The 57,671-nt window shown below is 46.0% G+C and carries 48 protein-coding genes and 1 pseudogene (1 of these 49 running past the window's edge); 21 read left to right on the top strand and 28 right to left on the bottom strand.

Going from position 1 to position 57,671, the window contains the following annotated elements:
- Nucleotides 1-541, top strand: partial view of a DUF547 domain-containing protein gene (locus MiSe_RS13605; RefSeq protein WP_226580126.1) — the 3' portion only. 176 nt of this gene lie to the left of the window's left edge; 541 of the gene's 717 nt are visible here — the last part of the coding sequence; the start codon falls outside the window, past its left edge; its stop codon occupies nt 539-541.
- 253 nt (nt 542-794) lie between these two features.
- Here the strand turns inward: MiSe_RS13605 and MiSe_RS13600 are convergent, their stop codons facing one another.
- From MiSe_RS13600 to MiSe_RS13590, 3 genes are read right to left on the bottom strand one after another with little or no spacing between them, the layout of a single operon-like run.
- A complete protein-coding gene (locus MiSe_RS13600) occupies nt 795-1,532 on the bottom strand; it encodes a TIGR04283 family arsenosugar biosynthesis glycosyltransferase (RefSeq protein ID WP_226580124.1) in 738 nt (245 codons plus the stop codon).
- Between the two features lie 27 nt (nt 1,533-1,559).
- A complete protein-coding gene (locus MiSe_RS13595; RefSeq protein WP_226580122.1) occupies nt 1,560-2,027 on the bottom strand; it encodes a GNAT family N-acetyltransferase in 468 nt (155 codons plus the stop codon).
- Between the two features lie 24 nt (nt 2,028-2,051).
- Complete coding sequence (locus MiSe_RS13590) at nt 2,052-2,531, bottom strand: rhodanese-like domain-containing protein (RefSeq protein ID WP_226580120.1); 480 nt, start codon at nt 2,529-2,531, stop codon at nt 2,052-2,054.
- A gap of 136 nt (nt 2,532-2,667) precedes the next feature.
- On the opposite strand from MiSe_RS13590, the gene MiSe_RS13585 reads away from it, so the two are divergent.
- Nucleotides 2,668-2,946: a YiaA/YiaB family inner membrane protein gene (locus tag MiSe_RS13585; protein WP_226580118.1), complete on the top strand. Its 279-nt coding sequence runs from the start codon at nt 2,668-2,670 to the stop codon at nt 2,944-2,946.
- Between the two features lie 153 nt (nt 2,947-3,099).
- Here the strand turns inward: MiSe_RS13585 and MiSe_RS13580 are convergent, their stop codons facing one another.
- The 4 genes from MiSe_RS13580 to MiSe_RS13565 form a co-directional block, all read right to left on the bottom strand.
- Nucleotides 3,100-3,879 (bottom strand): hypothetical protein, encoded by a 780-nt coding sequence (locus MiSe_RS13580; RefSeq protein WP_226580115.1) that lies wholly within the window; start codon nt 3,877-3,879, stop codon nt 3,100-3,102.
- Nucleotides 3,880-3,942: 63 nt separating this feature from the next.
- Nucleotides 3,943-5,565: a hypothetical protein gene (locus tag MiSe_RS13575; protein ID WP_226580113.1), complete on the bottom strand. Its 1,623-nt coding sequence runs from the start codon at nt 5,563-5,565 to the stop codon at nt 3,943-3,945.
- Between the two features lie 106 nt (nt 5,566-5,671).
- The gene (locus MiSe_RS13570; protein WP_226580110.1) at nt 5,672-6,745 is read right to left on the bottom strand and encodes a LabA-like NYN domain-containing protein; all 1,074 of its coding nucleotides are present in this window, start codon (nt 6,743-6,745) and stop codon (nt 5,672-5,674) included.
- A gap of 135 nt (nt 6,746-6,880) precedes the next feature.
- Entirely contained in the window at nt 6,881-7,132 is a 252-nt protein-coding gene (locus MiSe_RS13565; RefSeq protein ID WP_226580107.1) for a SurA N-terminal domain-containing protein, read from the bottom strand.
- Between the two features lie 796 nt (nt 7,133-7,928).
- On the opposite strand from MiSe_RS13565, the gene MiSe_RS13560 reads away from it, so the two are divergent.
- Genes MiSe_RS13560 through MiSe_RS13545 form a run of 4 tightly spaced genes read left to right on the top strand, consistent with a single transcriptional unit; the run spans nt 7,929 to nt 15,447 of the window.
- Complete coding sequence (locus MiSe_RS13560) at nt 7,929-9,254, top strand: NB-ARC domain-containing protein (protein WP_226580104.1); 1,326 nt, start codon at nt 7,929-7,931, stop codon at nt 9,252-9,254.
- Nucleotides 9,255-9,259: 5 nt separating this feature from the next.
- A complete protein-coding gene (locus tag MiSe_RS13555) occupies nt 9,260-11,575 on the top strand; it encodes a CHASE2 domain-containing protein (RefSeq protein ID WP_226580102.1) in 2,316 nt (771 codons plus the stop codon).
- Nucleotides 11,550-12,284 (top strand): DUF928 domain-containing protein, encoded by a 735-nt coding sequence (locus MiSe_RS13550; protein ID WP_226580099.1) that lies wholly within the window; start codon nt 11,550-11,552, stop codon nt 12,282-12,284. The genes MiSe_RS13555 and MiSe_RS13550 overlap by 26 nt, the downstream gene beginning before the upstream one ends.
- A gap of 22 nt (nt 12,285-12,306) precedes the next feature.
- Nucleotides 12,307-15,447 (top strand): CHAT domain-containing protein, encoded by a 3,141-nt coding sequence (locus tag MiSe_RS13545; RefSeq protein ID WP_226580096.1) that lies wholly within the window; start codon nt 12,307-12,309, stop codon nt 15,445-15,447.
- A gap of 363 nt (nt 15,448-15,810) precedes the next feature.
- Here MiSe_RS13545 and MiSe_RS13540 read toward each other — a convergent pair whose 3' ends face one another.
- Genes MiSe_RS13540 through MiSe_RS13530 form a run of 3 tightly spaced genes read right to left on the bottom strand, consistent with a single transcriptional unit; the run spans nt 15,811 to nt 16,894 of the window.
- Nucleotides 15,811-16,263 carry a ferredoxin gene (locus tag MiSe_RS13540; RefSeq protein WP_226580093.1) on the bottom strand — a complete coding sequence of 151 codons (453 nt, stop codon included), beginning with the start codon at nt 16,261-16,263 and terminating at the stop codon, nt 15,811-15,813.
- Nucleotides 16,263-16,649 carry a DUF1257 domain-containing protein gene (locus MiSe_RS13535; RefSeq protein ID WP_226580091.1) on the bottom strand — a complete coding sequence of 129 codons (387 nt, stop codon included), beginning with the start codon at nt 16,647-16,649 and terminating at the stop codon, nt 16,263-16,265. Before MiSe_RS13535 ends, MiSe_RS13540 begins: the two co-directional genes overlap by 1 nt.
- Before the next feature lie 35 nt (nt 16,650-16,684).
- Nucleotides 16,685-16,894 (bottom strand): DUF2997 domain-containing protein, encoded by a 210-nt coding sequence (locus MiSe_RS13530; protein ID WP_226580089.1) that lies wholly within the window; start codon nt 16,892-16,894, stop codon nt 16,685-16,687.
- Nucleotides 16,895-17,222: 328 nt separating this feature from the next.
- Between MiSe_RS13530 and bioU the strand changes: the two genes are divergently transcribed.
- Entirely contained in the window at nt 17,223-18,242 is a 1,020-nt protein-coding gene (gene bioU / locus MiSe_RS13525; protein WP_226580087.1) for a (S)-8-amino-7-oxononanoate synthase BioU, read from the top strand.
- Nucleotides 18,243-18,337: 95 nt separating this feature from the next.
- On the opposite strand, the gene MiSe_RS13520 is transcribed toward bioU, so the two are convergent.
- Nucleotides 18,338-18,925: a hypothetical protein gene (locus tag MiSe_RS13520; RefSeq protein ID WP_226580085.1), complete on the bottom strand. Its 588-nt coding sequence runs from the start codon at nt 18,923-18,925 to the stop codon at nt 18,338-18,340.
- A gap of 68 nt (nt 18,926-18,993) precedes the next feature.
- Nucleotides 18,994-20,235 carry a type II secretion system F family protein gene (locus MiSe_RS13515; protein ID WP_226580082.1) on the bottom strand — a complete coding sequence of 414 codons (1,242 nt, stop codon included), beginning with the start codon at nt 20,233-20,235 and terminating at the stop codon, nt 18,994-18,996.
- Nucleotides 20,236-20,320: 85 nt separating this feature from the next.
- Between MiSe_RS13515 and MiSe_RS13510 the strand changes: the two genes are divergently transcribed.
- Entirely contained in the window at nt 20,321-20,632 is a 312-nt protein-coding gene (locus MiSe_RS13510; protein ID WP_226580080.1) for a hypothetical protein, read from the top strand.
- Here the strand turns inward: MiSe_RS13510 and MiSe_RS13505 are convergent.
- Together MiSe_RS13505 and MiSe_RS13500 are read right to left on the bottom strand one after the other, a co-directional pair.
- Nucleotides 20,629-21,738: a type IV pilus twitching motility protein PilT gene (locus MiSe_RS13505; protein ID WP_307731388.1), complete on the bottom strand. Its 1,110-nt coding sequence runs from the start codon at nt 21,736-21,738 to the stop codon at nt 20,629-20,631. The two genes, MiSe_RS13510 and MiSe_RS13505, sit on opposite strands and share 4 nt — an antisense overlap.
- A gap of 329 nt (nt 21,739-22,067) precedes the next feature.
- Nucleotides 22,068-24,056: a GspE/PulE family protein gene (locus MiSe_RS13500; protein WP_226580077.1), complete on the bottom strand. Its 1,989-nt coding sequence runs from the start codon at nt 24,054-24,056 to the stop codon at nt 22,068-22,070.
- A gap of 78 nt (nt 24,057-24,134) precedes the next feature.
- On the opposite strand from MiSe_RS13500, the gene MiSe_RS13495 reads away from it, so the two are divergent.
- Nucleotides 24,135-24,290, top strand: coding sequence for a hypothetical protein (locus tag MiSe_RS13495; RefSeq protein ID WP_226580075.1), 156 nt, complete (start codon nt 24,135-24,137; stop codon nt 24,288-24,290).
- Between the two features lie 381 nt (nt 24,291-24,671).
- Here MiSe_RS13495 and MiSe_RS13490 read toward each other — a convergent pair whose 3' ends face one another.
- The 3 genes from MiSe_RS13490 to MiSe_RS13480 all read right to left on the bottom strand — a co-directional run bounded on the left by MiSe_RS13490 (nt 24,672) and on the right by MiSe_RS13480 (nt 26,147).
- Complete coding sequence (locus MiSe_RS13490; RefSeq protein ID WP_226580073.1) at nt 24,672-25,037, bottom strand: hypothetical protein; 366 nt, start codon at nt 25,035-25,037, stop codon at nt 24,672-24,674.
- A 9-nt stretch (nt 25,038-25,046) separates the two neighbouring features.
- Nucleotides 25,047-25,394, bottom strand: coding sequence for a hypothetical protein (locus MiSe_RS13485; RefSeq protein WP_226580071.1), 348 nt, complete (start codon nt 25,392-25,394; stop codon nt 25,047-25,049).
- Between the two features lie 75 nt (nt 25,395-25,469).
- Entirely contained in the window at nt 25,470-26,147 is a 678-nt protein-coding gene (locus MiSe_RS13480; protein WP_226580069.1) for an actin-binding WH2 domain-containing protein, read from the bottom strand.
- A gap of 179 nt (nt 26,148-26,326) precedes the next feature.
- On the opposite strand from MiSe_RS13480, the gene MiSe_RS13475 reads away from it, so the two are divergent.
- The 10 genes from MiSe_RS13475 (at nt 26,327) to MiSe_RS13430 (ending at nt 37,581) form a co-directional block, all read left to right on the top strand.
- Nucleotides 26,327-27,085: a hypothetical protein gene (locus MiSe_RS13475; RefSeq protein ID WP_226580067.1), complete on the top strand. Its 759-nt coding sequence runs from the start codon at nt 26,327-26,329 to the stop codon at nt 27,083-27,085.
- 92 nt (nt 27,086-27,177) lie between these two features.
- Nucleotides 27,178-28,077, top strand: coding sequence for a DUF1822 family protein (locus MiSe_RS13470; protein WP_226580065.1), 900 nt, complete (start codon nt 27,178-27,180; stop codon nt 28,075-28,077).
- 43 nt (nt 28,078-28,120) lie between these two features.
- Nucleotides 28,121-31,342 carry a WD40 domain-containing protein gene (locus MiSe_RS13465; protein ID WP_226580063.1) on the top strand — a complete coding sequence of 1,074 codons (3,222 nt, stop codon included), beginning with the start codon at nt 28,121-28,123 and terminating at the stop codon, nt 31,340-31,342.
- Nucleotides 31,343-31,622: 280 nt separating this feature from the next.
- On the top strand, nt 31,623-32,342 hold the full coding sequence (gene grpE / locus MiSe_RS13460; RefSeq protein ID WP_226580061.1) for a nucleotide exchange factor GrpE: 720 nt from the start codon (nt 31,623-31,625) through the stop codon (nt 32,340-32,342).
- Nucleotides 32,343-32,443: 101 nt separating this feature from the next.
- Entirely contained in the window at nt 32,444-34,405 is a 1,962-nt protein-coding gene (gene dnaK / locus MiSe_RS13455; RefSeq protein WP_226580059.1) for a molecular chaperone DnaK, read from the top strand.
- A 53-nt stretch (nt 34,406-34,458) separates the two neighbouring features.
- The gene (gene dnaJ / locus MiSe_RS13450) at nt 34,459-35,592 is read left to right on the top strand and encodes a molecular chaperone DnaJ (protein WP_226580057.1); all 1,134 of its coding nucleotides are present in this window, start codon (nt 34,459-34,461) and stop codon (nt 35,590-35,592) included.
- The gene (locus MiSe_RS13445; protein ID WP_226580055.1) at nt 35,589-35,855 is read left to right on the top strand and encodes a sulfurtransferase TusA family protein; all 267 of its coding nucleotides are present in this window, start codon (nt 35,589-35,591) and stop codon (nt 35,853-35,855) included. The genes dnaJ and MiSe_RS13445 overlap by 4 nt, the downstream gene beginning before the upstream one ends.
- On the top strand, nt 35,856-36,947 hold the full coding sequence (gene rsgA, locus MiSe_RS13440; protein WP_226580052.1) for a small ribosomal subunit biogenesis GTPase RsgA: 1,092 nt from the start codon (nt 35,856-35,858) through the stop codon (nt 36,945-36,947). It abuts the gene before it with no gap.
- Nucleotides 36,948-36,970: 23 nt separating this feature from the next.
- Nucleotides 36,971-37,198 carry a type II toxin-antitoxin system Phd/YefM family antitoxin gene (locus MiSe_RS13435; RefSeq protein ID WP_226580049.1) on the top strand — a complete coding sequence of 76 codons (228 nt, stop codon included), beginning with the start codon at nt 36,971-36,973 and terminating at the stop codon, nt 37,196-37,198.
- Nucleotides 37,195-37,581: a type II toxin-antitoxin system VapC family toxin gene (locus tag MiSe_RS13430; protein ID WP_226580046.1), complete on the top strand. Its 387-nt coding sequence runs from the start codon at nt 37,195-37,197 to the stop codon at nt 37,579-37,581. Before MiSe_RS13435 ends, MiSe_RS13430 begins: the two co-directional genes overlap by 4 nt.
- Before the next feature lie 186 nt (nt 37,582-37,767).
- On the opposite strand, the gene MiSe_RS13425 is transcribed toward MiSe_RS13430, so the two are convergent.
- The 4 genes from MiSe_RS13425 to MiSe_RS13410 form a co-directional block, all read right to left on the bottom strand.
- Nucleotides 37,768-38,025 (bottom strand): hypothetical protein, encoded by a 258-nt coding sequence (locus MiSe_RS13425; protein ID WP_226580044.1) that lies wholly within the window; start codon nt 38,023-38,025, stop codon nt 37,768-37,770.
- 554 nt (nt 38,026-38,579) lie between these two features.
- On the bottom strand, nt 38,580-39,809 hold the full coding sequence (locus MiSe_RS13420) for a DUF445 domain-containing protein (RefSeq protein WP_226580041.1): 1,230 nt from the start codon (nt 39,807-39,809) through the stop codon (nt 38,580-38,582).
- Nucleotides 39,810-39,917: 108 nt separating this feature from the next.
- Nucleotides 39,918-40,622 (bottom strand): bifunctional demethylmenaquinone methyltransferase/2-methoxy-6-polyprenyl-1,4-benzoquinol methylase UbiE, encoded by a 705-nt coding sequence (gene ubiE, locus MiSe_RS13415; protein ID WP_226580038.1) that lies wholly within the window; start codon nt 40,620-40,622, stop codon nt 39,918-39,920.
- On the bottom strand, nt 40,619-41,566 hold the full coding sequence (locus MiSe_RS13410; protein ID WP_226580035.1) for a response regulator: 948 nt from the start codon (nt 41,564-41,566) through the stop codon (nt 40,619-40,621). The genes ubiE and MiSe_RS13410 overlap by 4 nt, the downstream gene beginning before the upstream one ends.
- 226 nt (nt 41,567-41,792) lie before the next feature.
- Here MiSe_RS13410 and MiSe_RS13405 point away from each other — a divergent pair, with 226 nt between their 5' ends.
- Complete coding sequence (locus tag MiSe_RS13405; RefSeq protein ID WP_226580032.1) at nt 41,793-42,863, top strand: RuBisCO accumulation factor 1; 1,071 nt, start codon at nt 41,793-41,795, stop codon at nt 42,861-42,863.
- Between the two features lie 79 nt (nt 42,864-42,942).
- Here MiSe_RS13405 and MiSe_RS13400 read toward each other — a convergent pair whose 3' ends face one another.
- Nucleotides 42,943-44,712 carry a glycosyltransferase family 39 protein gene (locus MiSe_RS13400; RefSeq protein WP_226580029.1) on the bottom strand — a complete coding sequence of 590 codons (1,770 nt, stop codon included), beginning with the start codon at nt 44,710-44,712 and terminating at the stop codon, nt 42,943-42,945.
- Nucleotides 44,709-46,106, bottom strand: a complete 1,398-nt coding sequence (locus MiSe_RS13395; RefSeq protein WP_226580025.1) for a serine/threonine protein kinase — start codon at nt 46,104-46,106, stop codon at nt 44,709-44,711. The genes MiSe_RS13400 and MiSe_RS13395 overlap by 4 nt, the downstream gene beginning before the upstream one ends.
- A gap of 89 nt (nt 46,107-46,195) precedes the next feature.
- Here MiSe_RS13395 and MiSe_RS13385 point away from each other — a divergent pair.
- Nucleotides 46,196-48,742, top strand: a pseudogene (locus MiSe_RS13385) (ATP-dependent helicase).
- A gap of 39 nt (nt 48,743-48,781) precedes the next feature.
- On the opposite strand, the gene MiSe_RS13380 reads toward MiSe_RS13385, so the two are convergent.
- From MiSe_RS13380 to MiSe_RS13360, 5 genes are all read right to left on the bottom strand, one after another.
- The gene (locus tag MiSe_RS13380) at nt 48,782-51,955 is read right to left on the bottom strand and encodes a CHAT domain-containing tetratricopeptide repeat protein (protein ID WP_226580020.1); all 3,174 of its coding nucleotides are present in this window, start codon (nt 51,953-51,955) and stop codon (nt 48,782-48,784) included.
- Between the two features lie 73 nt (nt 51,956-52,028).
- Nucleotides 52,029-54,212: a caspase family protein gene (locus tag MiSe_RS13375; RefSeq protein ID WP_226580017.1), complete on the bottom strand. Its 2,184-nt coding sequence runs from the start codon at nt 54,210-54,212 to the stop codon at nt 52,029-52,031.
- A 767-nt stretch (nt 54,213-54,979) separates the two neighbouring features.
- A complete protein-coding gene (locus tag MiSe_RS13370; RefSeq protein ID WP_226580014.1) occupies nt 54,980-55,762 on the bottom strand; it encodes a DUF928 domain-containing protein in 783 nt (260 codons plus the stop codon).
- Between the two features lie 122 nt (nt 55,763-55,884).
- Nucleotides 55,885-56,805, bottom strand: coding sequence for an N-acetylmuramic acid 6-phosphate etherase (murQ, locus tag MiSe_RS13365; protein ID WP_226580011.1), 921 nt, complete (start codon nt 56,803-56,805; stop codon nt 55,885-55,887).
- A 12-nt stretch (nt 56,806-56,817) separates the two neighbouring features.
- Nucleotides 56,818-57,189: a DUF3110 domain-containing protein gene (locus MiSe_RS13360; RefSeq protein ID WP_226580008.1), complete on the bottom strand. Its 372-nt coding sequence runs from the start codon at nt 57,187-57,189 to the stop codon at nt 56,818-56,820.
- Nucleotides 57,190-57,671 lie beyond the last annotated feature (482 nt).

Raw genomic sequence — 57,671 nt, 5'->3', positions numbered from 1 at the left:
GATAAACCTCTACAACGCCTTCACAATATCCGCCATTCTAGAACGCTACCCGATTCAATCAATACAGCCTAAAATACTCGGTATACCCAACTGGGTGGCTTTCTTGTGGTTCTTCCTTTTTCCTGCCTATTCCTTTGCCGGAAAACGATACAGCCTCAATCAAATAGAACATAATATACTGCGTCGAGAATTCCCAGAACCGCGCATACACTTTGCGCTTGTTTGTGCCTCCATTGGTTGTCCCTTATTGCGTAACAATGCTTACGAACCAGCACAGATAAATCAGCAATTAGAAGAAGAAGCCAGCCGTTTTATTAATAATCCCGATAAAGTCCGTTACGATTTAGAAACCGGAACCTTGTACTGTAGCAAGATTTTTAAATGGTATCGCCAAGACTTTCTACAAATCGCCCCTTCAGTTCCCGAATATATCCGCACTTACCTTAAAACCGATATTCCAATTAACTCTTCAACCCCTATAGTTTATTTACCCTACGACTGGAATTTAAACCAAAAGCCCAGAAATAAATTTCTGACTTAAAGCTAAAACCCGTTATAGCGGTTTGCAACTAGGTGAAATACAGCCCTTGTGGCTTGGTTTGTGTAGCGGCACCCTTAAGGGTGCCGCTACACAAACCAAGCCCGCCTACGCGGACTATTAACCTCATGCAAAATAAAGTGTATTCTATGAAGTCGCAAAACGCTATAAAACGGGTTAGGAGGCAGAGCCTCCCGGATCTCGTTCCTAGGCTCCAGCCTGGGAACGAGATCGCGAGGCTCTGCCTCGCTTTTCTTCAGCGCATATCTTGATAAAACTTTTTCAAATAACTTGCAGGAACACCCAAACCCCACAAAATACCAATATAAAGATAAATCCCCGTCGCCTTAAGAGAACCCCAACGAGCAACGCGCCGATCTGAACTTTGTACAATCCGATTAACCTGGCAAATACGTCCCCGCTGATTCAACTTTAAACATAAATCCGCCTCTTCCATAATGGGCAAATTTGCATCAAAACCGCCACATTCCCAAAAATCAGAACGACGACAAAACATTACCTGATCGCCAAACAAAAGGCGCAATCCTTTAAAAAACAGACGAGGTTTAAATATCAATGGAGCGTAGTAAGTTTTGAGATAATTATGCAGAGATATGCCCCATCGAGTCGTCATCGAACCTGTCATCAGGGAAATAAAACCCCCGCAGGCGATAGTTTTATCTGCCAAAGTTTGCTCTATAACCGCTACAAGGTCATCCGGTACAATAGTATCCGCGTGGAGGAAGCAGAGAATATCCCCCGTTGCAGCATCTGCACCCAAATTCATTTGAATTGAACGCCCTCGTTTTTCCGAAGAAACGACGCGCACCTCAAATGCCTTCGCTATGGCAATTGTCTCATCTTCACTTCCCCCATCAACCACCAAAACTTCACCAGCAGGGGGATCGAGTAGTTGAAGCAGACGCAGGGTGCGTCCTAATGAAGTTGCCTCATTCAGAGTGGGAATAATTATACTAACGCCAGAGCCGATCATTACTGCTAGAATGCTTGCGTTATTTTCTTATATCATAGTCTTTTTCATATGGCGATAGTTAGTACGATATCCCAATTTTTCATAGAAAGCGATCGCATCAGTATTAAACTCCCAAATATTTAACTCAACGTCAGCTATACCTTTAGTAATAGTCCATTGATGCACTTTTTCCATCAAAGCGCGACCAACCCCGCAGCGACGACAATTTTGCTTTACAATCAGCTGGGAGACGGTAGCATAAACTCGTGGTGCTAAAACCGACGATTGGGGAGTTTCTATCATCAAAACCATAACAACACCAATAATTTCACCATCGCGAACCGCAACAAATACAGCGCTTTGATCGCCTATTTTGTAACTATAGTTACCCAACTCTGATAAAATAGGTGGTCTAAAGATATTGGGAAGTGCTTGAGTGTGAAGTGCTTCCAACTCTACAAAAAGATTGGCAATTTCCTGTTGGTCTTCTGGGTTCGCCTGTCTAATAGAAAACATACAATTCTATATCCGTATCGCCAATCAACCCCTCTGCACTTCGGCGCGATATTGCGATCTCAGTAACTTCCCCCACAGCCAATTATACGGATGCACCCCTTGCGTGTTTTGTTCATATTTATACACCGCATGACCCTCGTTAACCCATTGAAAAATACTGCCTTCCAAATTGTATACGCGCGAAAACCCCGCCTGTAATAGCCTAGAGGCAACCGCTGCACTACGATACCCGACCGAACAATATACCACGATCGGTGTTTGAAAAGATACCTCTGCTAGCGCTAACAAATCAGGCGAGTCAGGATCGATGCGCTTTGCGTGCCAAAGATGACTCACCTCATACTCCGCCTCGCTGCGAGCATCAAGCAGAACAGGCTGTATTTTAGCCGGATTTTGGAGCCATTTTGCCAAAGCTTCAGGAGTTATCCACTCGACATCCGGAAACTTGCGGGTAATCAAGTGCTTGAGGAGATTAAAGGTAAGCGATCGCCAACACAAAACCACAATTTCAGACAGTTGAAAAACTGGCTCACCCGTTCGGGTGTTCTCCGATTTAACCCCTTAATATAGCATACTATATAGCCGAGTAATTGAGCTAATAATGCCAACAACTCAAACCTATCGAAAGGCGGGAAAACCTATGCAAAACCTAACCCCTCAAAAAGATACAGCTGCCTGGATTATTCAAGTTTGGGCTTCATTTATACTTTCCTTCGGTTCGACGGCGATGGGCATTGCTTACCTGCCCGTAGATGGCTGGGTAAAAGGCTTCATGGGCATGGGTTTAACCTTCACAGTTGGCTCATCATTGACCCTAGCAAAAACCATCCGAGACAATCACGAAGCTTCTAAAATAACAGCCCGAATCGATGAAGCTAAAGTCGAAAAATTACTCAGCGAACACCATCCGCTCAAATAAACCTTTGACTACTGGTAATAGGTAATGGGTAATTGGTAATTGTATTCAATCCATCTGCCTTTTAATCTGATTAACAATTACCTATTACCAATGACCAACGCCAAAGTCGCAGCCAGAAACAAAGGTGATGGACAACCCAAGCGTAAGTCCTGATTATTTTAAACTTGTTTCTAGGATTGAAAGACGCGGGCAACGGTAATAACTACATTTTGCTTTTATTCCCAAACTGCGGACATTTTGAAGGTTAATAGACATCCTTTGTTTGGAACCTAATGTTACAGTATTTGTTTGTTTTAATTCGCCATTAACCCGCATTTCAACTGTTATAGATCTATTGTATACAGCCTGCGGATCGCGACTGTCCATTCCCACAACTAAGTTAAGCTGTTGAAATTTGGACTCAAGAATGCAGGAAACTTCAGCCTCAGCAACAACAGGTAAGGAATCATACTTGCCGCTATAAAAATAACCAATTTCAGGCAGAACTTCTCCTGCGATAACAATATTCGGTGGTTCGCTATTTTTTACTAAAACGCTTTCATAACCAGGAGTAGCACTCAGACATTGGGTAGTGAAGATAGAAGATGCTGAATCTGGCGGGGAAGTGGGAGAGGGTGAAGCTGTTGGAGAAGGTGAAGCTGTTGGGGATGCTGACTCAGTTGGAGTGGGTAATGCAGTTGCAGAAGGTGAAGCAGTCGGAGTGGGTAATGCAGTTGGAGTGGGTAATGCAGTTGGAGAAGGTGAAAGCGTTGGGTTGTTTAAAACGATTATACCCAGACGTTGAAGAACTATTACGGTGAGCGCAGATGAACTAATTGCGGTAATAATCATTATTCCGGCAACTAAGGAGATAATAGCCTTGACGTTTTTTTTATTTCCGCCTTGGGTATTTTGATTAGGATTAGATAAATTGTCTGATTTTTTTGCACTCATCTCTTTAACTCCATTTAAGTGGGATAAATATGCTGTGACGTGAATCAAATCATTAATTACTTGTTAAGACTGATTCAAAGCCTTGCTTTTTAGTTGTTCGATTGTTTCTAAATTGGGTACGTCGCCGCCAACGGTTTGTTCAAACTCACTGACGTTATCAATATTTTCAAAATGATTTGGATTGGCAGCTAAAATTGCAAAGGCATAACTTTCGATACACTTTTTATCTAAAACTAATAACTCTGAAGATACTAGAGTTGATATTGGTTCTGCGAACGAACTCACTATTTCTCCACTATCGTTAAGTAAACAGTCAGAGCGCAAAACAGCGTTAAGAATGTCATGTAATTTTGACTTCGATATTCCAAGTGGTTCTGCCAGTTTTTCTGCTAAAATAACTTCGAATTGACTCAGGTTTATGGGTCGTTCTGGATCGATCAATAAATCGATCAATTCCCTGATGACAGATTGTCGATATTCTGGTAAGGGTCTGAGATATTTTTTGTTGAGAAATGTTAATAAACTACCTGGAGTAATTACAACAGGCTGGTTAAACTGTTGTGTTTCTTGGCTTTCTGACAATCCCAAAGCAGCAGCGATCGCAGAAATTAAGTTATTTTGATTAACAACAGTAATATTCCAGATATTACCGTAATTTTTAGCCTGACTATCAGGGATATCCAAAATAACCAGAAATGCCAAGCTTGCGGGAACTCCTAGTTTTTGTCTATGGCTCGAATATTTTGGTAAATAAGAGTTATATTCATCGCCGGACTTGCATTCTATCCAAAGAGGTTGACTTTTTACCAGAAACAGTAAATCTAACTCAAAATCATCTGTATTGGCAAAAACCCCTCGCGGGTTGATTAGGCACTGATATTGAAGTCCATGCGATGAAAGTAAATCGCATAATTGCTGGTAAACAAATCGCTCAAACCACCCCCCATTGAAGAAGTTAATCATATCGCCCATTCTCTGAGGCGTTGCAAAAATTACTTTTTGATAGGATGAATAGTGATATTCAGATAGGAAGGATGAATTTTTCAATAACTTGCCAAAATGAATGCAATTGTTGATTTGTTCTTTACTTTTTTCCGATAAATTTAATCGAACTCTTGTTCCGAATTGGAGATGGTATTTTATTTGTTTATAAAAGGGTTTAATGCTAGAATACCGCTCGCCCATAAAAATTGCTAATTCGTTGAATATAGCATCCACTTCTTGGCTCTGGCGATAGCTTTCTACATGAAAATGTCGGGCATTGAGCCAAGCAATTACCTCGGTAACACTGTCTGAATTTTGTTCGGAGATAATCTCCAGCGGTGGTGTTATTGTCAAATCAGCTTCTAGAGAACCGTTTTCAGATACAGGGGATTGTTTAGCTTGTGGAGACTGATTGACCAAACTAGGCGACTGAGATGGGAGTTGGTCAATTTGACCTTTTACAGAAACCATCAATTGTTCCAATTTAGCCAAATAATTGACAACCTGTTTAAGTTCTAATTGTTCTTCTCTGTATTGATACTCTCGTCGCGCCAGAATTGCTACTCCTGTGGAAGCTCCTGCTATACTACCTGCCAAAACGACACGAGCGTCGCTAGCAGCAATGACGAGTGTTGTGCCACCCACTATCAAGGTACTGAAACTTACCAAGAATCCATCGATTAACCATTGTTGATTAGACATCGTTCAATCTCAGTAGTTGGGAAAAAGTAAGCCTACTGCAAAGGTAAGCAGCACCCTGAATTTTGCGATAGTTTAGGAGTAAATCAGTCTGGCGATCGCTACCAATCTAACAAATTTGATCTGGGATGGTTTCCAAGTCTAGGAAGCAATCCGCCGCTTTGCACAAAGTGACGCTGGTGTTAGAACGAAAACTAACGACTTCCACTCGTTTACCTCTGCTTTGGACAATCTTTACTGGAAAGACAAAATCGCCATCCCCGCTGACTAAAACAGCCGTATCGTAAGAATTGGCTAACTCTACCATGTGTAAAGCCAATTCTACATCTAAGTTGGCCTTTCTCGAACCATCCGCCCGTTGCACCACTTCTTTGCTAATCACCTGATAGCCTTGGCGCTGCATCCATGACAAAAAACTCAATTGTTTCTTGTTGTTGGGTTCAACACCCGTGTATAAAAAGACGCGACAGACAGCAGATTTAGCTTGAAGAACTGAGAGTAGTTGAGCGTAATTAATGTTAATACCAAGCGATGTTGCACCATAATAAAGATTGGCTGCATCAACAAAGATAGCAACTCGCTCATGTTGCTGCCGATGGCATGATTTAGTAGCAGATGAAGTTACTTTCGGACTAAGTGGAATCGTGCGACTGAAAGCTTCTGCTTGCAACATTTGCTGTACCTCTGCTAGCTGCTGTTGTAGTTGGTCTAAATTGCGAGTACGATCCTGTAGATCCTCAGTACTAGCATCTAGGTCGCCAAGCATCTGCTGTATCTCTTTTACCTGCTGTTCCAACTTGTTAATTTGGCCTATCTGCATCACTTTTTGCTGCTGCTGTACTTGATGCAGTTTTGAGATAATCAGCCTTAAATGCGTATTGGTTAAATACTTTTGTTGGGGTGGTTTTAATTGGCTTTCTCCTTTCTGAAACTGCTCGATTTGGTAGTCGATTTCGTGAAAATGCTGCTCGACATCAGCAGCAGTAATTTGGTTTTTTTGTTGAGATTGTTGCAACAAGTCGCACCGCCGACAGCGATCTTCATTCATCAGCACCACTGCCAGAGAAAGCGGTACGCTAAAATAAGCAACTTGTCCAGATATAGCTGAAATTCCTGCTCCCACTACAGAGCTAAAGAGGCAGATTTGTTTGGCAGTTTTTAACAGCTTGTGCTTGTCGCTCATGGAATTGCCTCCATTTTGTTTACGAATATTCTCGATTGACTTGAAGTCGCGATCGCAACTATAGATTTCGCCAACAAAAACGCTCGAATTTACGAAAACCCATAGCTTCTTTGCCTTGCTTAAGACTTGTCGATTTCAAGCTTTAAAATTGCGAGCAATTTTGATGAGTTCGTGATGAATTGCGAATAACAAAATCAATGCCTCGCAAACAATTCGCCAAAATAGATTGCCGATGATAATTAATCCCAATCCTGCTATGGGATTGCTGAAAATTTGCTGTATGCCAGCAAGAATCAACGCGACTACTCCGAGAACATAGATTATCCGGACAATCCAAGAACTCACCATTGTCCGAAAGCTGAAAAAATCACCGATAAAGCTATCCATTTTTACATCCTAAACTCAACTCAATGAAATATTTAATCTTCAGCAAAAGAGCTATGATTATTCCCAATCGATCCACAAAACTACCAAGCAGCAAAAAAGAGCGATCGCCAGTATTCCAAGCAGATAAAATAGAATACTGATGCCATACCTTACTCTCTTTTCAAATCCTAAAAAAACTTCTTTGCTGGGTTTGCCATGAAATATACCTCTGATTGGTTGTCAGAAACTTTGCACAAGACAAGTGCTTTAATACCCAGGACTTACGCAAATTGAAACTCCAGACGCTACTCGTGGCGTTGTCATCGTCGCACCCTACCCGTAAAGATTCTGCGTCAGTCCCAACAGTTATCAGCTTGTCTGTTCGCTTAATTATCCAGTTGTGATAGCTAATATAGTTAACTATCTAAAAACTGTCAAGAGATATCCCGTTACAGTTTATTAAGCCGCCACGCGATCGCCTCCCAACATCGATATTACGTATCCTTTGTTACAAAAACCCACTCAAAAACCGACTTATATACGTCCTTATACTTATCAGATAGTTTATATCTGTACTAACATTCAACCTAGACAAAGAATATAGCGGATTTCAATTGGGTGAGGTACAGCCAAACGGCTTGGTTTGTGTAGCGGCAGCATTAATGCTGCCGCTACACAAACCAAGCCAGAAGGCTGTACCTCACATCTGCTGCTGCCTGGGGGGACGGCTGCCATTTTTGCTGCGTGGGGCAACGGCAGCGACAGAGTAACTATCGTATAATAGAGAGTATGTATATAAGCGAGAGAGAGTAAGCGTTTGATTTCCCAAATTCCCCAGGGTGAACTTGAAGCTATAGTCGCCGCCAAAGGTGTATCGGAGGCGGAATGGCAGACTTTGTCTCTAGCGCTGAAAGACCTAGCGATCGCAGAAATTGCCGCGCAGCTAGAGATTAGCGAAGTGACAGTTCGCAAGAGATTGGGCGAGGTGTTTAAGAAATTCAAGCTAGGGGGTGTGCGACCAGGTAAACTAACTGATTTGAAGCAAATTCTTCTTTCCGAGTCTCAAAAACGCCAATCTGCCCTTCCAGGGAAAATAGTTTGGGGAGAAGCTCCCGATGTCTCGACATTCTACGGACGCTCTGATGAGTTGGATAAGCTGGCGGGATGGATAGTTGAAGAAAAATGTCGCCTAGTGGCGCTGCTAGGCTTGAGAGGAATGGGCAAAACCGCTCTGTGCGTGAAGTTGGTCAAACAAGTGTCGAATGATTTCGATCGGGTAATTTGGCGATCGCTTCGTTACGCACCACCCCTCGACGACTTGCTAGCTAACCTCATCCCGCTACTTTCGCACCCACAAAAACCCAATCTGCCAACAGAGACTAACCAAAAAATATCCCTACTAATTGAATGCTTTCGCCAACATCGCTGTCTGATAGTACTCGATTGTGCCGATGCAATTCTGCAAACAGAGGAACTAGCTGGACGCTATCAGAAAGGATATGAAAAATATGGCGAACTTTTTCGACGTGTGGGTGAAGAACGCCATCAAAGCTGTTTGTTAATTACCAGTATAGAAAACTTTCCAGAAATAGCGGCTTTGGAAGAGAAAACCTCACCCGTCCGCACCTTCACACTGACAAATTTAAACTTATCAGAATCAGAAATTAGAGATTTTTTTAATAAAAAGGGTTTATTTGAAGATGAGAATAGGTGGTCAGAGTTAATCGGAATCTATCGGGGCAACCCCTTAGCTTTAAAAATGGCTGTCTCGATGATTAAGGATTTGTTTGGAGGTCGTGTTTCTACATTTCTAGACCAGAAGACTTTTGTGGTTGGGGATATTTCGAGCTTGGTGAAGCAGCAATTTGAACGCTTGTCTAAGCTAGAAGAGAAGATTGTAAATGTACTGGCAAAGGAAGAAGAACCGATTTCATTTGTGAAGTTAAGACAGAAGCTTTCATCCTCCGATCGTAAGCCGCCAGAACTATCGGAACTCATGGCTGCCATGCAGTCTTTGACTCGGCGATCGCTACTAGAAACAAAAGATACAAATACTAAGGAAGTTTTATTTACGCTCCAGTCCTTAGTCAAGGAGTATGCACGCACTCAGTTACCGAGTCAGCCTACCTCTGCTGATGATTAGAAACTATGTCTATATACTGTATTAATCCTAGCTGTCCCCAACGTCAAAACCCAGACGATGACCTCTATTTAGAAAGGTGTCAAACCTGTGACACGCCATTGCGAATACAGGAGCGATACTTACTCAGTAAACTTCTGTCTGAACCAAATGCAAATGCTGAAGTATTTGATCTAATAGACTTGAAATTTGAATTAGATCGACCGAAAGTATTAAAAGTACTGAAAGACCCTCATCCTTCAGTGGAACTGTTTAAGCGAGAAGCTGTAATATTGAAGTTTTTAAGTTACAAGTATCCGCATCTTGGTATTCCCAAGGTTGAAAATGACGGATACTTTTTATTTCAGCATCATGATGGTTTAAATGAATTGAAGCTGCACTGCTTATTGATGGAAAAAGTAGAAGGAATTAACTTAGAACAGTGGTTACAAGCCAATCAAATATTATCTGAACAAATTGCCCTTGATTGGCTGAAACAATTAGTAAAAACTTTAGCAAAACTGCATAAAAAAGAACTCGTGCATAGGGATATTAAGCCATCCAACATCATGTTGAAACCAGACGAGTGTCTGGTGTTAATCGACTTTGGTTCGGTGGCAGTGCAGGAGACTGCTAGCACGCAAATTGGTACAAACGGCTACACGGCACCAGAACAATATCAAGGTCAAGCCGTTCGCCAATCCGACTTCTATTCTTTAGGGCGTACATTTGTGCATTTACTTACGGGCACACCTCCCCTGGAATTTTCTCAAGATAATCAAACGCATAAGTTGCGCTGGAGAGAAAATATATATTTGACGCCGACCTGGCGGCATATATTCATAAACTCTGCCATCAACGCCCTAGAGTCATTGCCAGAAAATAATTGGATAAATTGGGCGATACAGCAGTTGTATAACTTGGCATTACGACTTGAAAATAGCCCAAATAATCTTCCCCAAATATCAGCGCCACTGGCAGATTTAATTGATGACTTGATGGCATACTTGCCGAAAGATCGTCCTCAGAATGCCCAAGAGATTTTGCATCGATTAGAAGATGTGGAATTTCCCTACCGCCGCACACTTCGTACAGGAGCGTTGGTTTTGCTAACCAGCATGGTTATAACCCTTCTAGTGATAGGAATAAGGCAGGTAGGGTTGCTACAGGCATGGGAACTGAAAGCTTACGATACATTAATGCAGTTGCGTCCTGCCGAACAGCCAGATCCGCGAATTTTACTGGTTGAAATTAACGAGTCGCATCTTAATCAATATGGCAATCCGATACCAGATGGCATCTTTGCTCAAATGTTAGACAAGCTAGAACAGTATAAACCGCGAGTAATTGGCTTAGATATTTATCGCGATCGCCCGGAGGAACCCGGTAGTGCAGCTTTGGCTAGCCACTTCCAACGCGATAACAACCTGATTGCTGTATGCAACGTTCCAGAAGCTAACAACCCCAACAAACCAGGTATTAAATCTCCGCGTCAAGTCCCAAACAACCGCATTGGTTTTACTGATTTGGTAGTAGATCCCGATGAAGTTCTCCGTCGCCATCTTTTATTTATGCCTTTGGTTCCCAACTCCCCTTGCCTTACGAAATTTTCCTTCAGCAGTCAAATAGCACTTCATTATTTAGCAGCCACTCATCGCATCCAACAGAAAACAACTCCCGAACAAGAATTCCAGCTAAGAGACATAATTTTTAAACCATTAGCTGCTAATACAGGTGTATACCAAAGCTTGCCGGGAAAGCGGGTAGGATACCAAATACTGCTGAATTATCGAGCATCTAAAACGATCGCCCAGCAGGTTACCCTCACAGATATTTTGCAAGATAAGATTAACCCTGCTTGGGTGAAAGACCGCATCGTTCTGATCGGTGGCACTGCCCCTACTACTGATGATAATTTTTACACTCCCTACAGTAGCGGTCAATGGCCTTACCAAAAAGCACCAGGAGTAGTCATTCAAGCACACAAGGTAAGTCAAATTATTAGTGCTGTTTTGGATAAACGCCCGCTGTTGCAAGTTTGGTCGCAACGGTTGGAAGTAATCTGGATTTGGGGTTGGTCTGTTGTGGGAGGTTTATTGGTTTGGCGATCGCATTCCCTGTTAAACTTAGCAATAGCTAGCATCATGACAGCTGGCGTTTTATCAGGGGTTTGTTTTATCCTGCTAATGCAGGGTAGCTGGGTGCCATTGGTGCCATCAGCATTGGCTTTCATCGCTACAGCTGGGATAGTGCTAGTTTGCCAACGTATCAATCCCGGCGATATCCGCCGACTTTTCCACTCATATGTTTTGGAAAAAGTTGCTCTTTGGACAAATCGCACTTGATTTGTTCCTACTTTGGGTATTAGTTAGCTTAGCAACGCCTGCTTTGTCGGAAACCTCAACAGAGACAACAAGCAAGCATCCACCATCGTTGTCTCTAGACTATAAACCCCCAACTGGCGGAAATCCCCCTAGTCCACGCCGAGACGGCGGAAGGCGTCCTGGACTTCCAGCTGTAGATAAACCGCTAACAGCCTTAGTGCCTGAATATGACGATGCATTGACCATCTCCCAGCATCCCACATTTTGGATTTACGTGCCTTATTCGTCAGAAATGCAACATACCGCAGAGGTTATCCTGTGGGATGAAGATGAAGATGTCGTTTATGAAACCACATTTCAGCTAACAGGTACGCCAGGAATTGTTAGCTTCCGCCTGCCAGAAACCGCACCCCAATTAGCGATTGAGAATACCTACAGATGTGACTTCTCTTTTATTGGCGGTGATGGAATAGGTTCCGCTACCGTCTGGTCGCACGTTATGCGGGTAGCGCTGGAAGATGACTTGAGAATTCAAATAGAAAAAGCCGCAACACCACGGGAGTGCATCTTTATTTATGCGATTAATGGTGTGTGGCACGAAGCCCTAACTGAGTTAGCAGAACTGCGTCGTAACGCTCCAACAGATGAGGAATTACTTGCTGATTGGGAAGTGCTTTTGTCTGCTCCGGGTATTAGCTTGGATGATATCGTTTCAGAACCAATTGTTTAGTAATGCATAGGTGGAGCGAGCCATGTTAGATAAAATAATTCGCGACATTTCTATTACTACGTCAACTAATTTGGTGACAGCGATCGGTAATTTTGGAAAGTTTGTATCTACGATTGTGTCTGATTCAGAAACATCCTCAAGTTCAGAGGAATTTTCTGACCCTCGCCAACAGGAAGCTAAGCAACTGTTAGAAGATGGAATTGTCAAACTTGAGAATAATCACTTTAGAGCGGCTTCACAGTCTTTAGAAGCTGCCTTAGAGATTTATCGGGAAATAGGCGATCGCGCTGGAGAAACAAAGAGCAGTATGTATATTATGCTCGTTTCTTTGTATGTGGAAGAACCTCGCAAACAACTGGAAAATATCTGGTCTATTATTTGCTTGTTTCCGGATATTAGTAGTCTGCTTTTGAAAGAAGGTCATCACTTTTTTACAGAACTATCGCGGATCATGCCTCAACTAGAAAAGTCTGAAAATGAAATTTTTCAACTAATGCAACAAGGAAAAGAGCAACTAAATTTAAGTAAATTTATAGACGCCTTAAAAATCTTTGAACAAGGACTCAACATCTCTTTAGACATTAACCATCCTATGTGGATAGCGATAAGTTTCAACAATATTGGAGAAATTTATCGTCACCAAGGTCAGTATTTATTAGCGAAATATAACTTCTATCAAGCTCGAGAAAGTAGTGAAAAAATATCCAAGGATCGCCTTTTTTTTGAAGTAATGATTCAGAACAACATTGGTGCAATATCTTACTATTTAGGCGAATATTCCCAAGCGCAGAAGTTTTTGGAAGAAGCTTTAGCCATTCACAGACAAATCGACAACAAAGCTGGAGAAGCGCTGACCTTTACCAACCTTGGAGGACTTTATGATAGTCAGGGTGATTATTTCCGGGCGCTGGAGTTCCATCAGCAAGCTTTAGAGATTCACAGAGAACTGGGCGATCGCTTTGGGGAAGCAACCACCCTTAACAATATAGGAGTAGTTTACAACAATTTAGATGATTACGAGCGAGCGCTAGCCAACCAACAGCAAGCCTTGGATATTTTCCAAGAAATTGGCAATCCTGTGGGAAAAGGACGCAGCTTAATGAACATGGGGTTAGTTTACCAAAAACAAGGTAAGTATTCGCAAGCAATGGCGTTTTTAAAAAAAGCTGATACTATATTTCAGGAAATAGGCGATCGTGCCGCACAAGGGATGAACTTTAACAACTTGGGAGCGTTGCATAGTAATTTGGGACAGTATAACCCAGCCAAGGATAAGTTTAAGCAAGCTTTGTGTATTAATGAAAAAATTGGCGATCGCGCATGGATAGCAATCAGTTTTAATAACATCGGTCACGCTTATTTAATTCAAGGTCAGTATGACCAAGCACAAGATAATTTTCAGAAAGCTTTAGCTATTTTCCAAGAACTAGGCTACCGCAGTGGAGAAAGTGGAACTCTGAATAACCTGGGTATGGTTCTTTTAAATCAAGGCGAACATACTCAAGCATTAGATAAATTTCAACAAGCTTTAATTATTGCACAAGAAATTGGCAACAAATCTGGAGAAGCGAATCATCTCGCTAACATTGGCGGAGTTTACTACGCTCTAGGTGAATATCTTCAAGCCCTGCAATTCTATCAGCAATCTGCGGATATTTCTAAAGAAATTGGCGCTCGTTTGGAAGAGGGAATTTGCCTAACCAATATCGGTGCGGCTTTCTTTTTAGCTGGGAATCTCCCATTGGCAGAGCAAAATCTTCGCAAGGCTGTTGAAATTCTCAAACCCCTCCGCTCGAAATTGAGTGACATGGATAAAGTGTCGATTTTTCAAACACAACTCAGTTTTTATCGTGGTTTACAACAAGTTTTAGTTGCCCAAGGTAAAACCGATGAAGCGCTAGAAGTTGCTGAAGCAGGTCGCGCCAGAGCCTTTGTCGATTTATTAGCTGAAAGGTTAACCTCCCCATCCAAGACCGATATTCAACCGACTATCACTCTGGCAGAAATCAAACAAATTGCCAAAGAACAAAACGCCACGCTGGTTGAATATTCTCTCATGTATGACGACTTTCGGTTTCAAAGCAAACAACGCCAAGAATTAGAACTTTATATTTGGGTAATTAAACCCACAGGTGATATTACATTTTGCCACCAAAATCTACCCCCACAACCTGATTCTCTACCAGAATCCGGCTATACTTTTCTACAAAACCTGATTACCAACACGCGGAGATTCATGGGTGTGGAAGGTCGTGGTAGCGAAATGGCGTCATCTCGCGACATCCCAATCAAAAAATTAAAAAAACTCCATCACCTACTGATTGAACCAATTGCCGACCTGCTGCCAAATGACCCAAACGAACGCATAATTTTTATGCCCCAAAAAGAACTGTTTTTAGTTCCATTCGCAGCTCTTTTAGATAAAAATGGTAACTATTTAATCGAGAAACATACGATTCTCACTGCTCCAGCAATTCAGGTTTTGCAATTAACTCACCAGCAACAGCAGCGAGTTTCAGAGTCAGCGAACAACATCCTCGTTGTCGGCAATCCTAGCCCAATGCCGGAACCATTATCTGCTCTCCCTCATTCAGAACAGGAAGCGCTTAATATTGCACAAATGCATAACACTCAGCCCTTAATAGGAGACTGTGCTACCAAAGCAGCTATCTTACCGCAGCTAGAAAGAGCAAGATTAATTCATCTAGCAACCCACGGTATAGCAAAAGAAGATTCGCCTTTAGAGAGCGCGATCGCATTTGCTCCCTCAGTCGGAGATAATGGTTGGTTGACCGCTGAAGAAATTTTCCATCTTCAACTCAGCGCGGAATTAGTTGTCCTGAGCGCTTGCAGTACGGGCAAAGGTAAAATTACTGGGGATGGTGTGGTTGGATTATCGCGATCGCTGATTTCGGCGGGTGTTCCCAGCGTCATCGTATCTCTGTGGTCAGTGCATGACGCTTCCACAGCTTTTTTGATGACCGAGTTTTATCGCAACTTGCACCAGTTAAAACTCGACAAAGCTCAAGCCCTGCGAAGTGCTATGTTGACAACTATGCAAAAATATGCTAATCCTAAAAACTGGGCGGCATTTATTTTGATTGGAGAGTCAGGACTGATGCACGACAATCGTATAAACCGGGTTTCTTGCTGCAATCTCTAGTTGGCAAACCGGGTATTTTTCATAGAAACCTTATATATTTAATTGTGTTGTAGGGGCGGGTTTTACCAACAATTAAGTGGAACCACGAGATATCTCGTTAAACCCGCCCCCCCCGTGCGATGCCGAAGCAACCGGGCAGGATATGATATCAAGTCCGTTCGATTACCCATAATTAGGAGTAGGGGCACGGCATCATAGATATTTCGGGTAAATAGATAACGCTAATCATGTTCCCTACGCAACGACGCGGTGAGGTTTTATTATGGGTAATTCAACGGACATGATATGAGTCCTAAAAAAATAAAAGGACTGCCATCAGCAGCCCTAAATTTTTCTACACTACAACCAACAAACCCAGAACAACTAAGAACTTGGCTTGCGTTTTGCTCGCCTTTGACGGCGTTTAGCAGCAACCATAGCCGGGTCGATGGGGAATCCCGCCATCGGTATCACCTGATACTGACGCTCGTCCTCTAGTTTCTTCAGCTCGGTATAGTCTACCCAGTGGATGCAATCCACCGGACAGGTATCGATCGCTTCTTGAATCAGATCTTCAGAGTCGCCATCCTGACGAATCACGCGCGATCGCCCATAATCGGGTTCAATGAAAAAGGTGTTGCGGGCTACATGAGCGCAGTGCTTGCAGCCAATACAAGTCACCTCATCAACATAAACCCCTTTTTGGCGCAACGCGCCGCCCAATTCCGGTTCAAAACCCGAACGATCCGGAGCATCCCTCCAGATACCCCCTAATTCTGGTTCAAAACCCGAACGACCATCACCGTCATCCCCTTGCGAGGGAGAGAAATCGGTCATTAGCCCCTCCAGCGTTGCACCACGAGGCGGATAGAACCATCTTGATTTTGTTCTTGTTCCGTAACTTGGAAGCCTTGCTTAGCAGTTTCGCTCATCACCGTGTGGAAAGCATAACGCTGGGTCACCTTTTGCAGGAACCGATCCACCGACCAAGCTTGCTGCCAGAATTGTAAATCGGCAACCAGTTCGTACTCGCTGCCATTCCAGCTAAACCCAATATCATAGCCATTTTCTTGCTCGATGGCAACTTCGGCATTGCGGGTCTGACCCTGATAGCCTCGCACTTGATCGGGACCTGCTTTCCAGTCAATCCCCAGATCGGTCAAAGCAGCTTGCAGGGAGGTAAGGTTACGGATTTGAGTTTTGATTTGGCTAAAGTGTGACATAGTATCTCTTTAATCAATCGAACTGAACGCAGAAATTACCACTCGCTAAAAGTGGCTTGGGTCATCGCTGGTTGCACTTGATTTTGCTCCGCAGCGAAGTATTCGGAGGTAGTCTCCTGGTTAATCACTCGTCCGAGTTGCGCTTCAATCGCAGCAGTTACCTCGGCGCAGGAGCTACCAACAATGCCAGTCACTTTTTCTTGTACCCGACCATCCGGGTAAATGACAAACTCTAGTGTTTCCATGCTGTTGGCTGAACCCTAGGGACTCTACTTGATTTGGCAATAGCACAGGGCGTGCTATGGAAGATGCCGTTTGAGGTGGAGTTTGGCAGCAAGGTTACTTGCTGTCTTATTGTTAATTTTTCTCAATCTAGAGCGCTAGACACGAGATAAAACTTAACAAAGCTTATGAAAAGAGAGATTAGTTCTTCAGTTATTTGTCAGTTTCGCGTAACTTTCCTCAGCAGTCAAGGTATTTATGCCCTGAGTATTACGCGATACCTTTTGCATACCCCATGCACCCACCTACAGCAGGATAATAAAAGTCTGTCAAGAGCTAAGGGGATGCGCCATGAGTGCAGAGAATATGACTGGTTTGCTTGAGTCCAAGCCGATTCGCGTCGGAGTACTGGGCTTTGGTGGACTAGGACAAGCCGCCGCCCGGGTACTTGCGCCCAAACAACAGATGCTTTGGGTGGCGGCGGCAGACCAAAAAGGGTATGCCTATAACAGTGAGGGGTTAAATCCAGACGCCTGCATAGCCGCTTACCAATCTCAAGGTTCTGTGGGTTATTTAGATCCAGAGGGAACCAATAGCAGCCGCAGCATCCAGGATTTAATTGAAAAAGCGGTATCGGTAGAGGGGTATTTTTTGGCATTGCCAAACTTGCCCAACACATTTATGGCTGAGGTGGCGCGTCAGTTTATCGCATCGGGGTGGCGAGGGGTTTTGGTCGATGCGCTCAAGCGCACCAGCGCGATGCAGCAAATATTGGCATTAAAAAATGAATTACAGGCGGCGGGGATTACCTACATGACCGGGTGCGGTGCGACGCCGGGACTGTTAACGGCAGCAGCTGCTTTAGCCGCCCAAAGCTATGCTGAGATTCACAGCGTCAAGATAGAGTTTGGTGTCGGGATTGCCAATTGGGAGGCTTATCGAGCCACCATCCGCGAAGATATCGCCCATATGCCAGGTTACAACGTTGAGCGTGCTAGGGCGATGACGGATGGGGAAGTAGAAGCGATCTTAGACCAAACCAATGGTATTCTGAGCTTGGAGAATATGGAACATGCCGACGATATCATGCTCGAGTTAGCGGGGATTTGTCCGCGCGATCGCGTCACAGTAGGCGGCGTCGTCGATACCCGCAATCCCAAAAAACCCCTCAGCACCAACGTCAAGGTGACGGGTCGCACCTTTGAGGGCAAAATTTCTACCCATACCTTCACCCTGGGAGATGAAACCAGCATGGCAGCCAACGTCACAGGCCCAGCTTTTGGCTATCTCAAAGCGGGCGTATCGTTGCACCGACGGGGCATTTACGGTTTATTTACCGCAGCAGAAATCATGCCCCAGTTTGTCCGCTAAGCAATTTTAGATTGCAGATTTTAGATTGCAGATTTTAGATTAAAGGCTGGTTGGTAATTTCAATCTCAAATCCAAAATCTAAAATCTAAAATCTTTTATGCAGGTGGGCTTTCGGTAGACACAATTTCTGGAACTTCTTCCTCAACTACCGAGTTTAGGGTTTGAATCACAAACGGTAAGAAGGCTCCCTTTAATCCCCGCTTAATTCGCTCCGGTGTTTCATCGAAAACGACAAATAACGGATGGATATGCTCAGCTCCCTCACTCAGGATATGTTTGTAGCGGGGGGGCATGATCCACTCGTAACCTCTGTCTAGCCACACCTGCGTCTGACGCCAGCGACTAAGCAAGTCGGAAAAGTCTTCTTGGGGTCGATGAATAAAGACTAAAATTTCCACCCCCGTTTTAATTTTCCATTCTGGGTCGCACATCAAGATCGCCACATCGCAGGGTAAGCTAGTGGCTTCGTGTCCGGCAGTAACCACACCGCTATGCTTGGTCGATGGTGCAGTTTGCCGCAGGCGCACGATTGGTAGAGGAATGGTAATAATGCTCTCGTCAGGTCGGCGCAGACTGGGTATTAGCTCCAAGTAGGGGCGATGCTGCTTTAACAGCAAGAGCGCCCCTTGCTGGTTGCTATACTCTGCCAGTAACGCTTCGTAATGGGATGGTTTAATCGCCATTTTTCTGGTTGGGACTCCGATACTTCTATTGTATTCAGGCCACTCGCACTGACATAAATTTGTAACGACTAGCCCAAACCTTCAAATACCTTAAACATCGGTAGATACATCGACAGCAAAATCGCACCCACCATCACCGCGATTACTATCATCATCAGCGGTTCCAAGATACTTGTGAGTGATTTAACCGCTTGCTCGACTTCATCTTCGTAGAAATCGGCAACTTTCATCAGCATTTTGTCGATTTCTCCCGTTTCTTCGCCAATGCTGATCATTTGAATCGCCAGGATGGGAAATACATTTTCTCTTTGCAAGGCAATGCTGATCATGCCGCCGGTTTGAATTTCTTGGCGTGCCTTATCAATCGCATTGGCAATGACTTGGTTACCTGCCGTATCTCGCACAATTTCCAAACAACTTAGAATTGGCACGCCGGAACGGGTCAAGGTCCCAAAGGTGCGGCAGAAACGAGCCACAGCGGTTTTTTCCACAATATCCCCAAAAATCGGCGCTTTTAGGAAAAATTTATCCATTGTTAAGCGACCGGGCGGGGTTTTGTACCACTGCCTGTAGGCAAAGGCGGCCCCAAATAGACCAAAGATAAAAATTACTATGTTGTAATTTTTCTTTGGTTCCTCCAGGGTTGGGCCGCGCAAAAATTCACTGATACCTAACATGAACTTGGTAAATTCAGGCAGATCTAAGCCAATATCCTCAAAAATCTTCGCGAAGATTGGTAATAGTAAAGTTGTCATCCCGATAAAGATGATCACAGCCAAAGAGCCAACTGCCACTGGGTAGGACATGGCAGACTTGACCTGGTTTTGCAGTCTGGCTGCATCCTCGAGCAATTTTGCAATCCGGTTCAAGACTTCATCGAGAACCCCACCGACTTCCCCCGCTTCTACCATTGCAGTGTAGAGTTGATCGAAGCACTGAGGATGTTTACGCATTGCCTCAGCAAGGCTAATGCCCTCATTCACATCAGCGCTAATTGCCGTGAGAGCTTTTTTCATCTTCGGATTGCTGTTTTGCTCGGTTAATACACCCAAGGCTCTCACCAACGCCACGCCTGCATTAACCATTGCGGCAAATTGGCGCGAGAAAATAGCTTTATCCTTGACTGTCACGCTCGCCATTGCGGTCTGGAGGTCAAAGTCAAGGCTAAAACCTTTAGCTTCCTTGAGGTCGTTAACACTTGCATATTGCTCCCGCAGTCTGGAGCGCGCCTCTCTGAGGGATTCTGCGACAATCTTTTCTTTTTTAGTCTTTCCTTGAGCGTCTCGAACTTGGGCAACGAAGGTAGGCATAGCTGATACAGAAGATAAAAATTTGTTTCTGAAGCCACCCCTTCCCTTTAGGGAAGGGGGTTCTAACTCGCTTTCAACCTCTCCGGTGGCTCTCCCTATTTCTAGGTACAACATCCGTGAGTTTCAGTATCAGGAATTAAAACTTTTGTGGCGACTCGCTCTGACGGGAGGAAACTTTCCAAACGAAGAAGGAACAATTCCTCCTACTCGCAAGTTAATTGTTTGGGTCGCCTGTCTCCAAGCCGCCAACAGGAACGGTTCCGTACCCGACCATGCCATATTTGCCAGGTCTACTTGGAGCAGGTTGTTGTCAACAAATATTGCTAAAAAACTTAATTCTATTGCTGAAATTCCCTTGATTAGGGACTTTCAGCAATGGTGTCCGCTGCTGACTTAGTGAGCGCCCGCCCCTACTTTGGCTCCCGCCGGAGCCGAGCCGATCAGACGTTGCAATTCATCAGGTTTGGAGGACTTGCTCATCGCCGCTTCGTAACTGATCGTTCCAGATTTGTACAGCTTGGCTAGAGCCGATTCCATCGTCTGCATCCCCAAATTCGCCCCAGTTTGAATCGCCGAGTAAATTTGAGCCGTTTTACCTTCCCGGATCAGGTTGGAAATAGCTGGCGTCACCACCATGATTTCTTGCGACATCACCCGACCGTATTCCCCTGGTTTTGGATTTTTCTTGGGTACTAAGTTTTGGCTGAATACCGCCAACAGCGAGTTAGAAAGCATGGCTCGGATTTGGGGTTGTTGAATCGGGGGGAACACATCCAGCATCCGGTCAATCGTTTGTGCGGCGGAGTTAGTGTGCAGCGTTCCGAATACCAAGTGACCAGTTTCTGCGGCAGAAATCGCCAAACCAATCGTTTCCAAGTCCCGCATTTCCCCCACCAGAATCACGTCGGGGTCTTCCCGCAGCGCCGCCCTTAGAGCATTGGCGAAACTCTTGGTATCTTCACCCTTTTGCCGTTGGTGAACCAAGCTTTTAATGTTCGGGAAAACATATTCAATCGGGTCTTCCACTGTCAGAATGTGTTCGGCGCGCGTCCGGTTGATCAAGTCGATCATCGCCGCCATCGTGGTTGTTTTACCAGACCCGGTTTGTCCCGTCACCAGTACCATGCCGCGAGGTCTTTCAGTCATTTCCCGGACGACATCGGGCAATCCCAGCTGGTCGAAGTTAGGAATTTTAGACGCCAAAGCTCGCAAGCAAGCCGCCCAAGCGCCCCGTTCCCGGTAGACGTTCACCCGGAAGCGAGCCAATCCCTTAACCCCATAAGCGCAGTCTAGCTCCCAGTTTTGCTCCAAATCTTTGCGCTGGGAGTTATTTAACATGCTAAAAATTAATCGCTGACACTCTTCTGCCGTCAGCGGTTCATCAGTTGCGGGAGCCAGCTTACCGCTGACGCGGAAGTAGACCGGAGCGCCTGCTTGGATGTGCATGTCCGAGCCACCCCGCTCGATTAATTGCTCCATCAGGTCTTCAATCATCATTTCCATTGGCATAAAGCTGTCTCCTTGTCAAGTTTTTGATTAATAGATTGCACTTGGATGTTGGTTTTTTGTCAGAAGTAATTGGTAATTGCTAATTGCTAATTGCTAATTGGTGTTGGTATTAGGCGATTTTTTGCCGCTTACCTATTAGCCATTAGCCATTAGCCATTAGCCATTAGCCATTAGCCATTAACCATTAGCCATTAGCCATTAGCCATTAGCCATTAACCATTAGCCATTAACCATTAGCCATTAGCCATTAGCCATTAGCCATTAGCCATTAGCCATTAGCCATTACCAGTCTGCCCTTCGATGTAACTAGCAACTTGGGTTACTTACTCTTGGAAGCGAGGAGTCATGCAGTAGGGACACTCTAGCCACTCTTGCTGCAATCCGGCATCGCAAGTGCGACAGGTGAGGGCAGTTTTGCGTTTGGCTTTCAGTTCGGCTTCCAGACCCGAGTCGGTAAAGGTCACCCGCTCAACTTCTTCTAGAGTGGTACGACCCTCACGCACCAAGTTTAAGCTGTAGGCTAGCAAAGTTATCATGCCTTCTTCTACGGCTGCTTCCTTGATCCGTTCTGTCGGAGCGCCTTCGTTGATTAAAGTTTGCAGGCGTTCTGTATTTTTTAATACTTCATACACCCCAACGCGACCTTTGTAGCCAGCTGCGTTGCAGGTTTTGCAAAGGTTCTTGTTGTTAGATCTTTCCGCTGGAGGAATGGTATTTGCTTTGTATAAAGTGATATCGGCATCGCCGGAAGCAGTTAAACCAAACCTCGCCAGTTCTTCCCTTGTGGGCGTGTAGGGAATGCGACAGTCGGGGCAAACGCGGCGCATCAAGCGTTGAGCTAATACGCCCAGCAATGCGCCGGACACCATGAAAGGTTCCACGCCCATTTCGTCTAAACGAGCGATCGCACCTGCTGCGTCGTTGGTGTGGAGCGTCGTCAACACCAAGTGACCCGTTAGTGCCGCTTCAATTGCCGTTTTTGCCGTTTCTTTGTCTCGCGTTTCACCCACCAGAATCACGTCCGGGTCTTGTCGCAGAAACGCCCGCAGAATTTTGGCAAAATCTAGTCCTTTCTCCCGAATCACCTGACATTGGGTAATCCCGCCCAAGGTATATTCGATCGGGTCTTCCGCCGTGCTGATATTGACGCCCGGATCGTTTCTTTCTGCCAGAACTGAGTACAACGTGGTTGACTTACCAGAACCAGTTGGTCCCGTCACCAAAATCAGCCCGAAGGGACGGCTGGCCATTTCTCTGACCAACTTTAAGGATTCTTCATTGGTAATTAACTTATCCAATCCCAACTGGGTCGCCGAGTTATCCAAAATCCGCAGCACCACCTTTTCCCCGTAGCGACTGGGTAAGGTACTGACGCGGAAGTCCACTTTGCGACCTTCAAACATGCGGCGGATACGACCGTCTTGTGCTTGTCGCCGTTCGGCAATATCCAGTTGGGAAATTACTTTAAACCGGGCGGTCACTGCTGGAATAATCTGCTTGGGCAGGGGATCGAATGCTTGTTGCAGCACCCCATCTCTGCGGAAACGAATGCGCAAGAATTCTTCCTGCGGTTCGACGTGAATGTCGGAAGCTTTTTCTTGCAGCGCTTTGAGGAGGATTTTATTCACCAGGTTGATGATCGGAGCGTCATTTTCTCCACCTTGCCCCAACTCTCCTTCTTCTTCCGGCAGATCCCCCAGCTCCGGTACATCTAAATCCTGAATAATCCCGCTAACGTCTGTTTGCGCTGCTATTTCCTTTTTCTTTTCATTAGCGGTTAGCTCGTTCAGGTAGTCGTTAATCAATTGCTGATAATCGTCGATGGTAATAACCATCCGCTGTAACTCGATCCCTTGAGGCCGGAGAATCCGGTTCAAATCGTCCAGCGCTTGCAGGTTATCAGGGTTGACCATTGCCACCAAAACGCTTGGCGGCTGAGTTTCGTTTTTGGCTAGCGGTACTAAATTATACCTCCGACAGATATCAACAGGAATCAGCTTGTCAATCAGCTCGTTAACTTGCTCTGTCGGTATCTGATTAATTTCTGGATCTAGCGACTCAACCCCGTAGAGGACTTTGAGTTCAAACAGCTGCTGTTTCTTGTACTGACGCAACAACTCTGGCGGCAGCTGTCGTCCCGTGAGCGACTCCAGAACTTCCGTCAGCGGTCTCCCAGATTTGCGACTTTCAACGATCGCTTGATGCATCTGGTCAGGATTGACATAGCCAGACGCCACCACCTTATTGCCAAAGGGAGAGAAATTAAGGGCAATCAGACTCGTGGTGCGCCGGGGTGATGAGGATTGAGTCATAGCTGAAACAGAAAGTCTCCTAAATTAAAGAATTCCCAAAACTTTTTGGCAAAATAGCAAGGGATAGCAAGAGCTGGTGTGAAATCCCAGCTGCTATGTCAAGCTTTCATGACTGCCGGAGCGATTACCGCTTCCGGCTACAGGCGACCTGACAAGGCTGCGAGACTTACCCTACAGGTGAGGACGGTTAATATAGGGAAACTCCGACTGATGACAGATGTATTTGCATCATAGCCTGTATAGCCTGTAATAACCCGTAACAGCGGGCTATGGCAATAAATTTTTGGGGTTGGGACTTCAGATCCCAGACTCTATCAAGAGACTTACGCCTATGGGGTACTAAGATTATAGAGCAGTCCGCGAAAACCTCGTGTCAATAGAGCCGGGGTGACCGCGAGCGACAAGCTTGTCTGACAAATTTTGCCCTGGGACATTAGAGCGGGGAGTGTCAAATTGTTAATTAAGCTAAAACGTAGAAGTAGGGCTTGGTTGTTTGCTCTACCTCAATTCTACAAAACCAGATAGCCGTTGCAGTTGACCATCCTCACCCTTCCCTGGGTCGGTTGACTGCAAGAGGATTCCCGTACCCCAGATAGCCGACCCAAGTTAGTTTCATCAACTAACTTGCCGCTTTTGTAACTTTCTAACTTCTTTATGGACGCTCATCCCAATCTGGAGGGACTCGTTCAGCAAACGTCCATATTCACCAGCTTTGTTGTTTGTATCCAACGCCATCAAGTTGGTAAAATTATTTTCTAGATAATAAAAAAATTGATAGCGACGCGCAATCAAACCTTTGTTTTCTCTCAAGAGTTTTTCTGTGCTTAAAGCAGCAATCAAGCTTTCTCTGGTGACCTCTAGTGCTGTAATCAAAGTGTCTCGGTCAATCAGATTGAGTTCTGATTGACTGACTGCTTCTAGCCGTTCAACGATGTCTACCGCTTCAATTAGTTCGTTATATTTATTAACTTCATCAAGCAAATTTCTCAGCTATAAAAAATTCTTGGCTTTAATCCAAAGGTAAAGGTTGCATCCCAGAGTCACCATCAGGGAGATTACCACAGCAACCTGTAAAAACCGAAAAATGTTATAGGTATCTTCAAATGACTGACCAGAATTTCGAGCCAGCAGCAAGCCAACGGTAAACACAACCACCAAAATCAATCCAAAAATCAAAAATTCAGCCAAACACAAGGAAAATAACCGCTGAGGATGACGCAAGATCTGCGAAATAGTCATGTTGAAAATATCAAGCATCAATAAGTTATTCACCTCCAAGCCAATTAAGTTTTCTAGTTCTTTTCCAGCGAGCTTTAACCGATGCAAATTTGAGTGCATATCCCTGCCATCCTATTTTGAAAATATTGGCTAATAGTCAAATTAGATTACTATTAGCCATTAGCCATTAGCCAATTATTTGACATTCAAACCTAAGACGTGAAGAATATGAAGATAGAAGTTACTTTCTATTTCAGAACGGAAAAGCTGAAAGGGTTTTCCTGGCGTGCCAAAAAAAGGTCTGAGCGTCCATCCTAGTTGGCTACCGACAAAGGCATAAAGTGCTAACCAGAATCGTAAAATGTTCATGCGTGCCGCTTGATTCTCGGACTCTTGCTCGTAGAAAAACTTCATGGCTTGATAGACGTAATTGACGCCAATCAATCCAGCGATCGCAAAAATTGCGACATTGAACAATTGGAAAAATTTGTAACTGTTAAGCGAAATTCCAAAAAAGAGGGTGATGGGTGCTAAGCTAAATAATAAAACGCTGGTTACCGATACACCTGTTAGCACCATCGCTAAGTATTGACCTATACTGCATCTGGAGCCAGAGAGAATGTTAAAAAAGTATAAGGGCGGCAAACAAATCAAAAGTGTAATTAAGTAAAGTGCCAGGAGTTTAACCGCCGAAGAAAAAGCTTGCAGTAAACTATGGTTTGCCCCTATAATCGCTCCATAAATTGCCAAGAAAATGAAACTGACAATTAGTTGTCCTATAATCTTGTTGTTAATTTTTAACCCTTGGCAAATTTCCGCGATAAATTCTTGGCGATTTTGCAGCAAATATAGCAAAATTGAAAAGGTTTTCATTGTATATTCTCCAGTTAATTCTAAACTGTGTGTTTCCGCAGCAATCCCAGCCAAACTGAAACCGGGTTCGTTGGCTTTCCTCTTTCCTGATGTCAGATCTCCATCTGCTAATCTGTCAGACCAATGCCAAAATTTTTAGGTCAGAAGTCGCGCAATTGTTACAAAAATTTACAAAAGGTATGAACGAACGAGATGAAAGGCTACGCCAACTGATTGCGACGGTGCGTCAACACCCACCAGTGAGTCCTCTGTGGCGAAAGGCTATGAATCAACTGCTGATGGAAATTCAACAACTACCGGGGTTAGTGCGTTCTTCTCACCCTGATTATTGGGAGGTTTTGGACGATACGTTGATGCAACTGGGGGAGAAGATAAAGGAATTTGAACCCAGACATCCGTCGATGGAAAAAAGTTTAGTGGTGTGGATTAACCGGAAATTAAGGTTAAGATATGAAGTGCGATCGCTCTCTTCACCAGGACGCAGCCCAAAGCCCAAAACTGCTCTAGCCGAATACAAAGCCCAAATTCGTAAACTTCCTCTCTCCCTGGATACTCCCGTTAGCGATGACAGTGGGGAAACATTCGGCGACCTTTTGCCAGATGAAAGTCCCTCTACCTTGTGGGATTTAGAAGCCGAAATTCAACGGCAGCAGGAAAAATTAAAAAACCAAAGAATTGGCATTCAAATGCGGCAATATATCGAACAAGATCCAGAAGGGAAGCTGCGAAATTGTTATCCTCGTGCCTATCCTCGTTGTCATTGTCATCGACTCAGTCAAAGGCGCTGTTTGAAAGAGCCACCTGATAAATTTAAGGATATTGCTGAAGATTTAGATATGGCACTAGGAAAGGTGACTTCCCATTGGTTTGATAGATGCATTCCCCTGCTGCAAGAAATTGCCGAAAATTTTGGATATCGATCTGATGGTGAGATATAGCAAGCTCGTTTTGGGTTAAGAATTTTTTTAAGAACAGAGACGCAGAGAACGCAGAGGAAGAAGTAAGGAGAGGTTTTCGCGAAATGAATAGTATGGAAGTTCAGGTTTTAACTGTTCCGGTTGGTAAAGAAATACGCGGTTTGGCTATGCAATTTGCTGCGGAACAAGCAACTGCTCAAAAGGGGAAACAAGTTTATTTGAATACCCTGGCTGTTTACGCGGTTCATCGCTATTTGAAATGGCTGCACGTGGAAACGGATTTGAGTCATGGTGATTGTTGGCATCCGGGGAAGCGATCGCTTTTCGATCTGGCGGATTTGGTTATACCGAACATTGGCAAATTAGAATGTCGTCCGGTACTACCACAAGCAACAGTTTGTTGGGTGCCAGAAGCAGCGAGGTCAGACCGAATTGGCTACTTATTCGTGCAGTTTAGCGATTGCTTAGAAACGGTACAATTGCTAGGATTTACCACAAGTGTAGCTACAGGTCAAGTATCGATTGGTGAATTGCGAAGTCTCGATGACTTCATCTCCCATCTTAATCAATTACTCGCCCAATCTAAAATCCCAAATCTGCAATCTGAAATTAATTTGAGCCAATGGCTGCACAATATTTTTACAGAAAGTTGGCAATCAATAGAGGAAATATTTGCCAATCGCTCTTTGAGTTTGGCATTTAGAGATGCTGATAGGCGGGGTAAATTAATTGATTTGGCAGGTCATACAGTTGCTATTGTAGTGACGCTGAAGCCAGAAAATAGTCAAAAACTGCGGATTCGGCTACGAGTGTATCCGGTGAGCGATCGCATTTATTTACCACCAGAAATTAAATTAACTATCCTGACTGAAACAGGGGAAGTTTTCCGCGAAGTGACGGCTAGAAGTAACGATGAATTTATTCAGTATGAATTTAGCGGTCAAAGGGGAGAGCAATTTAGTGTTAGAATTACCCTGGGAGAAGTTAGCTTCGCGGAATCTTTTGTAATTTGATAGCTGCTTGCGGCACAATATAAACAGCATTAAGGTAGCAGCAATGGCAAAGTTAGTCCTCCTAGACATTGAGGGTGACTTAAATCAAGGCGCTTCGGTTACCCTGGAAATTAGGGAACAGTTTCGTGCTGCTACCCAAACGCGACAGAAAGGCAAGTTACCCCCAAATCCCACGCTTTTAGAACAATACCGTCACTGGCAGTCGCTTTATCGCAGTTTAGACTTTTTATTCAGAATAGAAGACTTGCCAGGACAAGTGACGAATTTCGCTAGAGGAGAAGCAATAGCAGCTTGTCAAATAGCTGGTGAAGTGTTAAAAGATAGTTTGAATAATTGGCTGAATACCCCATCTTTTCGCCCGGTGCGTGAGAAATTGCTAGAAAAATTAATGGGCGATGAGACAATTCAAGTCATTTTACAAGTGGAAGATATTCATGTACGGCGACTTCCTTGGCACTTATGGGATTTTTTTGAACGGTATCCTTTCGCAGAAATAGCCCTAAGTTCGCCAGCTTACGAAAAAGTCGAAACATCAGCAAATACCAGAAATAAAGTCAGAATTTTAGCCATTTTGGGGAACGGTAATGGGATTGATGTTGCAGCAGACAGAATGATGCTAGAAGATTTATCAGACAAGGCAGAAACGGTATTTTTAGTAGAACCGCAACGACGAGAATTAGATAAATGGTTGTGGGATGAACAAGGCTGGGATATTCTGTTTTTTGCGGGTCATAGTGCGAGTTGGGGAGAAACAGGTCAGATTTGGCTAAATCGTCACGAACGGGTGACAATTGGGGAAATTAAACATGCATTGAAACGAGCGATCGCCCGCGGTTTAACCATTGCTATTTTTAACTCTTGCGATGGACTTGGATTAGCACATTATCTAGAAAATTTGCAGATTCCACAAATAATTGTGATGCGCGAACCAGTCCCGGATTTAGTCGCGCAAGAATTTTTACAACATTTTATCGCAGCTTTTGCAGGAGGAAAATCTCTCTATCTATCTGTACGCGAAGCTAGGGAAAAGTTGCAAGCTTTAGAAACTCAGTTTCCCTGCGCCACCTGGTTACCAGTTATTTGCCAAAATCCCAGCAAAATTACGCAAAACTGGCAAGAATTGACTGGGAAAGTATTGCATAATCTCACACCCGCACAGCCGCATGCGCAGCTCAGAAAACCTCTGTGGGGAGTGGGTTTTCTCTTGGGAATGACTCTCGTCGGAACAGCCGTATTTCAATGGCAGCAAGCGGAACTGCAAAAAAAAATTGCCTTAGTTATTGACCGAGTTGTTGCTGCCAAAACCTTGTTTAATTCGGAGCAAGCTTTGGAAGCGCTGCTAGAAAGTTTACGCGCAGGTAAACAACTGCAAAACTTACCAGGAGTAAACGCCGCTACCCGCATTCGAGTGGTGACGGCACTGCAACAGGAACTTGACGGCATCCGAGAGCGCAACCGTTTGGAAGGACATGGTAAAACTGTATTGCGGGTGAGTTTTTCCCCCGATGGTGAGATGCTGGCTTCTGCTAGCGATGACCGCACCGTTAAACTATGGCAAATTGATGGCAAGTTGCTGCATACGCTTGAGCATAACGACAGCGTTAGGAGCGTTAGTTTTAGTCCCAATGGTCAAATAATTGCTTCGGCAAGTTATGACGGGACGATTAAACTTTGGCGCAGAAACGGTCAATTATTACAAACTTTGTTTGGTCATAAAAATAAGCAGGTAACGAGCGTCAGTTTTTCGCCCAACGGTCAATTTCTCGCTTCTGCGGGTGGAGATAACACCGTCAAACTTTGGCGGGTAAATAGTACGGGTTTGGCAATGATACCCAAGGCAATTTTAAAACATCGTTCTTGGGTTGAGCAGGTGACTTTTTCACCCGACGGTGAAATACTGGCTGCTGCGAGTACAGATAAAACTATTAAACTCTGGCGCAAAGACGGCACGCTACTAAAAACCCTCGCAGGACATAATGGTTCTGTGCTGAGCGTGAGTTTTTCACCAGATGGTGAGATGCTGGCATCTGCTTCGATCGATCGCAGGATCAAACTCTGGCAAACTAATGGTAAGCTACTCCAAACTATCCCAGCCCATGATGCAAGAGTTTGGAGTGTAGTTTGGCGTCCAGATCAAGGTGCATTTGCTTCTGCGGGGGCAGATAATACCGTTAAACTCTGGAGTCGTAATGGTAGATTGCTCCAAACTTTTAAAGGTCATACGGCTTCGAGTTATAGCGTCAGTTTCTCACCAGACGGTGAAACTTTGGCAAGTGCCAGTGCGGACGAAACGATTCGATTTTGGCATCAGACTAAAATGCCAACTTTGCCGCAGAATCGTGCGGTGAAAACAAGCATCAGTTTTTCAGGAGATCGCATATTATCTACTACAAATGGCGACAAAACCGTAAAAATATGGAGTTGGGATGGACGCTTGCTCAAAACTTGGCAGGGTTTGGCTGCTGTTTTGGGCGCGAGTTTTTCACCCGACGGTCAAATTCTCGCCTCTACCATTGCGGACAAAATTCAACTCTCCAACAAAGATGGGAAACCATTACACAGCTGGAAAGCACACGAACAGCCTGTGCGGGACGTGAATTTTAGCCAAAAAAACGGTAAAATTTTAGCATCTGCAGGGGCTGACAATCTGGTTAAACTCTGGCGATGGGATGGTAGCTTGGTCAAAATATTGCCAGGACATCAGCAAGCTGTTAACCGCGTCAGTTTTTCACCCGACGGTCAGCTGCTTGCTTCGGCTAGCGATGATAATACGATTAAACTTTGGGGAATTGACGGTAAACTGCGGAAAACTTTGGAGGGACATAGCAGTTGGGTGTGGGACGTAGGTTTTAGTCTTGATAGTCAAACCATTATTTCTGCGAGTGCTGACGGAACTGCTAAACTTTGGAGTCGCGATGGTGAGTTGCTCAAAACCTTCAAAGGACATAATGCGGGTGTCTCTAATGCGAGTTTTAGTCCCGATGGTCAAACGATTGTTACAGTCAGTGCTGACGGTACGGTGAGACTCTGGAGTCGCGACGGTTACTTGCTCGAAACCTTACCAGCGCAAGGCGTCGGTGTTTGGGGAGGCGCGAGGTTTAGTCCAGATGGCAAGAGTCTGGTTTTGGCTAGCAGCGATCGCATTGTACTGTGGAGTTTGGATCTCGATCGACTTTTAGAACGTGCCTGCGACTGGCTGCACGATTATTTAGAAACAAATCCTTTTGTTAGTCAAAGCGATCGCTTCCTTTGCCAGCAAAAGTAGGGAAACTACGATCGCAGTTCGCTCTCCTGTGAGCAAGCTGGCACGCTATGATGACGAGTGAATAGGCGAATAGAGATTTCGCGAGTGCCCAAGCGGGTAGACTGGAAAATAGTGATTGGGAACCAACCCCATCTTCCTTGGAGTAAAAGTCCTGACCAATAACTATCCCGCCGGAAACCGGATTGGGACCAGGTAGGGACTCCAAAACCAGCGAAAATTAACCCAAATAACCGGCTTGGATAGCGCGCGGTAGCAGTCTCTAGAGGGAAATAAGCAGACGATGATTGACGAAGCTAACCAGACAAATAACACTCAAAACCCCACAACAACCGTGGTTCCAGAGGCAATGGCCAGCAGCACGAACGCCGAAGGGGTAGAATTACAAGCGGCGACGGAGTCGGACTCCCAAGTGGCGACGGCTGAGACAAGTACGGGGACTGAGGTAGAAGCAGAAACCGACCAAACCGCAGAACAAGAGGCAATGGCATTAGCCATAGCTGCATTAAAGCAGCAAGTTGAAAGTTTGAAAGCTCAGGTAGAAGATCGCACGAGCCAATACATGCGAATTGCGGCAGATTTCGATAATTTCCGCAAGCGCACGGCAAAAGAAAAGGAAGAATTAGAGCAGCAGGCAAAGTGCGCCACGATTTTGGAAATCCTGCCAGTGGTAGATAATTTTGAGCGGGCGCGAGGTCAGCTTAAACCCCAAACCGATGGGGAAATGACAATTCATAAAAGCTACCAAAGCGTTTACAAGCAATTGGTAGACTGCCTCAAGCGCTTGGGAGTGTCGCCAATGCGCCCGAAAGGTAAAGAATTTGACCCCAACCTCCACGATGCAGTGATGCGAGAACCAACCGACGAATATCCCGAAGGCACCGTGACAGAAGAATTGATGCCGGGGTATTTCCTGGGAGAAAAGGTTCTGCGCCACGCGATGGTAAAGGTTGCTGCGGCGAATGAGGACGTGGTAACCTCAGAGGAAAATCAGCCAGAATAACCCCATTGGTGATGGGAAAAGGCGATTGGAAATTTTAGATTAACAGCCACGCATCCAAACCAAAACCCTCAACAAAATCATCCACTACACTGCGGCGATCTATGGGAAAAGTCATAGGCATTGACCTGGGCACGACGAATAGTTGTGTAGCCGTTTTAGAAGGCGGTCAACCGATTGTCATACCAAACTCGGAAGGAGGGCGAACGACGCCGAGTATCGTGGGATTTGGCAAAGCGGGGGATCGCTTGGTAGGTCAGCTAGCAAAGCGGCAAGCGGTTACCAATGCGGAAAATACCGTATACAGCATCAAGCGGTTTATCGGTCGTCGCTGGGATGATACGGTAGACGAGCGCTCGCGCGTTCCCTACAACTGCATTAAAGGCAAAGACGATACCGTCGATGTCCAAGTCAGGGGACGGACTTACTCGCCCCAAGAAGTATCGGCGATGATCCTGCAAAAACTCAAGCAGGATGCGGAAAACTTTTTGGGCGAAACCGTGGATCAAGCCGTGATTACCGTACCCGCCTACTTCACCGATGCCCAACGGCAAGCAACTAAAGACGCAGGCACGATCGCCGGACTCGAAGTGCTGCGGATCATCAACGAACCCACCGCAGCCGCCCTATCCTACGGGTTAGATAAACAACACGAAGACCAAACGGTTCTGGTGTTTGACCTGGGAGGGGGCACCTTCGATGTCTCGATCTTACAGTTGGGCGATGGTGTGTTTGAAGTTAAGGCGACTGCCGGCAACAACCACCTGGGCGGAGATGACTTCGATAACTGCCTGGTGCGCTGGATGATGGACAACTTCAAGGCATCTGAGAGAATCGACTTATCAACCGATAAAATGGCGATCCAGCGCCTGCGGGAAGCAGCGGAAAAAGCCAAAATCGAACTGTCGAGCATGGTCAACACCTCGATTAACTTGCCGTTTATCACCGCAGACGAGACAGGACCAAAACACCTGGAAATGAGCCTCTCGAGAGCTAAATTTGAAGAATTGGTGGCGCATTTGGTGGAAAGTACCATCGAACCCGTCACCCAAGCGCTCAAAGACGCGGATATGAAACCGGAGGAGATCGACCGGATTATCCTGGTGGGCGGTTCAACCCGCATTCCCGCAGTCCAAGATGGGATTCGCCAGTTTTTTGGCGGCAAAGCACCAGACAGATCGGTCAATCCCGACGAGGCTGTAGCATTGGGAGCAGCGATTCAAGGCGGGGTGCTGGGTGGAGAAGTAAAAGATTTACTTTTGTTAGATGTGACGCCCCTGTCCTTGGGCATCGAAACTCTGGGAGAAGTATTCACCAAAATTATCGATCGCAATACCACCATCCCCACCAGCAAGGCACAAATATTTTCCACCGCCACCGACGGTCAAACTTCAGTAGAAATCCACGTCTTGCAAGGCGAGCGGGCGCTGGTGAAAGATAATAAAAGTTTGGGCAGGTTCCTGCTGGCAGGGATTCCCCCAGCACCGCGCGGCGTGCCGCAAATCGAAGTAGCTTTCGAGATCGATGTCAACGGCATCCTCAAAGTGGCGGCAAGAGACAAAGGCACCGGCAGAGAGCAAAGCATCCGGATCACGAATACGGGCGGCTTAACGGCGGCAGAAATCGAACGGATGCGCCAAGAAGCCGAAATATTTGCCGAGGAAGATATAAGGCGCAGGCAGGTGATCGAACTCAAAAACCAAGCCGATAGCCTATTCTATAGCTATGAGACTACGCTCAAAGAGAATGGCGAATTCATCAGCGCGGAGTTGAAAGCCGAAGCACGGGCAAAGGCAGAAGAACTGCGAGCCGCGATCGCCAACCCTAGAATTGGGATAGATGATATGCGGCAGCAGATCGAAAACTTCCAACAAACCCTGTTTGTCATCGGTGCCGCCGTGTACCAGCAAGCAAACCGCAGTCGGGATGAGTACTCCGACCAATCTGAAACGGTAGCCGCAGCCGCTCCAGGGGAGTATATAAAATCAACCCCCGATGAAGAAGACGATTTCAATTTCGATCTGGAAGACAATACGGTCAGTGCTGACTACGAAGCCGTAGACTAGCAGAATGCGATCGCAAGTCCTAATAGTTTAAATTCCCCAGCAAAGAGCGCTCTATGCCCCGCGACTACTATGACATCCTCGGCGTTAATCGATCCGCCGATAAAGAAGAAATTAAACGCGCCTACCGCCGCCTCGCTCGGAAATATCACCCCGACGTGAATAAGGAACCGGGCGCAGAGGAGCGCTTTAAAGAAATTAACCGCGCTTACGAAGTCCTCTCCGAACCAGAAACCCGCGCCCGCTACGACCGCTTTGGCGAAGCGGGCGTCTCCGGTGCAGCCGCCAGTGGATTCCAAGATTTAGGCGATATAGGTGGCTTCGCCGACATCTTTGAAAGCTTCTTTAGCGGCTTTGGCGGCATGGGAACTCAAACCACCGCTGGGCGGCGGCGCAGCGGCCCAGCCCGCGGAGACGATCTGCGCCTGGATCTAAAGCTGGAATTCCGCGAAGCCGTATTTGGCGGCGAAAAAGAAATCCGCATCAGCCATTTAGAAACCTGCGAAGTGTGCAGCGGCACCGGCGCTAAACCGGGGACTCGCCCTCGCACTTGCTCGACTTGTAGCGGTTCGGGTCAAGTTCGGCGCGTCACCCGCACCCCCTTTGGCAGCTTTACCCAGGTTTCCGTATGTCCCACCTGCAACGGCACCGGACAGGTAATCGAAGACAAGTGCGAAGCTTGCGAAGGTAAAGGACAAAAGCAAGTCACCAAAAAACTTAAAATCACGATTCCCGCCGGAGTCGATGACGGCACCCGCTTGCGCGTCGCCTCAGAAGGAGATACCGGACAGCGGGGTGGCCCACCAGGGGATTTATACGTATACTTGTTCGTGAATGCCGATCCAGAGTTTCAACGGGATGGCATCAATGTCCTGTCGGAAATTCAGATCAGCTATCTCCAAGCAATTTTAGGCTGTCGCCTCCAAGTGAACACGGTTGATGGGCCGGAAGAACTAACGATTCCCCCCGGCACCCAGCCGAATACGGTGCTGAAGCTGGAAAATCGCGGCGTGCCTCGTTTGGGCAATCCAGTCAGTCGCGGCGACCACCTGATTACCGTGGGAATCGAAATTCCCAATCGCCTCACCGCTGAAGAACGCGAACTGTTAGAAAAGTTGGCTAAAATTAAGGGTGAACGGACTGGTAAAGGCGGTATAGAAGGATTCTTGGGGAATTTCTTTCACAAATGAGTAACCCAACCCTGTTGACTCCCGATGCCCAAATGGATTTGCGCGGCACCCCTTGCCCGATTAATTTTGTGCGGACTAAACTACGCCTAGAAAAAATGGCACCCGGTCAACTGCTGGAAGTGTGGCTGGATGGAGGAGAGCCCATCGAGCAAGTACCCGATAGTTTGAGGATGGAAGGGTATAAAATAGAACAAATTGAAGACCGCACTGGCTTTTTTGCCTTGAAAGTGCGCCGTCCAGCAGATAAGCCTCCAGAGTGCTGAGTGGATAACCAATCCCAGGGACAAAAAGAATTCAGCAGTGAAACGCTGTTGGGAACAGTCCTGGCAGTACAGGCAAATTATTACTCGGTGCAACTCGATTCGGGCTGGGAAAATACCAGGGAGAACTCAAAATCGGCAAAATTGCTTTGCACCCGCAGGGCAAGGTTGAAAAAAATTGGGCAGCAGGTAATGGTGGGCGATCGCGCCATCGTAGAAGAACCGGATTGGATCGGCGGTAGGGGTGCGATCGCAGATATTCTCCCCCGCCAAACCGAACTGGATCGTCCGCCAATCGCCAATGCTAACCAAATTCTGCTCGTCTTTGCCCTGGCAGATCCACCCTTAGAACCTTACCAGCTGAGTCGATTTTTAGTTAAAGCCGAGACGACTGGGTTGGATGTCAGCCTTTGTCTGAATAAAAGCGATTTGGTCACAGAAGAACAGATTCACCAGTGGCGCGTACGCATATTATCCTGGGGCTACGAAGCGATCCCGATTAGCGTCCTCACCGGCACTGGTTTAGAACAACTAAAAGACAGCCTGCGCGACCGCATCACCGTCCTCGCTGGGCCTTCCGGTGTGGGTAAGTCGAGCATTATAAACTATTTAATTCCAAATGTCAAGTTGCGAGTGGGAGAAGTTTCCGGGAAACTCAGCCGGGGACGTCACACTACCCGACATGTAGAATTGTTTGAATTACCGACAGGCGGGTTACTCGCAGATACGCCCGGTTTTAATCAACCAGATTTAGATTCTAGTCCCTCAGAGTTAGCGTTTTATTTTCCCGAAGCCAGACAGCGCTTAGAGAGGGATACCTGTCAGTTTAGCGATTGTCTGCATTGCGATGAACCGAACTGTGCAGTGCGGGGAGAGTGGGAGCGTTACGAGCATTACTTGGATTTTCTAGAAGATGCGATCGCCCGTCAAGAGAAACTCAACCAACAATCAGATCGGGATGCAGCGCTAAAATTAAAAACCAAACGGGGAAAAAGTCAGTACGAACCCCGGTTAGAAAGTAAAAAATATCGCCGTCCTTCCCGGCGCACCGAGCAACAAAAATTGGAAGAATTGTATCAAGATAGCGATCTATAAATTAGTAAAAAAAGGTGAAAATTATGCAGACAATAGAGCTTAATGAAGCATCCAAGGAACTATCTAATTTAGTGGAATTAGTACTTCAAGGTGAAGAAATCATCATTATAAAAGACAATCAGCCTGTGGTTAAACTAATGCCATTATTGCCAGTTAAGCAGCCACGTCAGCCTGGTAGTGCTAAAGGTTTGGTCACAATATCGGATGATTTTGACGAGCCAATCGCAGATTTTGAGGACTATCTGCAATGAGGTTGCTGTTAGATACTCATACATTTATTTGGTTTGTCACCGACAATCCCAAACTTAGCGAGACAGCACGGGGGCTAATTAACGACGGGAATAACGAAATTTGGCTCAGTACAGCTAGTATCTGGGAAATGGCGATTAAGCAAAGCACGGGCAAGTTAAGTTTTGGTTTACCATTTAGGGTGTTTATAGAACAACAAGTTAGTCTTAACAGGAGCGATATACTAAACATTAATTTAGACCACATTGAAGTTATAGTGACGCTACCTTTTCACCATCGAGATCCTTTCGATCGGCTAATAATTGCACAGGCGATGGTCGAGCAAATACCTATTTTGAGTGCTGATTCTGTGTTTGATGCCTATGGGATTCAGCGCTTGTGGTAGTTTGAGAATCTCAGGACTTATATCATCTCCGGTGGCATAGGTAGTAAGCTGGGGCGGGTTTATTTATTCAAAGCGCTCCTACCAAATATCTCTCGTAAAACCCGCCCCTAATTTCGTCAAAAATTATACACTACCGTTGCTTAAGGACATGATATCAGATGGCGATCGCTCGTGGAAAACCTTTTGTCACTTACCACCACCACAACCTAGCTCTACGCAACCAACCTTGTCGCACTTATCATCAACTTTTTTGTTTTTGTGAGACAAGCAATAATCCATACCTCGACCTTTGAAATCTGGGGAATCAACTGGATCTTGGATTTGGTTCCCGCTATTGATGCTGGCATTGTGATCCCACCAGTCTTTCTTGGTTGCCCAAGGGAAATCTTTGCGGAATTCTTCCAGGCTTCCGTATAATTTGTTGTATATTGAATTTTTTGCCATTTTTGCGTTTCCTGTTATCCGATGTATATGTCTGTATTCCCCAAGTTGGAATTGTTGTCAGGATATTTTGGACGCAATTAGAAATTTTTATTTGTCCCGTTTGTTCTGTGGGGCGGGTTTCACGAGGTCAGAAACCGGGTTTCGACCTAGATCTCAATTTTTCACAGAAACCCGGTTTCTGTCTGTAAAATCCGTCCCTGGGGTAACATTCTCCCTTACCATACACAACCAATGGGAAGGGACATGATATAACCAGATACCGAGTAGCAAAAGATGGGCGGGCGATTCTGCTCACCCCACAAACCCAGTAGCAATTCTTGTGGGATGGGTGGTAGCAGTTCTTGTGGGATGGGCGTCTCGCCCGTCCAGCTATCAGTTTATTTGTACTAACATAACGCAAGTTGCTAGTTATCTTTTTATGGCTGCTAATAGCTAATGGCTAATGGTAGAACCGAAAAATATTACCATCAGCAATTAGCAATTAGCGATTAGCAATTTATCAACCCACGATAGTTATAACTAGCAACTTGGGTTAACATACTTAATTGTGCGCTTCACCGCAGTAGTAGCAAAGCAGTTTGAATCAACCCCACAACAAAGCCTAAAATCCCGCCTAAATTAACAATTGCCTGCAATTCATTTTTGACAATTCCCTCAATTGCTGCTTCTAAATCGGCGGGAGAAGTGGCTTTAACTCGCTCAATAATCACTTGGTCGATATTTAAAATGGGAATCGTTTGAGCGACTATTTTTTCTAAATCTCGCTCTAAATAGCGTTCTAAAACTAAAGCGAGTTCTTGACTCATAACTTCTAAAGAAGAATTGATAACCGCAGAATTACGCAGCCGACTTAATACTAAAGCCGCTGTTTCTTCCCAGTTAATTGAACCGCTTAACCCTTGCATTAAGTCGCTACCGCGATTTTGAATGTAGCTGCGAATGCTTTCTTTAATGGTTTTCCGCAACTGGCGGACTGTGGAAATAGGTAGATTTTGTAATGATAGATTGTGCAACCAGCGTTTTAGGCGATCGCGCAATTCTAATGATTGCATTAACTCGGCTAGGCGCTGATTCGATATCTCTTTTTCATCTAAGCAAAATGTCCGCAGGCGAGTTAATGTATTTCTCAATCCAAATAGATTTGCTACCACCCAATAAGTACCGCTGGTTTTCTCGCGAAACCCTTCATCAATTACTTGAATGTTGCGGTCAGTTAAAAAATCAATAATAGCCAAACGCAGCACATCCGGCGGTAAAACTACATGCAATAACCAATCAGCTAGCTGTCCAGATTGCTGTTCCGTTAGTTGGAAATCGATTAAAATTTGGTCAAATATTTGGTTGATTTGCGCTTCCAAAAAATCATCGCGACGAGCCAATACTTTAAGCAAGCGCGGCAAAGATTCGCTCAACAAATCTCGCAATATCGCTGCTAATATTTTAGCAGTTTTTTGTTCCTTATCGCCTTGAATTTGATCGAGCGCCAACCGCAACAACCAGAGAATTCCTGCTTGCACCCGTTCGGTGTGTAGCAAGCGCCGCGCCAGTTTTTGCAATTCATCTGGGGTGAGGAGCGACCCCATGATCGTATCAGAAACTCGCAAAGCGAGTCGTTCTTGGTTCGCGGGAATTAAACCGGGGGTAAACGGAAGCCGTCGCTTACCGATGTATATTGCTCGATAAGGACGGAATAGCATTTTGATGGCTATATCGTTGGTGAAATAGCCGATAATTGCCCCTAGTATCGGAGGGCTTATATAAAGCCAGAGGTCGGATATATTCAACTTGGAATTATCAACTAGCGGGTAATTGGTAATGGGTAATGGGTAATTGGTAATTGGGGGAACTATTACCTATTACCTATTACCCATAACCCATTACCTATTTCCATTCTATTTTGTAATTACCAAAACACCCATCATGCCACCGGCAATCGGATAATGAGTAGCGGCGGCAAATCCGGCGAGCCTCGCTAGTTGCAATTGTTCTGAGCCTGTGGGAAATTTATCTAAGCTGGGACTGATGTAAGCGTACTCTTCCGTCAGGCCGAATTGTTGGGCAGCGGGGACAACAAGGTTGTCGAGATACCACTGCTGAAAACTGCGGAGGGTGGAATTATTGGGGCGGTGAAAGTCTAGGATAGCAGCTTTGGCGTTGGGTTTGAGGACGCGGTGCAATTCCTGCAAGGCGCGGGGAATATCGGTTACGTTCCTCAGTCCGTAACCCATTGTCGCGGCGTCGAAATAATTGTCGGGAAAGGGTAAATTGAGGGCGTCTGCTTCCACCCAGTCGATGGGAAGCGGGGGGTAGCAGGAGGCGACGCGGGTAGAAGCATTGGCTAACTGTGCTGGGGAAAAATCTACTCCCTTTACCTGGCCTGAAAGTCCGACGCGCCGTGCTAGGATTTGAGCCAGATCGCCGCTACCGCAGCAGAGATCTAGACAAGTATCTCCCGGTTTAGCATCGCTCCACTTTACCGCCATGTGCTTCCAAATGCGATGCTGCCCCAAGCTTAACCAATCGTTGAGCGAGTCGTAAACTGGGGCGATGCGGTCGAAAATGGTGCGAATGTAATTCGCTTGGGTATCTAGACTCATGCAGCGGCGCGGGTGCTAGTGAGGGCGAGGGCTACCTGTTGGGCAGATAGATGGATTAGCATGATTTCATCTTCGCGCAATTGGCAGGGTTTTTTCCATTGCAGGGATAGAACCGCTAATAGTTTACCTCGATAGACAATCGGGGTGACTAGATGCGCTTGAATTCCCGAATTAGAGTAGTGTTCGAGGGCTGATATTGCGGGATCGGATGGTATGTTGAGAGAAACTTGCATTTGGGAGTTGGCGATCGCATCCTTCACCAATGGATCTTGTGCCAGCCAGTTTACCAAACCACCGTCAGCACTGTAGATACCAGCGGTAGAACTTAAAGTCTCGCCTTCCACCAGTTGCAAGATACAGCCATCTGCGCCAAAATTTTCGCCAAATGCCTTGGCAATCGGTTCTAAACAATCTTCTACCTGAGCCGATGATTGGGCAACCTGTACGATTGTAGAAAGCAAAGCCGTTTGCGCTTGGGCGCGACGCAGTTCTTCGGTGCGTTGTTTGAGGACTTCGTAAGTTTCCGCCGCCCGCTGTACCACCGCCTTTAATTCGTTCGGGTCCCAAGGCTTGGTAATGTACTTGTAGACTTGTCCGGAATTGATCGCGTCTACCAAGTCCTCGATATCGGTGAATCCCGTGAGGATAATTCGCACCGTATCGGGGAATTTGGGTACGGTTTTGCTGAGAAACTCGGTTCCTTTCATCTCCGGCATCCGCTGATCCGAGATAATTACAGCAACTTCGCCCTCAGCAGCAAGCACTTCTAATGCTTGAATCCCACTTTCTGCCTTGAGGACGTTGAAATCGCGCCGGAAGGTGCGGTAGAGCAGATCTAAATTATCTGGCTCATCATCTACAACCAGCATTTTGGCTTTTTTGCGTCGTTCTACGCTCATTAGCTGACGGCGAATGCTCTCTAGCTCAGGAATACTATTATCCATATCAATCTAACGAACGACTTGTGTAAAATCGTTCAAACCTTTTGATTTCTTAAACAACGTCTAAAGTACAAGGTACGCAATGATAACCTAATCTACCTTTAGATGGCTACGGTTGGATATCGGGTATTCTCGGTTTTTGTCATACTCGTTAGCTGGGAGGGTTGTTTAGGTCGCGATCGCGGTACAGTTTGAAAAGATCGGTAAGATCGCCAGTTTGTGAGGTTTTATGACCGACTTTTCACCCGATGCTCCCAACCCGAACCAGTTAGAATCTTTACTGCTGCGCCTCAGACGCAAAGAAGGTACTTGGGTTGAGTGGGGACAAGCTTGCGCTACGCTGCAAAAGGCGGGCTATGCTTCCCAAAAGATTTTTGAAGAAACTGGGTTTGAGCCAATCCAGCAAAATCAAGTGATCGTGGCTGCTCAAGTTTACACCAGTATGGTGAGTGCTGGGGTATCGGAGGAAGTGCGATCGCATTTTGAGCGCATTGGTAGCGATACACTATACGAGTTCCGCATTCTCAACCAATCCGAACGCGCCGCCGCCGCTACGTTTGTTTTAGCACACAAACTCGATTCTACAGATTCCCGCGAAGTCGCTAAAGCGATGAAAGAGTTTTCCCGCTTGCGGACTCTACCGAATGGGTTTTCCAACCATCCTGGCGATGCCCTCGCGTATATGTACTGGAAATTAGCGCGACAGCAGTCGGATTTGCAAGCGCGATCGCGTCTGATCGCCAGTGGGTTAAGATTTGCTCACAGCGATACGGCACGCCAACAAGTCGAAAAACTGCTAACCGATTTTACCGTCACGCCCAAGCGTCCTGCACCGATTTTACCAGTTTACCGCCTAGATTCAGAAGAAGAATTACCCCGCATTGTCCCCCTTGCCGGTAAACTGCCTTTGGGCGCTGGGGAATTTAAAGCTGTGCCGATGATTGACGAAAGCGGATCTTTCCGAATTGTCAAGTTTTCTGGTACAGGTGCTTGGGTAGCGATACCTGGATGGCAGGTGATTTTGGCTGCGGAAGATCCTGTGGGTATTTTATCTGATCGCTCTCTACTTCCCAACCAACAAACTAGCACCGGGGAAGAATTGCTAGTTGTTGTCGATCGCGCCGCACGGGAATGGGATGATAATAGTTATTTTATCGTCGAACAAGCCGAGCAATTGCTTTTCCAGTGGTTGGAAGAAGAAACCGATATTCCCATCCTGGGAAAGGTTATCGTCGTGATGCGTCCAAAGCGGATTTTGGACGAAGAAGTGACTAAAGATTTGTGGCAAATTGATGAATAGCTAATGGCTAATAGCTAATGGCTAATGGTAGAGCAGTCAAATATTCCCATGAGCAATTAGCAATTAGCTATTAGCAATTTTATTGGCAGCGATAAAGTTGATAAGGAATGCCGATGCGGTAGTGCTTTGTGGGGTCGATGGTACAATTTGTACCCCCTGAGAGTGGGAGTTGGGGGGGATAATCTTGAGGTTTGAGTCCTGGAATCACCAGCCATAAATTCAGCTGAGAAGTTGTAGGTGGTGACATTTGGGACAAGCTTTGCAAAACTGATAGGTAGTTAGGCGATCGCTCGTAAAATGCTAGGTATGTTCCCGCTATTTTCTCATCTCTAATTTTATCCAAAGCTAGGGCAAAACTCAAACCCAAAGCAACATCTTGATAATCGTTATATCCCATCACAACCGCCAAGGGTAATCCAGGTTCTCCGTTCATATTTTTAGCAACTTCTTGAGGGTTGTAAGGCTTTTGAAAGGCCAAATCATAAACCACAAAGATACAGCTAATAATGCCTACCAATAAAACTAAGGAAAGCCGGGTAAAAGTAGGAGAGGGAGTCAGGGAGAAAACCGGGGGACAAGGCGACGCGGGTAGGGAGATAAATTTCTTTATAGATCCCATTTTACCATCGGTTGGGATAACTAGACTGGCTGCTAGTAAAGCGGAAATAGCTGGGTAATAAACAAAGTTATAGCGAGGAACTACTGTGATATCTTTACCCATTAAATAGACTATGGCAAAGAATTCTAGCAACACGCAAGCGGTGAAACATAAAAGCGTCCAAGTACTCGAATGGGTGTCCGGTGTTTGCCACAGTTGCTTTAATCCTTTAAAAATCTGCAAAAACAGCCATATTCCAAATAAAATCATTAAAATTACCGCCGGAATTGCTATCCAAAGCGGGTAGTTCTCTACCGGCAATGCAATGACCATTAATATCCAACCTACTAAAGTTTGGAAAAAGGGGACGATATTATTAGGTTGGGGTATCCAATTCGTTTCTGGACGACCTACATCGCCCAGCATTAATGGTAGCCAAGGGATGAAAAATATTAGGGGTAGTAGGGAAAATGTAATAATTAAAGGCAGGTTGGCGGGTAAGATATTCGATAATTGATGATCTACTTTGTAGAATAGACCGAATAAAGTTACGATTTGGGCGATATAGGCGAGGATAAAAAAGTAGTGGACGTAAAAACCGATACTGTTTATGGCTAACCAAGCGATCCAAACTGATAATCGCAGCTGTTGCTTTTGGATGTCTTGTTGAATTTGGATTAGCGTTACTAGGGATAACGTTATTAGCAATACTGGTAGGGTGTAGTGACGTGCTTCTTGGGAGAGGTAGACGCCGAAGGGAGAAACCGCCACGATCGCAGCGGCGGTGAGTCCAGCAGCTGGGGAAAAGGCGATGCGGTTGAGATAATATATAGCTGCGATCGCAGAGACTCCAAATAAAGCAGGAAGCGATCGCAAATCCTTCGCCAGGGTTTCATACTCTAAGGGCGGGTTTAACCCAAATCGATCTCCAAAAACAGAGAATATCGTTAAACCTGCCTTTAACCAGTCGTGCATCAAGCAAAAAAATAGCGGTGGATGGGTTGACTGGGTAGCCAAATTATTAGCAATTTCAGCACAAGTAGCCGCTGCATTAAGCGTAAAAATTTGCCTAACTGTCTCTATGGGAAGCAATTTCTCTAATGGGACATCGCGATAATTGCGCCCCAAAGTCATTAAAGCGGTAATTACTTCATCCAACCATAGGGGTTTAAAGTCGAGGTGCCAAAACCGCAACCCTATCCCTACTACCATTACTAATGCCAAACCCAGATAGTGATAGGAAATCTTCATCGCGTCAAACTGGGACTATGCAACGGTTTTCTTAAGAAATTGGCGATTTCTTGTCCTAACCATTCTTTTTCGGGTGCAGTTAACCAAGCACCAATTCGGTGGGTGCGAATTCCTTCAATTAAATTGCACGCCGTGTAAGGTTGGGGAGTTTCGTTACTCAATAAAGCCGCTAATTGGTCTTGCAACCGCATAAACCGATTTAATTCTACCCGATCGATGTCTTGCGTCCGCCCTTGTACTTGGTAAAAGAAGCCAAGTAAAGAGTAGCGTAACCGGAAAGATTTTCTTTCCATCTCCAGTTTTGTTTTACCCAGGAGTTTGAACGCAGTTTTGACTAGCTTTACGATGCCAAACATCGAGGGGATGATCCCAACTAGGGGAAAGATCCAGATTAACGGACTAATAAAAGTAAAGCGCATGAAAGAGATCAATTGATATCCAATTATCAGCAAAATCAATCCCATAACGCATTGTCCCACATCCCAGTATCCCCACCCAGGGGGCGGAATTTCTGCTACCAGTTGCTGACTATTTTTGCTCAAAACAACGCGACTGCGCGCCGGACGAGTGCGTTTTGGGGTAATAGCAGCATCTCCGCGCAAAACTGCGATCGCTTGCTTGGCAGAGGAAAAACGGTCTTCTACGGCGGGTTCTAGGAGTTTATGCAACCATTCAGCGAATTCTGGGGATATGTCTAGACGCGATCGCAAATCCATTTTCAGCTGCCGGTGGGATAATTCGGCGGGCAAGCGATGGGTGAGTAAAAATAATAACGTTGCCCCCATTCCGTATAAATCGGAAGCGGGAAAGGCTTGTCCTCGAAATTGTTCCGGTGCCATATAACCGTAGGTTCCCACTACAGTCCTGCCGCTGAGAGTATTTTGATACTTGGCCTGTACGGAACCAAAATCGACTAAAAATATCTGTCCGTCGTCGCGCCGGATGATATTTTGCGGTTTAATATCGCGGTGGATGACGGGTGGCGTCAGCGAGTGCAGATAGTTGAGGACATCCAAAATTTGGGCGGCGATGTGGCGCACTTGGGGTTCCGTGGCGTGCCAACCATCTTGGACGAGAGAATAAAGCGATCGCCCACTAGCCAATTCTTGCACCAGATAAAAACCTTGGTGGGAGGGCGTATCTACCTGAAAGTAATCTAGATAGCGGGGAATTGCCGGATGGTTGAGATGGGATAAAACCCGCGCTTCGCGTTCAAATAATTCTAAAGCTTTCCAGTCAGTAATCCGTTGCAGCGACAATTCTTTGAGTGCTACGTGCTTTCCTGCGTGCAAGTCAACCGACTCGTAAGTCGTTCCCACACCACCTTGCCCCAAAATGCTGATAATTTGATACCGTTGGGCAAGAATTTCTCCCGGTTGGTGAAGCAGTTCCATAAAGCTGATTCCACTTGGAGGTTGTAAATTTGATCCTATGTAGCTATATAGAAAAAGTTTGCGCTAGTTGTTGCTCCGGCTAATATAAAATGTCAATCGATCCTAATGATATCGATCCGCAATCAATTTCGTCGGCGTCAGATTCTGAGTATAGACAATCTCCAGGGAGTGATGCAGTCCCAGTAGGTCGAGGGACTGAAGTCCCTACTACAAACGGTGGTTTTGCTTTGGCGTTGCGCGAGGAAGCTTTGCAACGACTGCGAAACCGCCTGCGCCTAGGAAAATAGTCAATGGCAGATTGGAAAGGGGGGCCATTAGCGGTTTGGGCCGTTTCCGGTGCGGGAAAATCTACAGGGATGGCGGTAGCGGCGGCGATCGCGATCGCTCGCAATCAACTCCACTCTCGCCATCAATTAATCGTAGTTACTTTTACTCGTTCTGCTGCTGCCAATATTAAAGCTAAAATTCGCGAATGCTTGCAAAAAGATTTATCATTACCACAAGTTGGATTTATTGTCCAGACTCTACACGGTTTAGCCTTAAATATTGCCGCCCGCCATTCAGATTTATCGGGTATAAATTTGGATAATCTAACTGTCGTAACGCCGAATCAAAGTCACCGTTTAATTCGGGCGGCGGTAGACAGATGGATTGCCAACAATCCTAGAAGGTATCAAATTTTACTCGAAGGGCAACAATTTGATGGGGAAGAAACGGAAAGATTGCGCCGTCAGTCGGTATTGCGGACTGAAGTATTGCCGAATCTGGCTCAAACAGTGATACACGAAGCCAAAAGTTCGGGTTATTTACCGGAGGATTTATGGAGGTTGAGCGAACAAGGAAGGGATGGGTATGGGATACTAGCGATCGCGGCAGGTTTATACGAACAGTATCAGAATTTGTTGAAAAGTCGAGACTTTATCGACTACGACGAAATGATTTTGGCAGCTTTGCGCGTCTTAGAAAATGACAGCGCCAGACGTTTGTGGTAAAAGCAAGTTTTCGCCGTCTTTGAAGAAGACGAAGCGCAAGATTCTTCACCGTTGCAAACTCGACTATTAGAAATTCTCGCAACTGATAGCCCAGGTGAGCAGATGAGCAGGGGAGCAGGTGAGCAGAGGAGCAGGTGAGCAGATGAGCAGGGGAGCAGGTGAGCAGGTGAGCAGGTGAGCAATTACCAATTACCAATTACCAATTACCAATTACCAATTACCAATTACCAATTACCCAAAATCAACGTGCGAGTTGGCGATCCAAATCAAGCGATTAATTCGACTTTTACACCCGCCGATCCGATTTATTTTCGTCAATTTTGCTCGCAATGCCAAACTCAAGGACTGCTGGCGACAATGGATGTTGCTGGTCGCAGCAGTCGGATTATTATCGAGGCAGCTAATTTTGTTTTAGATTGGGTTAATCGCTCGAAATTAGCTGGAACTGAACAACCGTTTCGCCATCAAATTATTCACCCAGTTGCACCGGATGACCCCCAACCAGATGCCAATCCTCAACCTGAAGGGAGAGGGTTAGAAATATATACGCCCCGCGATATTCATCAGACGGTGCAACTAATTGGCGAACGGGCAATAGAGTTATTCGCAAATGCTGCTTCCGGGGAAAATCGTCGGTCGGCGGCGGTGTTGGTGCGGACGAATGACCAAGGGAGATTTGTGGCTCAGCAGTTGCGACAATTGTATGGAAATCGACTGGCAATATATGAAGTAGCAGAAAGCGATCGCCACTCCCACGTCCCGGCAGAAATACTCAGCATCCTGCAATTTCTAGACCGTCCCCACTCTCCCGATTACCTCAAATCTGCCTTGGAAGTACTGGTCAAACGCAAATTAATTGACCCGCAAGACCTCAACGCCCTTGCTAGTTTACCAGAACAATTTCTCTATCCCGGCCCTTTAGATCCACCCCAAACAGAATCGGTCTTAAAAGCGCGTCGTTTCTGTTGCAGCTTGCTGCGCGCCAGAATGGAATTACCTCAATATCAGTTAATTTCTTTTGTCGCTTTATCCTTAAATTACGACCAAACCGAACTCGCCACCGCTGATAAATTAGCCGACCGAATTTCGCGAGCCACTAGCGATAATCGTTCCATGTCTGCCACGATTAATGCTTTGAGCGAAATTGTCAGTTCAGAAAAGTTTGAACCCGTAGATGCAGATGGAAATGAAAGTCAATATACCCAATCGGGTAGATTGACAATTATTACCATGCACAAAGCTAAAGGATTGGACTGGGATTATGTCTTCATTCCGTTTTTACATGCGGCGATGATTCCGGGTAATTTAAGAGTACCGACACCCACGCAATTTTTAGGAGATTTTACCTTAGCAGAAGTAGCGCGGGCGCAAATTCGTGCCAGTTTGCACGGGCAATATCCTTTGCCAGAAGTTGCTCAAGCTTGGGAACAAGCGGGTTATTTGAAAACAGCAGAAGAATTTCGCCTGCTTTACGTTGCTATGACAAGGGCGAAGCGTTTGTTATGGATGTCTGCGGCGCAAAAAGCACCATTTACTTGGAGTAAACCAGATAATTTACAAGACCAAGCACCTTGCCCGGTTATACCAGCATTAAAAAGTCAGTTTCCGCGCTCAGTGGTTTATTTGTCTATGACGCGGAGTTGAGCGCTAGACTGAAGCCGATTTTTGCAAATCACCCTGGCTCTATTCAGCTTCGCCAATCAGCGTAAACGCCGCCCAATCTTTGGGATTCGGGTGTTGTTGCTTGGTCGTCAGCATGGCCTGCCGCAGCGCCTGAGCCTTATTGGGGTTCTTTGGCAAATTTTGATAAAATTCGGTCATCAAGGATGCTGTAGGGGCGTCTGGCACTGACCAGAGCGACACAATTATACTGGGTACACCCGCACTAATTAAGCTGCGAGACAATCCAATCACGCCATCGCCAGTAATTCGTCCTCTGCCTGTATCGCAAGCACTCAGGACTACTAATTCGGCAGAAAGTTTCAAATCGAGGATTTCTTCGGCGGTGAGTAAGCCGTTATCCTTGTCAGAGGGAGCTAGAGCGATCGCACTCCCCAATCCCCGCACATCATCTAATAACCCATGCGTTGCCAGATGAATGATTCGCGCCGAAGGTAGCATCTGTAAAATGGCTGCTTTAGTGGCGTCTTTGCCGATCAGGGGTTTGGTGGAAAGGAGGGGAGCGATCGCAATTGCTTCCTTTTCCGCATTGGGGAGAGGAGCCAGGGGTTGCGGCGGCTGACCAAATTTGGGCATGGTAGGATTTCCCACAACAACCGCATCTTTTAAGGCTGCTTGGCGAACCTTTTCCCATTGCTGGTGGGTTAGTTGGAGTACCTCAATCGCGGGAGCGGTGAGAATGGTATGTTTTTCAATCAAGTATTTGCCTTGTTGATCTTGGAGTGCGGGGAAGGGAACCAGGAACAACTCACCTTGCGGGATGAAGATGACTTTCGCGTTGGGGTCATTGGGCAACAAGTCAGCAATGGGTTCAATCAGGAATTTATGGAGTTGCTGCAATTTTTCGGTAAGACTTGCTGGCGACTGTCTCGCTCCTGGTCTGGGACGCCAGCCAAGAATGGGGAGACTCCGGACACCGATGGATTCGCGACTGCTAAAAACTAACTCTTCTAAAGAGGTCTTTTGTTGCTGCCATAGGGGTTTGAGATTGCTGCGACGAAACACCACTTCACCTGTGGGTTTGATGACCCAAATATAGAGTTCTGATTTTGAATTTTGGTTGACAGCTTTGAATTGACCAGGCAGAATAAATTGAGTCGGATCGTAAGTAATTGAATACTCAACGAGAGTAGCATTTTCTTGCTTGGCAATGCGTTTAATTTGCTCAATTGTCGGGGGGTTAATGGAGGATTGAGCGTCGCGCTGGGGAGATAACCGCTTCGTCAGTAATTCCACGAAGGCACGTCCCCTCCCCCGCTCGGCAATTTCTAGAGCGGCATCAGTTTTGTTTTGGGCAATCAGGACTTGTTCGAGCAGCCTGTAAGCTTCAGATTGGATGTCAAAAATCGACACCTTGTAGGTATATTGTTCGCCCAATCCGGATCTAACAGATTCATAACCGGCAATAGTTTCGCGCAAAGCTTTTTCTGCTTCTGGAAGATTGCCAGCCAGAAAGAGAACATAGCCTAGTTCTTCTTTAGCAGTTGCTCGATCGAAAAGGCTTTCGCTGTTCTGCGCGATCGCTACACTTTGTTGAGCGTAGTCAATTGCTTTAGCCTGTTCTCCCTGAACCGCATAAGCTCTTGCCAAAAATCTTAGTTCTATTCCCTCTATCTGGCGATTGATCGACTCAAACTGAGGCCGTTTGTCTTGCCGAACCAGTGCTAAAGACTGCTCGTAGTAGGGGATAGCTTGGCGATAGTCTCCCAGGACAGAGTAGGCAATTCCCAAATTTGATAGAGCGTTAGCCTCTTCAGAGGAAAAGTTGAATTTCCTTGCCAATAATAAACCTTGCTGGAAGTAATCGAGCGCTTTGCTATAGTCTCCGGTTCCAAAAAGATAAGTAGACCCCAACCTTCCCAAAACCTCTACTTCTTTCCGGTGCAAGTAGTTAATCTTTCGTTTCTCTTGACTAGAAATATTCTGTTCTTGTCTCTGGCTATTGTTGAAGGATCGTACAGTTGCTAAATTCTGTTGATTATACTCAAGGGCTTTGTCAAAGTCTCCCAAAGTTAAGTAAGTGTCTGCTAGGCTTTCTAGAGACTGTACCTTCAGGACGATATCATTAAATTGTTGCGCGATCGCCAAACTCTTCTCAAAGTATTCAATCGCTTTTGTATAATCGTCTATTCCTTGATAAATAGTCCCAAGTTCTCTCAGCGCTGTACCCTCTCTCTGGGGGTCTTTAAGTTCCTGCGCTAGTCTCAATTCCTGCTGGAGTGACTCGCTCAATTTGGCAAAGTCTCCGAGTAAATTATAAGCGATTCTCAAAGATCCCAGATCGATCTCTTCTAACTTCAAAGCCATCTCTTTGAATTCGGTGTTTTTGAGTTCTCGCGCTATGCTCAAGCTCTGCTGATAGAACTCAATCGCTTTGGCAGGTTGTCCGATGACCAGATAAGCATCACCTAGATTTCCCAGCGCCTGTCCCTCTAGGAGACGGTTGTTAATTGACCGCGCGATCGCCAAACTTTGCTCGAAATATTCAATCGCTTTGGTATGATCTTCTAATTGTTTGTAAATCATGCCCAGATTGAGCAGAGTATACCCCTCTGCCTGATGGTTTTTTAGTTGCCGCGCAATTATCAAATTCTGTTGATAGACATCAATCGCTTTGGCAGTGTTTCCCAGGAAGTTGTAAGTAAATCCCAGCTCCATCATAATTTGGAGTTCCAGTGCTTGGTCTTTGAGTTCTCGTGCGATCGTCCAAACCTGTTGATAGGACTCAATAGCTTTGGCGTAATCTCCCAGGACAAAGTAAGCTTTTCCCAGAAAATACAGAGCTTCCCACTCTAACTTACGGTTGCGGATTGACTGGGCGATCGCCAAACTCTGTTGATAGGACTCAATAGCTTTGTTAGAGTTTCCTAGCAAAAGGTAAGCAGTGCCTAGATTTCTCAGAGTCTTCCCCTCTCCCTGTCGGTCTTTGATTTCCCGATAAATATTGAGCGCTTTTTGCAAAGGCTGCAAAGCTGCCTCAGCTTGACCGGCATTCAGATGCTCAATCCCTTGCTGAAACAGCCTATCTGCTTCGGCTTTTCTACTATCCTGGGCTTGAACTAACACCGATGAATTTTGAATTTTAGATGGGGGATTTTGGGTTGATTGACAATCGCTAAGTGTCAGGGTGGCGAGGATAGTAAGGAGGGCAATAAGTCCAATTTTTGGAAGTTGCATATCTGCCTCCAAGTGGTAAATGCGGTTAATTTATAGAGTGTTGATTGGCATAAAAGATGCTAATTATGAACCACTAAATCACTTCAAACGTGATGGACAGTGCTGCTATTTCAGCAGCGCGAACCTTGTACCTGACTCCTACAACGGGGCCATTGCCACTGCGATCGCTACTCAGGTCGCTCAACAAATCGCCCATCACATCTTCAGCACTGCGCGAACCGCGACCCAAAACTACCGGGCCGCGAGATTGTTGCAACTCCTGTGCCAAAGATTGCAACGTCAACAAGGCTTTCTTGAGCGGTGAAATGCTGGCAATAATCAGCATCTCCCCAATTCCTTTGGCCTGGGCGACCAACTCAAACTCATCTTGATTTGTGTTAGGAATCTGTAGAGTTTGCCCCGCTTCCAATCGTGTCGCCTCCTCTGACTGCCGCCACTGATTGGGAAACAGAACGGTGAGTCCTCCAGTGGGGTCAACTAATAGAATGCTGAGATAGAGAGGGCGAGTTTCCTGGTTCGTCACCTGGAACTGAATTGGCGTACCCAGCGGTAACTTGTGGGAAAGGGTTGCGCTTCTCTCTCTACTGATACCGCTACGAGCAGTGAAAGCCTGGGCAATCAACTGATTCTGACCTTCTGGGTGCATCGAGGCTGTCACTTTCAACCGAGATGAGTTGGCATTCAAGGTCATCTTGACAATTCGGACTGCCAGTAAAGATTTGAGTTTGGCCTCTAAACGGCTGACTGCTTTGGTCACCGTCTCCCCCGCTTCCCCAAACGAATCGGGAATCACCTCGTCTCGTCCAGGAGAAAATAAGCTGATACTGGCTTCTGCTGGAACCTCAGCTTGCCCCTTGCTTGAGAATGCTTGACGATCGGCAGCCGTTATCCGACCCAAAAGGTACTGCACGTCACCCTGATACGGAACATTGACCGCTTCGATGCGCTTAATCGCTTGCAGCGCCTGTTTTGCCGCACTCGCATCCGCACCCAAAGAGAGGTCAAGACCGATGCGGAGTTTCAAATCGCTGGGAATCGCCCTTGCTGCTTCCTGCAATAGCGCCCCCTCTTTAGCAGCACCCTCCAGCTTGGCTTTCCCGATTAATCCCTGGCGGGATTCTAGCGTTACCTGTCCCGCACTGCCACCGCTGGCATCAACAATGGTGAATATGGCCTCTTTGTCAAAGGCTGCCAAACTTTCTCGATCGATTCCTCCCAACCACAATGTTGCTTGATTCCCTTTAACTTCGATGATGACTGCTTCAGCGGGGGGGACTTGTTGATCGATGAAATAGACGGGTTTCTTTTCATTTCCGCTTTGGGGTTGAACATCGGTGAGGGGGACTTGGAAGGAAAGGGGTTTGATGTCGCGGATAATGTTAGCGATCGCATTTTCCACATTCCCCGTTTGCTGCCAAAGATACTGCGTCATCAGGTAGGTAAACGCTCCGGCATAGAATTCACTAAATGGCGCATCTGCCGCTCTTTGATTGCGCTGAGCCGCAGCGATGACGACGCCTTTGGCTACTCCCTGCCGACGCTGGGTGATAAAATCTTGAGGCGAAAGATTCAATCTCGATAACCACTGCTCTTGATACCCTTTTTCAGCCGCAGAAATTTGTAGCTGACTGCCTCCATCGCGAGAGCGAATTCGGAAGTTTCCCCTCGTGCCGCCGCCAGAGTAACAACTATCCAAAACCACCGTAAGATTTTCGCTGGGTACAGCTTTCATCAGCAGGAATAAGGTATGTCCCATGATGTCCTGCACGACACCCCCTTGTTGGGGGAATCCAGATGGTAACCCCGCATCAATTGGCACAAAAGTGCCGTTGAGTCTATCGGGAAAATCTTTATCTGGATCGGCGACGCGGGAACCATGTCCAGAGTAATGAAATACGACTACATCCTCTGGTTTTGCTTGCTTAATCAGATGCTCTTCAAACGCTGTCAAAATGCCCTGGCGACTGGCTTGGGCGTTGGTTAAGGTGATGATGTCTTTTGGGTTAAAGCCAAAGCGGTAAATTAAAAGTTCCCGCTGCAATTCCACATCGGTGATGCATCCCCTTAAAGGTGTAAATTCCTTGGTATTGGCATAGTCATTGATGCCAACCAGTAAGGCGAGTTTGCGAGAAGTATTTTGAGCGAGGCTCCTGGCGTATCGGTCACCTTGGCGTTGAATGTAGAATTGGTTGCAGCCCCAGGTTGCCAGAGCAGATCCAGCAAATAGTAAGAACTGGCGGCGAGAAATGCGGAACATAACCAACTTCTCCTGATGCCATCTAAGTGATTTTGCTGTCGAGGTTACGACCGTGCTGGTTAACTCCTATACTGTCTTCGTTCCGATGCGATCGCTAGTCTAATTTGACCTTTTGTAGTTCATAGTTAGCTTTACCAGTATCAATTGGGTGCTTGACTTGCAAGGCTAGGTAAGCTGAATATTTTTTAACTTATCCAACCTATCGAGTTTTTGTATTAATTTTTGTTTCAATCATTTGAGATTTTTAATGTTAATTTTTTTGACAAATTGGAGAATATAATGTTAGTAATTGTGTAGTTTATTGTCAATTTAATTGACAATAAACTCTAGTAAAATATATAGCACAAAAAGCCGTGGTTTACCTGTATCTAAAGATCCAAGGGGGCAAGGGGGGAATAGTCATATCATGTCCGCGAGAGATCAGTTGTGTATAGTTGATTGTGCGAAAAAGCGTTTTTTCTCCCCTTTGCTCCCCCATCCCCTTTGCTCCCCCAGCTCTCCAAACGCAACCGATGCAACCGGACACGATATCAGTTGGCGGCGGTGTTGGTGCGGACAAAAACCTTGTCCGGTTATACCAGCATTAAAAAGTCAGTTTCCGCGCTCGGTGGTTTATTTGTCAATGACCCGCAGTAACGGGTAATGAGGATTTGAGATTTCAGATTTGAGATTTCAGATTTGAGGGATTTGAGATTTCAGATTTGAGATTTCAGATTTAATTCAAATCTAAAATCTGCCATCTCAAATCTGCAATTACCCATTACCAATTACCTATTATCAACTAAAGGCTCTTGAACAAATGCTTGCAGTCCGGCTGTTGTTAACAGTAATTCCCAGTTTTGCTGCCATTCGGTTTGAGGTTGAGAGGGCAGAAGTTTCACTCGACTTGCCAAAGCATCGAACCAGATTCCAGCTTCTGCATACAACGCTGGGAGCGTTTCTGGTGTAGCATTTTTTATCTGAGCTGCTAAAGTTTCGCTCTGTTCGATGCGCTCGATCCAAGCTGGGGGACTACTGACGCTGTCGCTGCGATCTTCGGGGTCGCAAATTAATACAAACGACCACTGATACTGCTTGCCAATTTCTAGCGATCTCGCTGTCGCCGGAAGGCTGATACTAACAATACCGGGCTGGTAAGGTAGAGCAAATCTTGTTCTATAAACCAGCCGGTTATTTCGCTCTCTAAGGACAAACTCTCCTTGCTTAGCATTAGATTTTGGAATATATCCAAAAAATGTCGGATGTTCAGATACCGTTAATCCTATATTTCCCGTCGGAATTAAAGGTTTTAATTTATTCCTTTCGCTCAAGGCTATGCACGAACTCCCCCTAGTTCCCGCGCCTTCTGTTACAGCGGGGGCGCCGCGATTGGGGGGTCGAAATGTTTGAGCAATTTCCCAACTGGGGTTTATTTTTGCATCTGGAAAAGGTGGCTCGAATTGTTTTTGTCCTGATATTGAGAAACCAGGGGCGATAAATAATTCTAGAGAGACTGCCGTCATGCTGACAATTGATAGTGCATACTTGATCGGAGCGCTTGGAAATCCCACTTGCCTTCTGCTAGTCGAGCAAAGCGCTGTAGAGCGTATCTTGTACATGTGAGTCCGCTACAGAAAGATACCAAGTAAATATAGATACAAAGGGGAACTTTTTAGTTCCGTTAACCCTAGCGCTATTCTAATTGTTGATAGCTAGTGACGGCTTGCCTTAAATTGCCTTGATGCTGCTCAAGTAAGCTCGCGCCTTCTTCGGTTTCTAATCCCGTCCAGTGCATCAGCAGCGCTAGTTTCACATTCCTGCCGCTGCGCTCTAGTAGAACGGCGGCTTCGTGTCGTTCTATACCGGCGAGGTCTTGCAAGATGCGTAAGGCGCGATCGCGTAATTTACTATTCGTCACCGCAACATCCACCATGCGATTGCCGTATACTTTCCCCAACTGCACCATGACGCTGGTAGAAAGGATATTCAACGCCATTTTGGTCACCGTCCCGGCTTTGAGGCGCGTCGATCCGGCTACTATTTCTGGCCCTACTAACAAGCGAATGTCAATATCGGCACTCGTATTGACTTGTTCGGCGGGGACGCAAGCGATAAAAATCGTCGTAGCGCCCCTAGATTTAGCGGCTTGCAACGCGCCTTGTACGTAGGGCGTGGTGCCTCCGGCGGTGATGCCGACTACTACATCGAGTTGGGTAATTTGTCTTTGGCCGATCGCAGTTTCCCCATCCTCGGCTTTATCTTCCAAATCTTCCGAACTCCGCACCAACGCCCCCGCTCCTCCGGCAATAATTCCCTGTACCATTTCCGCAGGCGTGCAAAACGTCGGCGGACACTCGGCTGCATCCAAAACCCCTAACCGCCCGCTCGTCCCAGCTCCCACATAAAATAACCTTCCCCCTTGACGTAACGCCTTTGATGTGATATTGATAGCCTCGGCGAGTTGAGTACGGGCATTAGCGATCGCCGCCAGAGTTTGGGCATCTTCTTGATTAAACAGATCCACCAATTCGAGGGCAGTCAGCTGGTCTAAATTGCGACTGTTGGGATTGATCTGTTCGGTCAGAAGATGACCCCGGTCTTGCAAATTTGTCATGTTTATCCTTGATTACAACAGTCCTTCGAGTTGGCGGCGAATGCGGTCAAGATCGGACTCAGGCATTTGAGATTGACTGGCGTCCGCTTGCCAGTCGGTTTGTTCCATGTTCGCTTCGGGCGGGATAAACAAAGCGCCTTCGGGAATAAATTCGCAATCATAGTCAGCACTTTGGCAAAACTCTTTGATTTCCTCCGGATCGATTGCTTCCACGGTAGGCGTGGGGAAATCTTGCGCTTCCAACATTAAAGCAACGCGGGTGGCGTCGTCCTCTGACTCAAACATCAACACCTTATTGCGATCGGCAATGCGGATGGTGTGAATGCCCTCATTTTCCGTCCGAGCGTTAAATAGCAGCACAAATACGCGCTCACTTGTAGTCATAATCGCTCCCAAAGTCCAATCATCAGCAACTTAACCCCATAATTTGTCCTATCGGCTCCTACGAGTCAAGTTAGCGTTCCTCAATTTTTGCACTTCCCGATCCAAAATAGTTACGGAAAAAACCAACAACAAGCCCCATCCTGTGGTAGATTCTCTTCCGGAGTTTCGATCCAGTAACATCTACAAAATCTGGCAACAATTGGGCAGCACCAGTCGTCGTGTCACCAGGTTATGAACGCGCTTCTCTCTCCTAGTTCCTCTCTCAAAAGGGCGACCTTTGTCTTTGCCCGTCCCCCTTTGTAGTAGGCGAATAGAGCGCCTACTACAAACTGCCTTCTACAAACGGGGGCGCTTTAGCGCCTACTACAAACTGCCTTCTACAAACGGGGGCGCTTTAGCGCCTACTACAAACTGCCTTCTACAAACGGGGGCGCTTTAGCGCCTACTACAAACTGCCTTCTACAAACGGGGGCGCTTTAGCG

The organism is Microseira wollei NIES-4236, from assembly GCF_020521235.1.
GTDB lineage: Bacteria > Cyanobacteriota > Cyanobacteriia > Cyanobacteriales > Aerosakkonemataceae > Microseira > Microseira wollei.
Note: the sequence above shows the minus strand (reverse complement) of the source record. Positions and strands in the feature narration are given on the sequence as shown.

What these genes read in the sequence shown, in the direction of transcription:
- MiSe_RS13505 (WP_307731388.1), bottom strand. Translation starts at nt 21,738, where the DNA reads ATGGAAATGATGATTGAAGACCTGATGGAGCAATTAATCGAGCGGGGT.
- MiSe_RS13445 (WP_226580055.1), top strand. Translation starts at nt 35,589, where the DNA reads ATGAGTAACCCAACCCTGTTGACTCCCGATGCCCAAATGGATTTGCGC.
- MiSe_RS13425 (WP_226580044.1), bottom strand. Translation starts at nt 38,025, where the DNA reads ATGGCAAAAAATTCAATATACAACAAATTATACGGAAGCCTGGAAGAA.
- MiSe_RS13520 (WP_226580085.1), bottom strand. Translation starts at nt 18,925, where the DNA reads ATGGCGATTAAACCATCCCATTACGAAGCGTTACTGGCAGAGTATAGC.
- MiSe_RS13570 (WP_226580110.1), bottom strand. Translation starts at nt 6,745, where the DNA reads ATGAGCGACAAGCACAAGCTGTTAAAAACTGCCAAACAAATCTGCCTC.
- MiSe_RS13500 (WP_226580077.1), bottom strand. Translation starts at nt 24,056, where the DNA reads ATGACTCAATCCTCATCACCCCGGCGCACCACGAGTCTGATTGCCCTT.
- ubiE (WP_226580038.1), bottom strand. Translation starts at nt 40,622, where the DNA reads ATGAGTCTAGATACCCAAGCGAATTACATTCGCACCATTTTCGACCGC.
- dnaJ (WP_226580057.1), top strand. Translation starts at nt 34,459, where the DNA reads ATGCCCCGCGACTACTATGACATCCTCGGCGTTAATCGATCCGCCGAT.
- MiSe_RS13540 (WP_226580093.1), bottom strand. Translation starts at nt 16,263, where the DNA reads ATGACCGATTTCTCTCCCTCGCAAGGGGATGACGGTGATGGTCGTTCG.
- MiSe_RS13400 (WP_226580029.1), bottom strand. Translation starts at nt 44,712, where the DNA reads ATGAAGATTTCCTATCACTATCTGGGTTTGGCATTAGTAATGGTAGTA.
- MiSe_RS13465 (WP_226580063.1), top strand. Translation starts at nt 28,121, where the DNA reads ATGGCAAAGTTAGTCCTCCTAGACATTGAGGGTGACTTAAATCAAGGC.
- MiSe_RS13535 (WP_226580091.1), bottom strand. Translation starts at nt 16,649, where the DNA reads ATGTCACACTTTAGCCAAATCAAAACTCAAATCCGTAACCTTACCTCC.
- MiSe_RS13405 (WP_226580032.1), top strand. Translation starts at nt 41,793, where the DNA reads ATGACCGACTTTTCACCCGATGCTCCCAACCCGAACCAGTTAGAATCT.
- MiSe_RS13580 (WP_226580115.1), bottom strand. Translation starts at nt 3,879, where the DNA reads ATGAGTGCAAAAAAATCAGACAATTTATCTAATCCTAATCAAAATACC.
- MiSe_RS13435 (WP_226580049.1), top strand. Translation starts at nt 36,971, where the DNA reads ATGCAGACAATAGAGCTTAATGAAGCATCCAAGGAACTATCTAATTTA.
- MiSe_RS13480 (WP_226580069.1), bottom strand. Translation starts at nt 26,147, where the DNA reads ATGAAAACCTTTTCAATTTTGCTATATTTGCTGCAAAATCGCCAAGAA.
- MiSe_RS13530 (WP_226580089.1), bottom strand. Translation starts at nt 16,894, where the DNA reads ATGGAAACACTAGAGTTTGTCATTTACCCGGATGGTCGGGTACAAGAA.
- MiSe_RS13430 (WP_226580046.1), top strand. Translation starts at nt 37,195, where the DNA reads ATGAGGTTGCTGTTAGATACTCATACATTTATTTGGTTTGTCACCGAC.
- murQ (WP_226580011.1), bottom strand. Translation starts at nt 56,805, where the DNA reads ATGACAAATTTGCAAGACCGGGGTCATCTTCTGACCGAACAGATCAAT.
- MiSe_RS13485 (WP_226580071.1), bottom strand. Translation starts at nt 25,394, where the DNA reads ATGCACTCAAATTTGCATCGGTTAAAGCTCGCTGGAAAAGAACTAGAA.
- dnaK (WP_226580059.1), top strand. Translation starts at nt 32,444, where the DNA reads ATGGGAAAAGTCATAGGCATTGACCTGGGCACGACGAATAGTTGTGTA.
- MiSe_RS13395 (WP_226580025.1), bottom strand. Translation starts at nt 46,106, where the DNA reads ATGGAACTGCTTCACCAACCGGGAGAAATTCTTGCCCAACGGTATCAA.
- MiSe_RS13410 (WP_226580035.1), bottom strand. Translation starts at nt 41,566, where the DNA reads ATGGATAATAGTATTCCTGAGCTAGAGAGCATTCGCCGTCAGCTAATG.
- MiSe_RS13470 (WP_226580065.1), top strand. Translation starts at nt 27,178, where the DNA reads ATGGAAGTTCAGGTTTTAACTGTTCCGGTTGGTAAAGAAATACGCGGT.
- MiSe_RS13515 (WP_226580082.1), bottom strand. Translation starts at nt 20,235, where the DNA reads ATGCCTACCTTCGTTGCCCAAGTTCGAGACGCTCAAGGAAAGACTAAA.
- MiSe_RS13360 (WP_226580008.1), bottom strand. Translation starts at nt 57,189, where the DNA reads ATGACTACAAGTGAGCGCGTATTTGTGCTGCTATTTAACGCTCGGACG.
- MiSe_RS13555 (WP_226580102.1), top strand. Translation starts at nt 9,260, where the DNA reads ATGTCTATATACTGTATTAATCCTAGCTGTCCCCAACGTCAAAACCCA.
- MiSe_RS13595 (WP_226580122.1), bottom strand. Translation starts at nt 2,027, where the DNA reads ATGTTTTCTATTAGACAGGCGAACCCAGAAGACCAACAGGAAATTGCC.
- MiSe_RS13575 (WP_226580113.1), bottom strand. Translation starts at nt 5,565, where the DNA reads ATGTCTAATCAACAATGGTTAATCGATGGATTCTTGGTAAGTTTCAGT.
- bioU (WP_226580087.1), top strand. Translation starts at nt 17,223, where the DNA reads ATGAGTGCAGAGAATATGACTGGTTTGCTTGAGTCCAAGCCGATTCGC.
- grpE (WP_226580061.1), top strand. Translation starts at nt 31,623, where the DNA reads ATGATTGACGAAGCTAACCAGACAAATAACACTCAAAACCCCACAACA.
- MiSe_RS13600 (WP_226580124.1), bottom strand. Translation starts at nt 1,532, where the DNA reads ATGATCGGCTCTGGCGTTAGTATAATTATTCCCACTCTGAATGAGGCA.
- MiSe_RS13375 (WP_226580017.1), bottom strand. Translation starts at nt 54,212, where the DNA reads ATGTTCCGCATTTCTCGCCGCCAGTTCTTACTATTTGCTGGATCTGCT.
- MiSe_RS13380 (WP_226580020.1), bottom strand. Translation starts at nt 51,955, where the DNA reads ATGCAACTTCCAAAAATTGGACTTATTGCCCTCCTTACTATCCTCGCC.
- MiSe_RS13585 (WP_226580118.1), top strand. Translation starts at nt 2,668, where the DNA reads ATGCAAAACCTAACCCCTCAAAAAGATACAGCTGCCTGGATTATTCAA.
- MiSe_RS13565 (WP_226580107.1), bottom strand. Translation starts at nt 7,132, where the DNA reads ATGGATAGCTTTATCGGTGATTTTTTCAGCTTTCGGACAATGGTGAGT.
- MiSe_RS13475 (WP_226580067.1), top strand. Translation starts at nt 26,327, where the DNA reads ATGAACGAACGAGATGAAAGGCTACGCCAACTGATTGCGACGGTGCGT.
- MiSe_RS13545 (WP_226580096.1), top strand. Translation starts at nt 12,307, where the DNA reads ATGTTAGATAAAATAATTCGCGACATTTCTATTACTACGTCAACTAAT.